Annotated in this window: 50 protein-coding genes and 1 pseudogene (1 of these 51 running past the window's edge); 14 read left to right on the forward strand and 37 right to left on the reverse strand. The window is 72.7% G+C overall.

Annotation, left to right across the window (positions count from 1 at the left end; genetic code table 11):
• The first annotated feature begins 160 nt into the window (after positions 1 to 160).
• Positions 161 to 613, forward strand: coding sequence for an NUDIX domain-containing protein (locus HJC40_RS42145; protein WP_250009335.1), 453 nt, complete (start codon positions 161 to 163; stop codon positions 611 to 613).
• 5 nt (positions 614 to 618) lie between these two features.
• Here HJC40_RS42145 and HJC40_RS42150 read toward each other — a convergent pair whose 3' ends face one another.
• The 15 genes from HJC40_RS42150 to HJC40_RS42220 all read right to left on the reverse strand — a co-directional run bounded on the left by HJC40_RS42150 (position 619) and on the right by HJC40_RS42220 (position 19,760).
• On the reverse strand, positions 619 to 1,455 hold the full coding sequence (locus HJC40_RS42150) for a shikimate dehydrogenase (RefSeq protein WP_250009338.1): 837 nt from the start codon (positions 1,453 to 1,455) through the stop codon (positions 619 to 621).
• A gap of 10 nt (positions 1,456 to 1,465) precedes the next feature.
• Positions 1,466 to 2,662: an endolytic transglycosylase MltG gene (gene mltG / locus HJC40_RS42155; RefSeq protein ID WP_250009340.1), complete on the reverse strand. Its 1,197-nt coding sequence runs from the start codon at positions 2,660 to 2,662 to the stop codon at positions 1,466 to 1,468.
• Positions 2,659 to 3,117 (reverse strand): Holliday junction resolvase RuvX, encoded by a 459-nt coding sequence (ruvX, locus tag HJC40_RS42160; protein WP_250009342.1) that lies wholly within the window; start codon positions 3,115 to 3,117, stop codon positions 2,659 to 2,661. Before ruvX ends, mltG begins: the two co-directional genes overlap by 4 nt.
• 23 nt (positions 3,118 to 3,140) lie before the next feature.
• Entirely contained in the window at positions 3,141 to 5,825 is a 2,685-nt protein-coding gene (gene alaS, locus HJC40_RS42165; RefSeq protein ID WP_250009343.1) for an alanine--tRNA ligase, read from the reverse strand.
• Positions 5,822 to 6,091, reverse strand: coding sequence for a hypothetical protein (locus tag HJC40_RS42170; protein WP_250009345.1), 270 nt, complete (start codon positions 6,089 to 6,091; stop codon positions 5,822 to 5,824). Before HJC40_RS42170 ends, alaS begins: the two co-directional genes overlap by 4 nt.
• Before the next feature lie 42 nt (positions 6,092 to 6,133).
• Positions 6,134 to 6,586: a DUF948 domain-containing protein gene (locus HJC40_RS42175; RefSeq protein WP_250009346.1), complete on the reverse strand. Its 453-nt coding sequence runs from the start codon at positions 6,584 to 6,586 to the stop codon at positions 6,134 to 6,136.
• A 76-nt stretch (positions 6,587 to 6,662) separates the two neighbouring features.
• Complete coding sequence (locus HJC40_RS42180) at positions 6,663 to 7,544, reverse strand: hypothetical protein (protein WP_250009347.1); 882 nt, start codon at positions 7,542 to 7,544, stop codon at positions 6,663 to 6,665.
• 4,001 nt (positions 7,545 to 11,545) lie between these two features.
• Complete coding sequence (locus tag HJC40_RS42185; RefSeq protein ID WP_250009350.1) at positions 11,546 to 13,222, reverse strand: replication-associated recombination protein A; 1,677 nt, start codon at positions 13,220 to 13,222, stop codon at positions 11,546 to 11,548.
• Positions 13,223 to 13,370: 148 nt separating this feature from the next.
• Complete coding sequence (locus HJC40_RS42190) at positions 13,371 to 13,598, reverse strand: hypothetical protein (protein WP_250009351.1); 228 nt, start codon at positions 13,596 to 13,598, stop codon at positions 13,371 to 13,373.
• A gap of 84 nt (positions 13,599 to 13,682) precedes the next feature.
• A complete protein-coding gene (locus HJC40_RS42195) occupies positions 13,683 to 14,354 on the reverse strand; it encodes a hypothetical protein (protein WP_250009353.1) in 672 nt (223 codons plus the stop codon).
• A gap of 37 nt (positions 14,355 to 14,391) precedes the next feature.
• Entirely contained in the window at positions 14,392 to 14,880 is a 489-nt protein-coding gene (locus HJC40_RS42200; protein ID WP_250009354.1) for a GyrI-like domain-containing protein, read from the reverse strand.
• Between the two features lie 11 nt (positions 14,881 to 14,891).
• Positions 14,892 to 15,710, reverse strand: a complete 819-nt coding sequence (locus HJC40_RS42205; RefSeq protein WP_250009356.1) for a sugar nucleotide-binding protein — start codon at positions 15,708 to 15,710, stop codon at positions 14,892 to 14,894.
• A gap of 12 nt (positions 15,711 to 15,722) precedes the next feature.
• Positions 15,723 to 17,525 (reverse strand): aspartate--tRNA ligase, encoded by a 1,803-nt coding sequence (gene aspS / locus HJC40_RS42210; protein WP_250009358.1) that lies wholly within the window; start codon positions 17,523 to 17,525, stop codon positions 15,723 to 15,725.
• A gap of 84 nt (positions 17,526 to 17,609) precedes the next feature.
• Positions 17,610 to 18,314: a hypothetical protein gene (locus HJC40_RS42215; RefSeq protein ID WP_250009360.1), complete on the reverse strand. Its 705-nt coding sequence runs from the start codon at positions 18,312 to 18,314 to the stop codon at positions 17,610 to 17,612.
• Positions 18,315 to 18,353: 39 nt separating this feature from the next.
• Positions 18,354 to 19,760 carry a PLP-dependent aminotransferase family protein gene (locus HJC40_RS42220; RefSeq protein ID WP_250009362.1) on the reverse strand — a complete coding sequence of 469 codons (1,407 nt, stop codon included), beginning with the start codon at positions 19,758 to 19,760 and terminating at the stop codon, positions 18,354 to 18,356.
• A 47-nt stretch (positions 19,761 to 19,807) separates the two neighbouring features.
• Between HJC40_RS42220 and HJC40_RS42225 the strand changes: the two genes are divergently transcribed.
• Complete coding sequence (locus HJC40_RS42225; protein WP_250009363.1) at positions 19,808 to 20,818, forward strand: aldo/keto reductase; 1,011 nt, start codon at positions 19,808 to 19,810, stop codon at positions 20,816 to 20,818.
• On the opposite strand, the gene HJC40_RS42230 is transcribed toward HJC40_RS42225, so the two are convergent.
• The 4 genes from HJC40_RS42230 to HJC40_RS42245 all read right to left on the reverse strand — a co-directional run bounded on the left by HJC40_RS42230 (position 20,815) and on the right by HJC40_RS42245 (position 24,851).
• Positions 20,815 to 21,582, reverse strand: a complete 768-nt coding sequence (locus HJC40_RS42230; RefSeq protein WP_250009365.1) for a 2-phosphosulfolactate phosphatase — start codon at positions 21,580 to 21,582, stop codon at positions 20,815 to 20,817. The genes HJC40_RS42225 and HJC40_RS42230 overlap by 4 nt on opposite strands.
• 38 nt (positions 21,583 to 21,620) lie before the next feature.
• Entirely contained in the window at positions 21,621 to 22,823 is a 1,203-nt protein-coding gene (locus tag HJC40_RS42235) for an alanine racemase (protein WP_250009367.1), read from the reverse strand.
• On the reverse strand, positions 22,807 to 23,244 hold the full coding sequence (locus tag HJC40_RS42240) for a hemerythrin domain-containing protein (protein WP_250009369.1): 438 nt from the start codon (positions 23,242 to 23,244) through the stop codon (positions 22,807 to 22,809). Before HJC40_RS42240 ends, HJC40_RS42235 begins: the two co-directional genes overlap by 17 nt.
• 71 nt (positions 23,245 to 23,315) lie before the next feature.
• The gene (locus HJC40_RS42245) at positions 23,316 to 24,851 is read right to left on the reverse strand and encodes a beta-N-acetylhexosaminidase (RefSeq protein ID WP_250009370.1); all 1,536 of its coding nucleotides are present in this window, start codon (positions 24,849 to 24,851) and stop codon (positions 23,316 to 23,318) included.
• A 45-nt stretch (positions 24,852 to 24,896) separates the two neighbouring features.
• Here HJC40_RS42245 and HJC40_RS42250 point away from each other — a divergent pair, with 45 nt between their 5' ends.
• From HJC40_RS42250 to HJC40_RS42290, 9 genes and pseudogenes are all read left to right on the forward strand, one after another.
• The gene (locus tag HJC40_RS42250; protein WP_250009371.1) at positions 24,897 to 26,099 is read left to right on the forward strand and encodes an amidohydrolase family protein; all 1,203 of its coding nucleotides are present in this window, start codon (positions 24,897 to 24,899) and stop codon (positions 26,097 to 26,099) included.
• Positions 26,100 to 26,121: 22 nt separating this feature from the next.
• A complete protein-coding gene (locus tag HJC40_RS42255) occupies positions 26,122 to 26,502 on the forward strand; it encodes a RidA family protein (RefSeq protein WP_250009372.1) in 381 nt (126 codons plus the stop codon).
• 144 nt (positions 26,503 to 26,646) lie between these two features.
• Positions 26,647 to 26,949, forward strand: coding sequence for an urease subunit gamma (locus HJC40_RS42260; RefSeq protein WP_250009373.1), 303 nt, complete (start codon positions 26,647 to 26,649; stop codon positions 26,947 to 26,949).
• Between the two features lie 121 nt (positions 26,950 to 27,070).
• Positions 27,071 to 27,379, forward strand: a pseudogene (locus HJC40_RS46810) (urease subunit beta); the annotation flags it as partial.
• Positions 27,380 to 27,582: 203 nt separating this feature from the next.
• Positions 27,583 to 29,301 carry an urease subunit alpha gene (locus tag HJC40_RS42270; protein ID WP_250009376.1) on the forward strand — a complete coding sequence of 573 codons (1,719 nt, stop codon included), beginning with the start codon at positions 27,583 to 27,585 and terminating at the stop codon, positions 29,299 to 29,301.
• Between the two features lie 2 nt (positions 29,302 to 29,303).
• Positions 29,304 to 29,948, forward strand: a complete 645-nt coding sequence (locus tag HJC40_RS42275; RefSeq protein ID WP_250009377.1) for an urease accessory protein UreF — start codon at positions 29,304 to 29,306, stop codon at positions 29,946 to 29,948.
• A 97-nt stretch (positions 29,949 to 30,045) separates the two neighbouring features.
• Positions 30,046 to 30,771: an urease accessory protein UreG gene (gene ureG / locus HJC40_RS42280; protein ID WP_284044526.1), complete on the forward strand. Its 726-nt coding sequence runs from the start codon at positions 30,046 to 30,048 to the stop codon at positions 30,769 to 30,771.
• On the forward strand, positions 30,768 to 31,532 hold the full coding sequence (locus HJC40_RS42285) for an urease accessory protein UreD (RefSeq protein ID WP_250009379.1): 765 nt from the start codon (positions 30,768 to 30,770) through the stop codon (positions 31,530 to 31,532). Before ureG ends, HJC40_RS42285 begins: the two co-directional genes overlap by 4 nt.
• A gap of 41 nt (positions 31,533 to 31,573) precedes the next feature.
• Positions 31,574 to 32,557: a serine hydrolase gene (locus HJC40_RS42290; protein ID WP_250009380.1), complete on the forward strand. Its 984-nt coding sequence runs from the start codon at positions 31,574 to 31,576 to the stop codon at positions 32,555 to 32,557.
• 46 nt (positions 32,558 to 32,603) lie between these two features.
• Here the strand turns inward: HJC40_RS42290 and HJC40_RS42295 are convergent, their stop codons facing one another.
• The 9 genes from HJC40_RS42295 to HJC40_RS42335 all read right to left on the reverse strand — a co-directional run bounded on the left by HJC40_RS42295 (position 32,604) and on the right by HJC40_RS42335 (position 45,236).
• Positions 32,604 to 33,506 (reverse strand): sigma-70 family RNA polymerase sigma factor, encoded by a 903-nt coding sequence (locus HJC40_RS42295; protein ID WP_250009382.1) that lies wholly within the window; start codon positions 33,504 to 33,506, stop codon positions 32,604 to 32,606.
• 150 nt (positions 33,507 to 33,656) lie between these two features.
• On the reverse strand, positions 33,657 to 33,908 hold the full coding sequence (locus tag HJC40_RS42300) for a hypothetical protein (RefSeq protein ID WP_250009383.1): 252 nt from the start codon (positions 33,906 to 33,908) through the stop codon (positions 33,657 to 33,659).
• Between the two features lie 425 nt (positions 33,909 to 34,333).
• Positions 34,334 to 36,523 (reverse strand): protein kinase, encoded by a 2,190-nt coding sequence (locus HJC40_RS42305; RefSeq protein ID WP_250009386.1) that lies wholly within the window; start codon positions 36,521 to 36,523, stop codon positions 34,334 to 34,336.
• 489 nt (positions 36,524 to 37,012) lie between these two features.
• Entirely contained in the window at positions 37,013 to 39,751 is a 2,739-nt protein-coding gene (gene cphA / locus HJC40_RS42310) for a cyanophycin synthetase (protein ID WP_250009388.1), read from the reverse strand.
• Positions 39,748 to 40,509, reverse strand: a complete 762-nt coding sequence (locus HJC40_RS42315) for a cyanophycinase (protein WP_250009390.1) — start codon at positions 40,507 to 40,509, stop codon at positions 39,748 to 39,750. Before HJC40_RS42315 ends, cphA begins: the two co-directional genes overlap by 4 nt.
• 66 nt (positions 40,510 to 40,575) lie before the next feature.
• Entirely contained in the window at positions 40,576 to 42,150 is a 1,575-nt protein-coding gene (locus tag HJC40_RS42320; RefSeq protein WP_308201003.1) for an MFS transporter, read from the reverse strand.
• Positions 42,151 to 42,189: 39 nt separating this feature from the next.
• Positions 42,190 to 43,116 (reverse strand): acyl-ACP desaturase, encoded by a 927-nt coding sequence (locus tag HJC40_RS42325; protein WP_250009391.1) that lies wholly within the window; start codon positions 43,114 to 43,116, stop codon positions 42,190 to 42,192.
• Between the two features lie 88 nt (positions 43,117 to 43,204).
• The gene (hisS, locus tag HJC40_RS42330) at positions 43,205 to 44,515 is read right to left on the reverse strand and encodes a histidine--tRNA ligase (RefSeq protein ID WP_250009392.1); all 1,311 of its coding nucleotides are present in this window, start codon (positions 44,513 to 44,515) and stop codon (positions 43,205 to 43,207) included.
• A 22-nt stretch (positions 44,516 to 44,537) separates the two neighbouring features.
• Positions 44,538 to 45,236 carry an MBL fold metallo-hydrolase gene (locus HJC40_RS42335; RefSeq protein WP_250009393.1) on the reverse strand — a complete coding sequence of 233 codons (699 nt, stop codon included), beginning with the start codon at positions 45,234 to 45,236 and terminating at the stop codon, positions 44,538 to 44,540.
• A gap of 137 nt (positions 45,237 to 45,373) precedes the next feature.
• On the opposite strand from HJC40_RS42335, the gene HJC40_RS42340 reads away from it, so the two are divergent.
• Both HJC40_RS42340 and HJC40_RS42345 read left to right on the forward strand, forming a co-directional pair.
• Entirely contained in the window at positions 45,374 to 46,234 is an 861-nt protein-coding gene (locus HJC40_RS42340; protein ID WP_250009394.1) for a peptidylprolyl isomerase, read from the forward strand.
• Positions 46,235 to 46,265: 31 nt separating this feature from the next.
• Positions 46,266 to 47,108, forward strand: a complete 843-nt coding sequence (locus HJC40_RS42345) for a peptidylprolyl isomerase (RefSeq protein ID WP_250009396.1) — start codon at positions 46,266 to 46,268, stop codon at positions 47,106 to 47,108.
• Positions 47,109 to 47,171: 63 nt separating this feature from the next.
• On the opposite strand, the gene HJC40_RS42350 is transcribed toward HJC40_RS42345, so the two are convergent.
• From HJC40_RS42350 to ruvC, 8 genes are all read right to left on the reverse strand, one after another.
• Complete coding sequence (locus HJC40_RS42350) at positions 47,172 to 49,739, reverse strand: bifunctional (p)ppGpp synthetase/guanosine-3',5'-bis(diphosphate) 3'-pyrophosphohydrolase (RefSeq protein ID WP_250009397.1); 2,568 nt, start codon at positions 49,737 to 49,739, stop codon at positions 47,172 to 47,174.
• A 168-nt stretch (positions 49,740 to 49,907) separates the two neighbouring features.
• Positions 49,908 to 50,471 carry an adenine phosphoribosyltransferase gene (locus tag HJC40_RS42355; protein WP_374273668.1) on the reverse strand — a complete coding sequence of 188 codons (564 nt, stop codon included), beginning with the start codon at positions 50,469 to 50,471 and terminating at the stop codon, positions 49,908 to 49,910.
• A 65-nt stretch (positions 50,472 to 50,536) separates the two neighbouring features.
• Positions 50,537 to 51,739, reverse strand: a complete 1,203-nt coding sequence (secF, locus tag HJC40_RS42360) for a protein translocase subunit SecF (RefSeq protein ID WP_250009399.1) — start codon at positions 51,737 to 51,739, stop codon at positions 50,537 to 50,539.
• Position 51,740: 1 nt separating this feature from the next.
• Positions 51,741 to 53,612, reverse strand: coding sequence for a protein translocase subunit SecD (gene secD, locus HJC40_RS42365; RefSeq protein ID WP_250009432.1), 1,872 nt, complete (start codon positions 53,610 to 53,612; stop codon positions 51,741 to 51,743).
• A gap of 179 nt (positions 53,613 to 53,791) precedes the next feature.
• Positions 53,792 to 54,181 (reverse strand): preprotein translocase subunit YajC, encoded by a 390-nt coding sequence (gene yajC, locus HJC40_RS42370; RefSeq protein WP_250009400.1) that lies wholly within the window; start codon positions 54,179 to 54,181, stop codon positions 53,792 to 53,794.
• A gap of 143 nt (positions 54,182 to 54,324) precedes the next feature.
• Positions 54,325 to 55,356 carry a Holliday junction branch migration DNA helicase RuvB gene (gene ruvB / locus HJC40_RS42375; protein ID WP_250009401.1) on the reverse strand — a complete coding sequence of 344 codons (1,032 nt, stop codon included), beginning with the start codon at positions 55,354 to 55,356 and terminating at the stop codon, positions 54,325 to 54,327.
• Positions 55,353 to 55,955 (reverse strand): Holliday junction branch migration protein RuvA, encoded by a 603-nt coding sequence (ruvA, locus tag HJC40_RS42380; protein WP_250009402.1) that lies wholly within the window; start codon positions 55,953 to 55,955, stop codon positions 55,353 to 55,355. The genes ruvB and ruvA overlap by 4 nt, the downstream gene beginning before the upstream one ends.
• Positions 55,952 to 56,485, reverse strand: a complete 534-nt coding sequence (gene ruvC / locus HJC40_RS42385) for a crossover junction endodeoxyribonuclease RuvC (protein ID WP_250009404.1) — start codon at positions 56,483 to 56,485, stop codon at positions 55,952 to 55,954. The genes ruvA and ruvC overlap by 4 nt, the downstream gene beginning before the upstream one ends.
• 104 nt (positions 56,486 to 56,589) lie before the next feature.
• Between ruvC and HJC40_RS42390 the strand changes: the two genes are divergently transcribed.
• Positions 56,590 to 57,129, forward strand: coding sequence for a hypothetical protein (locus HJC40_RS42390; RefSeq protein WP_250009405.1), 540 nt, complete (start codon positions 56,590 to 56,592; stop codon positions 57,127 to 57,129).
• Between the two features lie 28 nt (positions 57,130 to 57,157).
• On the opposite strand, the gene HJC40_RS42395 is transcribed toward HJC40_RS42390, so the two are convergent.
• Positions 57,158 to 57,671, reverse strand: the 3' portion of a protein-coding gene (locus HJC40_RS42395) for a Uma2 family endonuclease (protein ID WP_250009407.1). Its footprint extends 38 nt past the window's final position; only the last 514 of its 552 coding nucleotides appear in the window; its start codon lies beyond the right edge, outside the window — the gene reads right to left on this strand; it ends in the stop codon at positions 57,158 to 57,160.

A 57,671-nucleotide genomic window follows, 5' to 3' on the forward strand; every position in this document is an offset into this window, starting at 1 on the left:
CCGGCTCGCCGACCATGATGAGGCGGCCGATCCGGTAGGTGGGAACGGGCAGCGTCCCGGCCGCGTACTGCCGCCGAGCGGTGATGTACGCGATGCCGGTCGACGCCGCCCATTCCTTGAGGTTCACCCGAGCATCATAGCCGCCTTAAGAGCGCCAAAGATGCACGAAGCGCCAACAGTTAGCCGCCCCCACCCGGCGGTCCCGAGCGGCGCACCGGGCGTCTGGGCTGCCCCCGGTGGTGGCATCGAACCGGGTGAGGACGGGCGGTCCGCGCTGCGCCGCGAGCTGCTGGAGGAGACGGGCCTGGTCACCGCGGTCGATCCGCCGCACGTCTGGCATCAAGTGATCGTCGGCGCGGACCAGGCGTCCGGCTTCGACGGCATCGTCAACGACTACTTCCTCGTGCGGACCGCCCGCTTCGAGCCTCGGGGCGAGTTCACCGACGACCACCTCGCGGCTGATGAGCTCCTCGAGACCTTCCGGTGGTGGAGGCTCACCGAAGTCGCCGGTTACACCGGGCCTGACCTGTTCTCGCCGCGGGACCTTGCCACTCTGCTGTCCGACCTGCTCACGTCCGGGGTCCCCGCCGGCCCGGTCACCCTCGGTCTATGAAGACGTCATCGGGTCGCGGCGGCACGGAGCAGCGCTTCCCGCATCGCCTGCTCGGGGGCCGGGACGACGCCGGTGAACTGCTCGAACTGGCTCAGCGCCTGCGCCAGCAACAGGTCGAGACCGGACAGCACCGGTACGCCGTGGGCCAGCGCATCGGCCGCCAGCGGGGTCGGCCACGGGTCGTAGAGCGCGTCGAACAGCACCGTGCCGTCGCGCCAGGGCACCTCGCCGGCCAGGTGGTCGCCCGCGCCCTTGGGCACCGTGGAGATCACCGCATCGGCCTGGAACGTCTCGGGGGCGCGGCCCCACGGCACGCTCAGCATCGTGACGCCGAGCGCGGCCGCGGCCGGCGCCAACTCGGTCAGCGCGGCCGGGCGACGGGTCACCACCGTAACGGCCGAGGCGCCGAGCTGGGCGGCGGCGGCCAGGGCGGCGCGGGCTGTGCCGCCACCGCCGAGCACGGTCACCGACGGCGCGGGCTTGAGACCGGCGTCGCGCAGCACCCGGACCATGCCGGTCACGTCGGTGTTGTCGGCCTGCCAGCTGCCGTCCTCCCGGCGTACGAGCGTGTTGGCCGCACCCGTCGCGACCGCGACCGGGGTGGCCACCGCGGCCAGGCGCAGCGCCTCGGCCTTGAGCGGCATCGTCAGCGACAGCCCGGCCCACTCCGGGCCCAGCCCGGCGACCAGGGCGGCGAGGTCGGCCTCGACGCACTCGAAGGACGAGTACGACCAGCCGGGCAGCCCCGCCGCGGCGTAGCCGGCGTTGTGGATCACCGGCGACAGCGAGTGCGCGATCGGCCGGCCGCACACCGCGGCGCGCCGGGACGGGGTCGTTGTCACGCCCGACAGATTAGTCGCACTGCAGTTTGATGCCGTTCGCGCACGCCTTGTCGATGTTTTTCTCGTGCTCGGCGTCGGTGACGGCGAAGGCGGAGTTGCCGGCCTTGTCGACGGCCACGAAGAACAGCCACGGCCCGCTGGCCGGCTTCATCGCCGCCTGGAGCGCGGCCCGGCCCGGGCTGTCGATCGGGCCCGGGGTCAGCCCGGCCTGGCTCACCGAGTTGTACGGGTTCTTGGGGTCGTTGAGCTCGGCCTTGGACAGCTGACCGGAGTGCTTGGCCTCGCCGCCCTTGAGCTGGAGCCAGTAGTTCGCCGTGACGTCGAACTGCAGCGGCATCGGCGGCTTCTGGATGTACGTGCGGTTGTAGGCCACTCGGGCGATCTTCGCGGTGTCCTTGGCCGCGCCGGACTCGGCCTGGGCCAGCGACGCGACGATCAGCGCCTCGAAGGGCGACACCGACAGGTTGTTCTCCACCGTGTCGATGAAGCCGAGATCCGTGGTGGTGTCGATGAACTTGCCCACCATCACCTCGAGGATGCCCTTCGCGTCCAGCTTGGGGTCGAACTCGTACGTGTCCGGGAAGAGGAAGCCCTCGATCGACTTACGGGCCGGCTTGCCGTCGCGGCGGTTGAACCAGAAGTCGGGAACGCCCAGGTCCTCGGGCTTCTTGGCCGCTTCCACGAAGTCGTCCACCGGGATCTTGGTGGCCTTGGAGAGCAGCTCGTAGGTCTGCATCATGGTCAGACCCTCGCGGATGGTGACACCGCGGGTGACACGCGCCTTGGGGTCCAGGAGCATGGTCACGGCGTTGGCCGCCGACATCTGCTTCTTCATGTTGTACGTGCCGGACTGGATGTTCTTGCCCTTGGGGTTCTCGTCCGCGGCGTTGACGAAGGCCTTGGTGCTCTTGACGACGTCGGACTCGACCAGCGTGTTGCCGATCTCGGTCAGGGTCGCGTTCTTCTCGATCGTGACCTGCATGGCCTCGCCGCCGGCGCCGTCGTAGTCGGCGGCCGTGAAGAATCCCTTGACCTTGTTGTAGCCGAAGTACACGCCACCACCGAGCGCGGCGAGCAGGACAAAAGCCATCACAAAGGCGATGCCGGACTTGCCCGAGCCCTTCTTGGCACCGCGGGCGCCCCGCCGATGACGGGGCTTGCCTTTCTCGGCATGCTCGTCGAAAGCCAGGTCCAGCTCGTCGATCATCTCTGCCTCCGCTGTGCGTCCAGCCAGCTCTGCAGGATCTCCACCGCGGCCGCCTGGTCGACGACCGCCCGCTGACGCTTCCCTCGGACGCCACGCTCGGCCAGCCTACGGGTCGCGACCACGGTCGACATCCTTTCGTCCGTCAAGACGACCGGCACTTCGCCGACCGCCGCCACCAGTCGCCCGGTGTACGCACGGATGTCGATGGCAGCAGGCCCCTCAGCCCCGTTCAGGCGAACCGGGAGTCCCACCACGATCTGCACCACCTCGTGTTCCCCCACGAGGCGGACGAGCTCAGCTATGTCGCCAGGCACGGCATCCTCAGCCGCACCCATGTCACGGGACAACGTGACCAGGGGGGTGGCCAGAATCCCGTCAGGGTCGCTGATGGCGACCCCGACGCGCACCTTACCGACATCCACGCCCAGTCGCCTACCCCGCGACAGTGCGCTCATTCGGCCACCCTCCGTAGTCACCACTAGGCCGCAGCCTCGTTCACCGCCTTCTCGACCGCCGCCAGCAGCGACGGGACCTGGTCGGCGGGGAGACCGCCACCCTGGGCCAGATCGGCGTTGCCGCCGCCCCGGCCGGACAGCGCGCCCTTGACCAGGTCGGCCGCGGAGAGCCCGCGACCCTTCGCCGCCGCGTTGAGCGCGACGATCAGCGACGCCTTGCCGTTCGACCGGGCCGCCACCGCGACGACCGCGGGGCGAGCCGCGTCGATCTTGCCGCGGATCTCCTGGGCCAGGGTACGCACGTCGTTGCCGGCCGCCCCTTCCGGAGCCTCGGCCCCGACGAAGGCCACGCCGCGCAGGTCCTTGGCCTGGGCGGCCAGCGTGCCGGCGCCGCCGAGCACCATCTGGGCCCGCATCTTCTCGAGCTCCTTCTCGGCGTCGCGCAGCGCGGTGACCGTCTGCTCGACCCGGTCGGCGACCTGGTCGCCGGGCACCCGGAACAGCTCGGCCAGGCGGGACACCAGCAGGTGCTCCTTGGCCAGGAAGCCGAACGCGTCGATGCCGACCAGGGCCTCCACGCGGCGCACGCCGGAGCCGATCGACTGCTCGTTGAGGATCTTCACGAGGCCGAGCTGGCCCGAGCGGGCCACATGCGTGCCGCCGCAAAGTTCACGCGCGTAGTCGCCGACTTCAACCACTCGGACCTCGTCGCCGTACTTCTCCCCGAACAGCGCCATCGCGCCCAGCCGGCGCGCTTCCTCCTGGGAGGTGATGAACGCGTGGACCTCGAGGTCACGCAGCAGCACCTCGTTGACCTGCTGCTCGACGTCGTTGAGCACCGCGGGCGAGACGGCCCCCGGGGTGTTGAAGTCGAACCGCAGCCGGCCCGGGGCGTTCAACGAGCCGGCCTGGGTCGCCGACTCGCCGAGGAACGCGCGCATCGTCTGGTGGATCAGGTGGGTCGCCGTGTGCGAGCGCGAGATCGCCTTGCGCCGGGTCACGTCGATCTCGGCCTCGGCCGCCTCGCCCACCCGGATCTCGCCCCGGATGACCCGCGCCTTGTGCACGATCAGGCCCGGGACGGGCTGCTGCACGTCGACGACCTCGACCTGGCCGCCGCCGACCTTGATGACGCCGGTGTCGGCCTGCTGGCCACCGCCCTCGGCGTAGAACGGCGTCGTGTCGAGGACCAGCTCGACGAAGTCGCCCTCGCCGGCCACCTCGAGCGCGCCGCCGCCACCGATCAGCGAGCGCACCCGCGACTCGCGGGTGACCTCCTGATAGCCGGTGAACTCGACCGGGCCGCCGGCGTCGAGCGCGGTCCGGTAGGCCGAGAGGTCGGCGTGACCGGTCTTGCGCGCCGCCGCGTCGGCCTTGGCCCGGGACCGCTGGTCGGCCATGAGCCGGCGGAAGCCGTCCTGGTCGACGTCGAGGCCCTGCTCCTGCGCGATCTCCAGGGTCAGGTCGATCGGGAAGCCGTACGTGTCGTGCAGCTGGAACGCGCGGTCGCCGCTCAGCTTGGCGCCGCCCGTCTTCTTGGTGTCGCTGATCGCGGTGTCGAGGATCGTCGTGCCCGCGCGCAGCGTGGAGAGGAACGCGTCCTCCTCGGCGTACGCGTACGTGGAGATCCGGCCGAACTCCTCGGCCAGCTCCGGGTACGACGGCGCCATGCAGTCGCGGGCCACCGGCAGCAGCTCGGGCAGCGCCGGCGCCTGCCAGCCGAGCAGGCGGATCGACCGGATCGCCCGGCGCATGATCCGCCGCAGCACGTAGCCACGGCCCTCGTTGCTCGGCGTGACACCGTCGCCGATCAGCATGAGCGCGGTGCGCACGTGGTCGGCGATCACCCGCAGGCGTACGTCGTCGGGGTGCGACTCGCCGGCGACGTGCCCGGAGTGCGCGCCGTAGACCTTGCCGGTCATCTCGGCCGCGCGGGCCAGGATCGGGCGGACCTCGTCGATCTCGTACAGGTTGTCGACGCCCTGCAGGACCGACGCGACGCGCTCCAGGCCCATGCCGGTGTCGATGTTCTTGTTGGGCAGGTCGCCGACGATCGTGAAGTCGGTCTTCGACTTCACGTCGGTGATGGCGTACTGCATGAAGACCAGATTCCAGATCTCCATGTAGCGGTCCTCGTCGACCGCCGGACCACCCTCACGGCCGTACTGCGGGCCGCGGTCGTAGAAGATCTCCGAGCACGGGCCGGCCGGGCCGGGGATGCCCATCGACCAGAAGTTGTCCTTCTCGTTGCGGCGAACGATCCGCGACTCGGGGACGCCGATGGCCTTCCAGTGCGCGTACGCCTCGTCGTCGTCCAGGAAGACGGTCGGCCAGATCCGCTCCGGGTCGAGGCCGTAACCCCCCTCGGACTGCGGCTTGGTGACCAGCTCCCAGGCGAGCTTGATCGCGCCTTCCTTGAAGTAGTCGCCGAACGAGAAGTTGCCGTTCATCTGGAAGAACGTGCCGTGCCGAGAGGTCTTGCCGACCTCGTCGATGTCCGGCGTACGGATGCACTTCTGCACGCTGACGGCGCGCTTGAAGGCCGGGCTGCGCTGACCCAGGAAGTACGGCACGAACTGGACCATGCCGGCGTTGATGAACAGCAGGTTGGGGTCGTCGATAGCGGGCAGCGGGGCACTCGGCACGACCGTGTGCCCGTTGGCCTCGAAATGCGCCAGATAGCGCCGCTTGATCTCCGCCGTTTTCATCGGTTCCCCTCCTGGCCGTCCGGGCCGTCCTCGTCCACGTACAGCTCACCCTGGGCGAAAGCCTTGTTGATCTGTTCCTCGCGGTCCGCCGCGAGCTCACGGACGTCATCCACGAAGCTACGCACCGACTCGACCAGGCCGCCAGCGGATTGCGACAGCGTGGTGGCGATGCCGGACGGGGTGAACTCGTTCGCCTTCTGGGTGAGTTTGCGAACGACGACGGCGCCGACGGCCAGGCCGACGCCCAGCCAGAGCAGGCGCTTCATGGCGGGTGGTTCCCTTCGCTTGTCTTGTCGGGTGACGGCTGGTCAGCGGCGAGCGGCCTTGCGGCGCTGCTTGAGGGTCTCGCGGATCTCCCGGGACTCCTCGGCGTTCCGCCGGGCCTGCACGGTCTTGCGCAGGCCGTAGCCGAACGACGCCACCTTGACCAACGGGTTGGCCGCCGCGGCCGCGACGACCGTCGACAGGTTGGCCACGTTGGCGGTGACGTGCGCGGCGTGCTCGGTGATCGTGTCGACCTTCTCGAGCTGGACGTTCACTCCGTCCAAAGAGACCTGCACCTGACCCAGTGCGGTGTTCACGTTACGGACAGTCTCGTTCACGTCACCCAGCAGCGGGCCGGTACGGTCGGTCAGGTCGTTGATCGCCCGCGTGGCGGCGTCGACCGTGCGGCCCAGCTTGAAGATCGGCACGGCGAGCACGAAGACGAGCATCAGAAACGCGCCCGCCGCGATCAGGCCTGCGATATCTCCGGCGTCCATCAGGCGCTTCTCCCTTACAAAGATCACATTCGGCGGGTCAACGTGCAGACCCTACCGTCCGTGACCTCAGCCCGCGTCACGACGCCGAGGGTGTCGGCGTCAGGAGCGGGTCGTCGGGGATCGGCGCGTCCGGGGTCTCCCCCACCAGCGGGCTCTTCTGCGGGTCGGGCTTGCCGCGGGTGTCGGCGATCGCGTGCCACACCTTGATACTCACCGAGGATCCGACGCACTGCCCCGGCGGCGTCACCGGCGGAGCCGTCGACCCGGCCAGCGCCGGGTCGTTGGCGGCGATCTGGTCGACCTCGCACTTGGGCCGGCCCACGCGCAGGTCCAGTGTGAACTCGTCCCGCTTCCAGCAGGTGTAGGTGCCGTCCCCGGTCTTGAGCGGCTCCTCCGGGCAGTCCGCCACCTTCCACGGCGACCAGCCGGCCGAGGTCAGAGCCGAGGTGTACGCCGCGGTGGTCTCCGGGATCGGCCGCTGCGACTCGGCCGTACGCTCGCGGAACGTGCAGTCGATGAAGCACCACCGGCTGCCGCTGCTCTGGTCGTCGACCTTCTGCGTGGCCCACGTGGGCACGTCGAGCGAGTCGAGCGAGCCGAACACCGGGTCGCTGCTTGCGGCGCGCAGACCGAAGAAGGCCGGCAGCACGACCAGCACCACGACGGCCAGCGAGAGCAGGACGAGCTTGCGCCGGCTGCGCAGTTGCTGACGCAGGCCGCCGCGGCCCGGCTCGTCGTCGGGCTCGTCCTCGCCCGGGCCGGCCGCCCCGGCGATGCCCGCGGCCTTCGCCGCCGCGGCCTTGGCCCCGACGACCGGAGCCCGGGCGGCGCCGCTCGAACGTCCATCTTCACCCCTGAGGGGTACGCCGTCGCCGTCCGGTCCCGAGCCGGCGGATGCCCGCGCGGGCATCCCCGCGGGCGCGGCCACCGAGGCCGAGCCGACCCGGGCGGCGGCCACTGCGCCACCGACGGGCGCGGCGCCCCCGGACGCCGGTCGGACCCTCGCGGCGCCGGCGGCGCTGCCCGGCACACCGGCCGAGGCCGGTCCCGCGGCAACGCCGGCAGCGCCGACGGCGGCCGAGCCCGCAGTGCCGACCGACGCGGAACCCGCCGCACCGCCGACCGAAGCCGAACCCGCCGCGCCGCCGACCGACGCTGAACCCGCCGGGCCGCCGACCGATGCGGACCCGGCCGCACCGCCGACCGATGCAGAACCTGCCGCACCGCCGACCGACGCCGAACCCGCCGCACCGCCGACCGACGGGTCGCCGCTCGCCGAGCCGTGCGTCGTCGGGCTTGCCGGGCGGCCGGGCGCCACCGCGCGGGCGGCCGCGGCCGCACCGCCCTGGGCACCACGAACCGCCGGAGAAGCTGCCGGCCCGGCGCCCGGAGCCGCCGTTCCACCGCCCTGAGCGGATCGAACGGCCGCCGAACCCGCCGAGCCACTCATCGCGGCCGAAGCAGCACCGCCCTGAGCACCACGAACCGCCGCTGAACCCGCCGGGGCCGCACCGCTCTGGGCAGCACGAACCGCCGCCGAACCCGCCGGGCCGGAAGCAGTACCGCCCTGGGAGCCACGACCCGCCGGTCCGTCGATCGGGCCCGAAGCGGCACCGCCCCGAGCGCCACGAACCCCCGCCGACCCCGCGGTGGCACCACGCTGAGCACCGCGAACCGCCCGGGAACCCGCCGCCGGGCCGGCAGCGGGATTGTTCTGAGCGGCACGAATCGCCGCGGTTCCGGCCGGCCCACCGGCTGCGGCCGGGCCCGTCGCCGAAGCGGCAGCGCCCGGGCCGGCCGGCGGTCGGCCGGGCACCGCTTGTGCTCGTGAAAGTTGCCCGTATTCACCCGGGACCTGGTCGGCGTCGCCCGGCGCCGCTCCGGGCGCCCGGCCGTGCCGGGGCCGGTCGTTGTCGTCCTGGTCGGCATCGCCGCGCGGCACGCCGGGGACGCTTCCGGCCCGCGAAAGCTGGCCGTACTCCCCCGGCACCGGCGACGTCTGCGCGGGCGCCGGTGTTCCGTAGTCCTGCGCGGGAGCGGACCGCCCATAGGCATCCGGCACCGGCTGACCGTAGGGCTGACCCGGCGACGGATGGTGGTAATCCCGGACCGGCAGCGGGGGGTGGGGCTGGGCCGGCGACGACTGGCCGTAGTCCTGAGCCGGCTCGGCGTGACCATAAGGCCGAGTGGACGGCGGTTGGCCGTAGTCCTGAGCCGGCCCGGCTTGGCCGTAAGGCTGGGCCGGCGACGGCTGGCCGTAGTCCTGAGCCGGCGCCGCCTGGCCGTAGGGCTGAGAGGGCGACGGCTGGTTGCCGGACGGGGCGTTCGGCGCCTGCCCGTAGAGGCTCTGCGGCCGGCCCGGCGATACCGGATCGGCCGGCGGAGACACCGGACGAACGGGAGCAGCGCCCGCGCCCCTCCCGCCCCGGCTGCGGCGGCCCGGCTCAGGCCGGCCCTGGCCCTGGCGGCTGTCCTCGTTCTGGTCGCCCGGCTGCGGCTGGCCTGGCTGTGACTGGCCCGGCTGTGACTGGCCCGGCTGTGACTGGCGTGGTTGCGGCTGGCCCGGCTGCGGCTGGCCCGGCTGCGGACCGCCACGCCGGCCGACCCGGCCCGACGCCTCACCGGCCCGGGGGATGACGCCCGAGGTCTGCCCGGCCATCGCGCCGGCCCGCCCCGGAACCGCCGGGGTCCGCACGCCTTCGCGCCCCGGCACGACCGGCGGCACCACAGCAGCGGCCCGCGCGGTCTGCCCCGCCCCGGTCGCCCCGGGCGGGGTTACGGGGAAACCGCCGGTGTGCCCCGACATCCCGGCGCCGCCCGGGCCACGCCCGCCGGCGCCGCTCTGACCCGGACCACCCTGCGGTCCGACCCGGCCCGACCGGCCCGGTGCACCCTGGTCAGCGCCGTCCTGCGGCGTGCCGCGGCCCGGCCGCGCCGGTCCACCTCGATCAGTCCCGTGCTGCGTCCCACCACGACCAGGCCGGGCCGGCCTGGTCGGATCGGAAAAATCCTGCGCCTCACCGCCGCCACCGGGTCCGCCCGACCCGTCGGGATCGGGGACCTCCTGCGACCCACCACGACCGGGCCCGGCCGGCCCGTCCGGGCGAGGGCCGCCCTGCGGTCCGGCGGTGTCCGGGCCGGACTGTGGCCCGCCGCGTCCCGCACCGCCGTGGCGGGGGACGCTGCGGCTGCCACCGCCGGGCTCGAGCGATTCCGACCGGCGGCCGCCCTGCGTGGGCACGGCACCCCGGCCGGCCCGGCCACCGCGACCGTCCTGCTCCGCCACCTGTCGCGCGCTGCCCTCATCGGGCAGATCGCGGGCGCGGGCGGGCCCGCCGGGGCCTGCGGGATCCCACGGACCGGTGGAGTCCCCCGCGGCGCCACGAAGATCGTCCGACTGGCCGGGACGCGCGGATCCGCGGCCGCGTTCGCCTGGTTCGGCGGTGCCGTGCCGACCCGTGCGCTCGCCCGGGCCGTCGTTGTCGCCGCGCCCGTGCCGGCCGCCGACCGGCCCGGTGCCACGTCCGGCGCCGACCTGGCCGGTTCCGGCGCCGGCATAGTCTGGTCCACCACCGGGGAAGGCCGGCCCCGCCGCACCGGACACGGGCCGTCCCGCACCGGCGCCGCCGAGCTCACCGGCCGCCGGATGGCGCTCGTAAGCGCCGGACTCACCGGAACCACTGCCGTACTCACCGGCCGAACCCCGCCGGTCGGCGCCGGGAGCACCCGGCGCACCCGAAGCGGGACGAGCGGCACCGCCGTACTCGACGGCCGAACGACGCCGCCCGACGCCCGAAGCACCCGGCACACCGGAAGCGGGACGAGCAGCACCGCCGTACTCGGCGGCCGCACCACGCCCGCCGGCATCAGGAGCGCCGCCGTACTCACCGGCCGCACCACGACCGCCGGCACCCGGAGCACCGGAAGCGGGGCGAGCGGCACTGCCGTACTCACCGGCCGAACGAGAACCGCCGACACCGGGAGCACCGGCCGGTCGCGCGGCGCCGCCGTACTCACCGGCCGGGCCGCGACCGCCGACACCCGGATCATCGGACGCCCCGGAACCGGCGCCGAACGCACCCGAAGCCGCGTCACGACCGCGGTAACCGGCGCCGTCGGGCGCACCCGAAACCGGCTGCCCGGGGCCGCCCGGCGACGGGCCGTCGGAGCGGAAGCGGTCACGACCGCGAGTCGACCCGCCCGGAGAGGTCGGGCGCGAAGCCGGGGACACCGGCCGGACCGAGGGCACCTGGGGGGCGTTTCCGGTGACCGGCACGACCGGACCGGACGTCATGCCGTCGAAGTCACGGGGGTCCACGCCGGGCCGGCCCGGAGACCCGTGCTGCTCGGGCGCACCACGCCCCGGTGCCTGGGCCCGCCCGGCCGGCGTGCCCTGACCCGGCCCCGGCGGAACCGCGCCGCCGGGCTGGGGCGCGCCCTGCGGCGGAACGCCGGCGCGGCCCGGGGCAGCCTGGACGGGAACCGCCCGGCCGCCGGGGATCTGACCCCGCGAGCCACGCCCCGGAGGCACCGCCCCGGGCTGGCCCGGGTGCGGCGAACCCGGAGATGGTTGGCCAGGGTGCGGCTGGACCGGCTGGGCCCGGCCGGGGGCCGGGGCCGGCGGCCGGGCGCCGGCCGGGAACTCACCGCTGCCGCCCGGCTCGTCGGGGGCGGCGCCGAAGGCGGGGAAGTCGTCGCTGTCCGGGACGTCGTCGGGGCCGGGGGCCTTCCGGCCGGACTTGCCGAACCGGGTCTCGCCGGCGAGGGTGCCGGGGCCGATCGCGCTCCGCTCCTGTTTCGCCGTGCGCAGATCGTCGAGCCAGCCGGTCTCCTCCTGCGACACCACCTCGGGCTCGACCGGCTCGGGACGCCCGCGGCCGAATCGGCGACCCTTTCGCCCCCCGGCCTGCTCGTTGCGCAGGTCAGCGTCGTCGTCGGGCCGATCGGCACCGCGCGGGGTCACGGCTGTTCCTTTCCGGCGGCTGAGCCGCTGTCGTCTGCCCTCTCGGGTGTGGCCGGCGCAGTCGTCCCGGTCACGTCCGGATCGGCGAGGCTACCAGCCGCGGCTGTGGGCACGCTCCCATCGGAAGCGGCCGCGGCCGGGACGGGGCCGGGTGACGCGGGCCGCTCCTGCTCGAGATCGGCCGCGCCGGGAGGTACCGGCTGTTCCTGCGTGGTCGCGGGCAAGCGTCCCTCATCGGCGGCCGGCGCACCACCCGTCGGGGGGCTGTTCCGGGCGGACGGCACATCCGTTGCACGCAGCGTTGCCGGGCGACCACGGACGATGCGCCGCAGGCGCGGCACACGCTCGCCCATCGCGCGCTCGGCGCCGTGGTCGGTCGGCTGGTAGTACTCCGCGTCGGCCAGATCGTCCGGCAGATAGCGCTGCGTCACCACTCCGCGGGGGTCGTCGTGCGGATAGCGATAACCACGGCCGTGCCCGAGCCCCCGGGCGCCCGGGTAATGGGCGTCGCGCAGGTGGGACGGCACCGCGCCGCCGCGGCCGGCCCGGACGTCGGCCATGGCCGCGCCGATCGCCGTGGTCACGCTGTTGGACTTGGGCGCGGTGGCCAGGTGCACCACGGCTTGGGCCAGGCTGAGCCCGGCCTCGGGCAGACCCACGTTCTGGACGGCCTGCGCGGCCGCCGTGGCCACCAGCAGCGCCTGCGGATCGGCCATGCCCACGTCCTCGCTGGCGAAGATGACGATGCGCCGGGCGATGAACCGCGGGTCCTCGCCGGCCACCAGCATGCGGGCCAGCCAGTGCAGCGCCGCGTCGGGGTCGCTGCCGCGCATGCTCTTGATGAACGCGCTGGTCACGTCGTAGTGGGCGTCGCCGTCGCGGTCGTAGCGCACGGCGGCCACGTCGACCGCTTTCTCCGCGGTCGCGAGGTCGATCTCATGCGCGCCCTGCGCCTCGGCCGAGCCCGCCGCGGCTTCGAGGGCGGTGAGCGCCTTGCGGACGTCGCCCGACGCCAGGCGTACGAGATGCTCCTCGGCCTCGGGTGCGAGGGTGACCGCGCCGCCCAGGCCGCGCTCGTCGGCGACCGCGCGGCGCAGCAGGCCGCGGACGTCGTCGTCGTCGAGCGCCTGCAGGGTGAGCAGCACACAGCGCGACAGCAGCGGCGAGATGACCGAGAAGTACGGATTTTCGGTGGTGGCCGCGAGGAGGGTGACCGTCCGGTCCTCGACCGCGGCGAGCAGCGAGTCCTGCTGGGTCTTGCTGAAGCGGTGGACCTCGTCGATGAACAGCACGGTGGGCGGGCCGCCGTGACGGCGTTCACGGCGGGCCGTGTCGATCACCGCGCGCACGTCCTTGACCCCGGCCGAGAGCGCCGACATGGCGACGAACTTGCGGTTGGTGGCCCCGGCGACGAGGTGGGCGATCGTGGTCTTGCCGGTGCCGGGCGGGCCCCACAGGATCACCGACATCGGGCTGGCCCCGGTGACCAGCTGACGCAGCGGCGCGCCGGGAGCGAGCAGATGTTCCTGGCCGACCAGCTCGTCGAGGGTGGCGGGCCGCATGCGCACCGGCAGCGGGGCGTCGGCCGCCGGGGCGGTGAAACCGTCGGCCGGACCGGGGGCCGGGGTGGCGCCCGGCCGAGCCAGGGAGAAGAGCCCGTCCGGTGGAGTCATCGGTTCAACCATCGGGACGAACAGTACCGGCCCACCGGCACGGGACGCGAAGTCCACGTGCCGGCGGGCCGGGTGCGAGCCGTGCCAGGCGGGGCGCCGGTGGCTCGCGAGGAGAAGCTGCGTGGGGGGATGGTCAAGACCGAGGCGATCAGCCGCGGCCCGGGCGGCGGCCGTAGAAGCGACGGCCGCTGCTGCCGCCGCTGCCGCTGCCGGCGCGCGGTCCGCTGCCGACGCCCGCGAGGTAGAGCGCGAGCAGCAGCAGGCCCAGGGAGGCCATGGTCTGGAAGTTGAACAGGTCGGGGGCGCCCAGGTTGGTGTCGAGCAGGTCCAGCAGGAGCCAGACACCGAAGACGACTGCGGCGGCGATAGCGAGCATTTTGTTTTCCTCCGGGGGGTGAGAGCCTTGTCACGCAAATACCCCGGGGCCGGTCCTGCCCAAACTCCATCCTGGAGTGGGTGATCATGGCAACGAATTGACGGCCTTGGCGATGAGCAGGACGGCGATCAGCAGGGCCGTGGCCGACTCGAGGGCCATCGCCGCCTTGGCCCACCGCGACAACGGCAGGGTGTCGGTCGGGCTGAACGCGGTCGCGTTGGTGAAGGCCAGATAGAGGTAGTCGAGGAAGTACGGCTCCCAGTCCTTGGGCGCGAGCTGCGGCGAGGTCATCGGCGGGAAGAGGAAGTCCGGGTACGGGTCGGTCCCCCGCGCCCGTTGCGCCGGCCCACCCCGGTCGAGCTCCCAGAACCAGACCGCGAACGACAGCACGTTGAGCAGGTAGATGGCCCCGCCCACGGCGATCAGCGTGGCCGCCGAGCCGGTGTCGTGGCCGGTCAGGATGTCCCGGACGAGCATCGCCACCGACCACGCGTTGCCCAGGGTGGCCACGGCGATCAGGGTCAGGCCGACCATGCGCAGGGCCGGGGTGTCCCGTTTGATCCGCCTCGGGTCGGCCGCGACCAGCACCACCGCCATCGCGACCTCGATCACCGGCAGCAGCCACCTGGGGCCGAGGGTCAGCCGGTCGGGCAGCATCACCTGGAGCGCGACCATCACCACGACCGCGAGCGCGGCCGGCCAGCGGTGCTCGGGATCGGTGTGCCGCCGCCACGCGGGCGCGGACAGGCCGTCCACCCGCTGTTCCTCTCTGTCGCCCCCGGCCGCCGGCATCTCAGTCGGCGAGGCGGAAGAACAGGTCGGTGCGCCACTTGTGCAGGTCGGGCTGCTCGGCCGGGTCGGTCATCAGCACCTCGAGGCGGCAGCCCCACACCTCGCCGGTCGGGGTGGGCTGCATGTCCCAGGCCAGGTCGTGGTCGCGGGCCCAGTCGAGCAGCCGCGCGATGACCGTCATCAGCTGGTCGGGGTGGCCGACGTGGCCGACCGTGGCGTAGCGACCGGCCGGCAGCGTCTCGACGAACATCGGGGCCGGCACGTCCACCGGCTCGCTGATCGGGATGCCGGCCTCCACCACCAGGTCGGCCGACATGTCGATCACCCGGTAGCGGAAGAACGGCGCCCCGGCGATCGGCACCCCACGCTCGGCGAGCCGGGCGGCCATGACCGGCAGGTGATCGGCGACGCGCGCGAACTGGGTCATCGAGATGGACTCGCGCCGGCCGACGTACGACTGCTCGGCCCGCTCGACGATGGTCGGCTCCACGGAGATCAGTCTCACACGTCCGCGGGCCGGTCACCCGGGACGGCGGCGATCGGCCGCAACCGGGTCCGCAGCACCGAGCGGGCCAGCGACGTGTCCAGCTTGACGTCGAGCGGACGCGGCCCGATCCCGGCGTCGGTGCTGAGACCGGTGGGCAACGCCGACGGGTCGCGGCCGTGCGCGCGGGCGATCAGGCGGCCGAACTCGGCCCGGGAGACCGCGTCCGGCCCGGCCACGTTGAGGATGCCGGCGAATCGCGAGTCGGCCAGCTCGAGCAGCGCGCCCGCGAGGTCGGCGACGTGCACCGGGCAGCGGATCTCGTCGGTGAAGAGCACGCCCCGCTGCCGGCCGTCGAGCAACCCGAGCACGAGCTGCTCCTGCTTGCCCTGGGCGCTGCCGTAGATCAGCGACGTCCGGACGACGACCGCGGACGGGTCGATCGCGGTGACCGCGGTCTCGGCCGCCGCCTTGGCCGCGCCGTAGACGGTGACCGGGGTGGGAGCGTCGTCCTCGGTGTAGGGGGCGGGCCGGCCGGCGTGCAGCGCGTCCGACGACACGTGCACCAGTCGCGCCCCGACCGCCGCGGCCTCGGCGGCCACGGTGGCCGCGCCGTCGGCCGACACCCGCCAGTCACCCCAGGTGCTGTTGATGACCAGCTTCGGGCGGACGGCCGAGATCAGCGCCCGGACCGCCTTGCGATCGGTGACGTCCACGGGCACCCAGCCGCCGGTCGTGGTGGTGGCCGTGCCCACCACCGCATGACCGGCGGCCGCCGCCTGACGGGCCACTTCGGAACCGAGGAAACCGGACGCGCCGACGAGGAGTGTGCTCATGAAGCGATCAGATCAGTTCGAGCGCTCCACGGGAACAGCCTGGCCGTCGGTGCCCGGCGTACCGGCCGCCGGCTTGGGCTTGGCGTCGATGCCGGCCTCGAGCCGCTGCTGCGCGGTGATCGGGGTGGGCGCCGTGGTCAGCGGGTCGTAGCCGCCGCGGGTCTTGGGGAACGCGATGACCTCACGGATCGACTCGTTGCCGCTGAGCAGCATGCACGTGCGGTCCCAGCCGAGCGCGATGCCGGCGTGCGGCGGCGGGCCGTACTTGAACGCCTCGAGCAGGAAGCCGAACTTGTCCTCGGCCTCCTCGGGCGTGATGCCGAGCAGATCGAAGACCCGGCTCTGGACGTCGGCCCGGTGGATACGGACGCTGCCGCCGCCGATCTCGTTGCCGTTGACGACGATGTCGTACGCGTAGGCCAGCGCCTGGTCGGGCGCCTCCTCGAAGCGGTCGAGCCACTCGTCGTTGGGCGAGGTGAAGGGGTGGTGGACCGCCGTCCAGCCGCCCTCGTCGGTCTTCTCGAACATGGGGGCGTCGACGACCCAGCAGAACGCCCAGGCCGACTCGTCGATCAGGCCGGACCGCTTGGCGATCTCGATGCGGGCCGCGCCGAGCAGTTCCTGCGCCTCGCGGCGCTCGTTGGCGGCGGCGAAGAAGATCGCGTCGCCGGGCTTGGCCCCGGTGGCGTCGGCCAGGCCGGTCAGGTGGGCCTCGGAGAGGTTCTTGGCGACCGGGCCGCGGGCGACCCCGGTCTCGGCGTCGAGCACCACGTAGGCCAGGCCGCGGGCGCCCCGGGCCTTGGCCCAGTCCTGCCAGCCGTCCAGCTCCTTGCGGGTCTGCGAGGCGCCGCCGGGCATGACGACCGCGCCGACGTAGCCGCCGTTGTCGATCGCGCCGGCGAACACCCGGAACTCGGTGCCGCGCAGGTAGTCGGTCAGCTCGACCAGCTCGACGCCGTAGCGCAGGTCGGGCTTGTCGGAGCCGTAGCGGTTCATCGCGTCGGTCCAGGTGATGCGCGGGATCGGCAGCTGCACCTGGTAGCCGGCGAGCTCGCTCCACAGCCGCGAGACGATCTCCTCGCCGAGCGCGATGATGTCGTCCTGCGTCACGAACGACATCTCGATGTCGAGCTGGGTGAACTCGGGCTGCCGGTCGGCCCGGAAGTCCTCGTCGCGGTAGCAGCGGGCGATCTGGTAATACCGCTCCATCCCGGCCACCATGAGCAACTGCTTGAAGAGCTGCGGCGACTGGGGCAGGGCATACCAGGTGCCGGGCTGCAGGCGCACGGGCACCAGGAAGTCGCGGGCGCCCTCGGGCGTCGACCGGGTCAGGGTCGGCGTCTCGATCTCGTTGAAGTCGCGGGCGTGCAGCACCTCGCGGGCGATCTGGTTGGCCCGCGAGCGCAGCCGCAGCGCGTTGGCCGGGCCGGACCGGCGCAGGTCGAGGTAGCGGTACTTCAGACGCAGGTCGTCGGACGCGGTGATCGTGTCGTCGACCGGCAGCGGCAGCGGTGCCGCCTCGGACAGGACGGTGAGCCGCGACGCCACGACCTCGATCTCACCGGTCGCCAGCTCGGGGTTGGCGTTGCCCTCGGGGCGCGCGGCCACCTCGCCGACGACCAGCACGCAGAACTCGTTGCGCAGAGCGTGCGCGTCCTCCTCGCGGAAGACCACCTGGACCACGCCGGAAGCGTCCCGCAGGTCGACGAAGATGACGCCGCCGTGGTCGCGCCGGCGGGCCACCCACCCGGCGAGCGTCACCGTCGTGCCGGCGTCGCTCGCGCGCAGGGTGCCGGCGTCATGGGTACGAATCACGACTGGTATCTCCTAGAGCTAAGACTCCGCACAACGGTCACAGGTGCCCCGACATTCTGTCAGGAGCGCCGGTGGCGACCGCCGTCAGCCCGTGACTTTCCACGAGGTGGCCCGCATGCCGGCGGTCCCGGTCCGGCCCACATCGGTGATCTCGACCAGCGCCATGCGGGCCGGGGTGGCCGCGGTGAGCACGCAGAGAACGGTCCCCTTGCGGACCGGGACGCCCGCCCCGGGGCCGATCGGGCTGGTCCGGATCGCCCGGGCGCACCCGGCCGCGTCCACGTCGGTGGTCTTGACCTGGCTGCCGCCGGCCGCGCCGGCCCCCAGCGTCAGGCTGGGTGGCTGGTCCCCGCAGCGGCTGTCGTACCGCAGGTCGCCGGCCTTCTCGGCGGCGTTCGAGCGCGGCTCGTCCAGGTCGAGGAAGAGCACGGCCGAGCAGCCGACCTGCACCCGCAACGGCTCCTGGGCGTACGAGACGTCGAAGCTCTCCCCCTGGGGCCGGGCCACGGCCGCGGCCGCCGCCGGCGCGGGTCGTTCGAGTGCCGCCCGGGCCAGGTTGGACGCCCGCCAGGCGACGAAGATCGCGACCCCGGCCACGTTCAGCGCGAACAGGGCGACGAGCAGGGCCACGAACGCGATCCCGGCGCGTTTCGGGCGCCGCCCGGCGATCCGCTCGGTCGGCCCGTCGGGGATCGGCGGCTCGATCCCGGGCTGCGGGCGGGCCGGGTTCATCGGGTAGGGGTCGCGAGGCCGGGACGGGTTGTTGTTGGAGGTGCGGAACATCGACATCAGCGGCTCCGAGCGGTCGGCAAACCGGATGAAGTGACCCTAAGGCGACGAAAGGCCCGGCTCCCATCCCTCCGCGAGGCGATTGACAGCCGTCAGCACCGCGACGGCGCCCGGGACGGCCGCGTCGCTGATGTTCCCGTAGCCGAGAACCAGCCCCGGCGGGCCGGGCCGCACCCGGTAGTCGGCCAGCGTCATCACGTCGACGCCGGCCGCCCGCGCCGCCGCGGCCACCGCCGTCTCGTCGAGGCCGGGCCACGAGCAGACCACGTGCAGCCCGGCCGACACCCCCTGCGTCGTCGCGCCGGGCCGGCCCGCGGCCAGCGCGGCGAGCAGCAGGTCGCGGCGGGCGCGGTAGCGCTGACGGACCCGATGCAGGTGGCGGTCGTAGCGGCCGGCGGCCACGAACGAGGCGAAGGCGGCCTGGTCGATCGCCGGCGGACCGGCGCCGGCCTCCACCGCCGTACGCCAGCGGGCCGGGACCACGGCCCAGCCGACGCCGACGGCCGGCGCCAGCGTCTTGTGGGCCGACCCGGCCAGCACCACCCGCGACGGGTCGAGACCCTGCAGGCAGCCCACCGGCTTGCGGTCGTAGCGGAACTCGCTGTCGTACTCGTCCTCGACCACGAGGCCGTCGACGGCCCGGGCCCAGTCGATCAGGGCGGCGCGGCGGGCCGGCGACAGCACGACCCCGGTCGGGAACTGATGGGCCGGCGAGCAGAGCACCACCCGTACGCCCGGGGGAAGCTCAGCCACCCGCAGCCCGTCGCCGTCCACCGGCACCGGCCGGACCCGCAGACCGGCCGCGGCGACCACCGAGCGCAGCGCGCCCCACCCGGGGTCCTCCACCGCGACCTCCCGGTGCCCGGCCGCCACCAGGCCCCGGGCGAGGCGGCCGACGGCGTCCCGGATGCCGCCGCAGACCACCACCGACGACGCCTCGGCGACCGCGCCCCGCGAGCGCACCAGATATTCGGCCAGCACGGCCCGCAACTCCGGAAGCCCGGCCGCGGGGAGATGGCCGAGGTCGGCGCCGGCCGCCGCCCGGGCCAGTGCGTCGGCCCACTGCCGTCGCGGGAAGGCCCGCAGATCGGGCAGCCCGGGAGCCAGGTCGAACCGCGGCCGGACCGGTCCAGCCTCCCCGACCGGCGGCGCCGGGCCCGCACCGGGAGACCAGCGGACCCGGGTCGCCGAGCCGGTCCGCCCGGTCACGTAGCCCTCGGTCGCGAGCTGGGCGTAGGCCTGCGTCACGACCCACCGCGAGCAGCCCAGCACCGGCGCCAGCGCGCGGCTGGGTGGCAGCGCCGCGCCGGTCGGCAGGCGGCCGGACCGGATCGCCGCCCGCAGCGCCGAGGCCAGGGCGACGTGCCGCGGCCCGGAGGCGGGCAGGTCGAGCAGCGTCTCCCAGGCCTGGGTGGCGGCGAGCGAATTGGTCAGGGATTCCGGCATCGAAATGGATCGTACGACCGGACCGATCCGATCGTAGGGTCCGACGTATGCGCTATCGATTCTTGGGCCGCACGTCGCTGGCCGTCAGTGAGCTCTGCCTGGGCGCCATGACCTTCGGGCGGGAGAGCGACGAAGAGACCAGCAACCGCATGATGGACCGGTTCGCCGAGGCCGGCGGGACGTTCCTCGACACGGCCGACGCGTACGGCGCCGGGCGGAGCGAGGAGATCGTCGGCCGCTGGCTCAAGCAGCACGACCGCGACGACTGGGTGATCTCGACCAAGGTGCGCTGGGGACCGGGCGGCAACCGGGAGGGGCTGGGCCGCAAGCACGTGCTGGCCGCGGCCGAGGGCAGCCTGCGCCGGCTCGGCACCGACCACATCGACCTCTACCACGTGCACGGGTGGGACCCGGCGGCGCCGGTCGAGGAGGTCGTACGCACCCTCGACCTGCTGGTGACCAGCGGCAAGGTACGCCACCTGGCGGTCAGCAACTGGGCCGCGTGGCAGATCCAGAAGGCGCTCGGCGTCGCCGACAAGCGCGGGTGGGAGCCGTTCGCCGCGATCCAGCCGCGGTACAACCTGCTCGACCGGGAGTTCGAGTGGGAGCAGGGACCGCTCGCGGCCGACGCCGGGCTGGGAGTGCTGCCGTGGAGCCCGCTGCGGGGCGGGTGGCTGACCGGGCGCTACCGGCGGGGCGGCTCGGCCCCGGCCGGCAGCCGGATCGGCATGGCCGAGACCGAGAACTGGGGCGAGCGCTGGGCGGTCTACGACAACGACCGCACGTGGCGGGTGCTCGACGAGCTGATCGCGGTGGCCGGCGAGGCGGGCCGTGAGCCGGCCCAGGTCGCCCTCAACTGGCTGCTCGGCCGGCCCACGGTGACCGCGCCGATCATCGGGGCACGCGACCTGGCCCAGCTCGAGTCCAATCTCGGCGCGACCGACTGGGACCTGGACACGGCGCTGGTCGCACGGCTCGACGCGGTGACCACGATCGACCCGTTGCCGTTCCCCTACGACACGCTGGCCGCCAGCGCCCACAGCCCGGTCCGCGATTAGCCGGCGGGCACGAACCAGCCGTCGCGCAGCACCGGGACGACCGGGCCGGCGCCGACGGCGGCGGCCACCGTGACGTCGCCCCCGAACCCGTTGACCCGCAGCTCGCGACCGCTCATCGATTCCGGCAGGGCGGTCGCGAGCCCGTCGGCCACCCCGCGGTACGCCGCCACCGCGGTCAGCGCCTCGGGCGAGAAACCGGCCACCCCGCCCAGCTCGGCCAGCCGGGCCAGGAAGGCGCCCGCGCCCCACAGATCCTCGACCGCCGGGCGCAACGACCCGTCGGGCCAGCGCTCGCCGGCGGCCACCACCGCCACCGGCCGGCCCTCGGCCCGTTCGGCCACCCAGGCCGCCGCGGTCGCCGCGTTGCGCAGGCAGACGCCGACGACGGTGCAGCCCGCGTCGGCGAGACGGGCCGAGATGGCCGAGCCGTTGGGCGACGGCAGCACGAGCCGGTCGATCTTCGCCGCTTCCAGATCGGTGTTCAGGATGCTCTCGGGCGACAGGGTGATCTGGCCGGGCCCGGCCTGCGACCGCAGCACCGCCAGCATGGCCCCGTGCAGCCGGGCCACCGCCACGGCCGAGTCGTCCCGCCACCGGTACGGCAGGACGCTGATGCCCTGCTCGACGGCCACCGTCAACGTGGTCGTGAAGGACAGCACGTCCACCACGGCGACGTAGGCGGCGCCGGGGGCCACCGCGTCGGCGCCCACCGGCCCCCAGTCGAAGCGCACCCGGAAGACAGCCTGACCATCGTTGACCATCATCGATCCCTCCTGAGCGTGGTCCACCGGCGGCAACGCGATCAGAAGTAGGTCTCGAGCACGTCGACCACGCGCTGGTCGTCGTCGACCACCGGGATGTGCCGCCATTTGTCGAAGGCCGTGCACGGGTGCGAGATCCCGAACCGCACCAGATCCCCCGGCTCCAGCTGGGCGTCCCCGGTGGACAGATAGGTGTGGTGGTCGTTCAGTTTGGTCACCTCGATGCCGGTGGCGGCGGCCCCGGAACCGTCCGGCCGCCGGATCTCCCGGGGCACCGGCAGCCCCTCGTCGAACGGCGCGTCCCGCTTGCCCAGACCGGCCAGGGCCAGCCCCGGCTCGGGCGCCGAGATCACCTGCGCCCAGAGCTCGAGCGCGGCGGCGAGCGGCCCCTCCTCGGGCACCCGCAGGAAGGGCGTGCGCTCCCGGTAGAACCCGTCGTCGTGGGTGACCGAGGCGCCGCTGCGCAGCACCAGCGTGGCGTCCCCGGCGACCGGGGCGATCCGCGCGACGACCCGGTCGAACCAGGCGCTGCCGCCGGCCGACAGGATCGGGCGCCGGGGCAGCAGACCGGACCCGGCCAGCCGCCGGAACCCGGCCACGACCTGGTCCAGGAAGTCGTCCACCTCGGCCTCGGTGCGCAGCTGACCCTCGTACGCGGTGAGGCCGGCCGGCTCCAGGCCGGGCGCGCCGGCGACGGCCCGGGCCACCACTTCCAGCCCCTCGACGGTCCGCACCCCGGTACGCCCGTGGTCGTGCCCCAGCTCGGCCAGGACCCGCAGCGGACCCGCCGAGGCCGCCTGGGCCGCCACGGTCACCCCGGCCACCGAGTCGACCTGGAAGTACACCTCCCAGCCGGCCGCGCCCTCCTCGGCCAGCCACCGCAGCGCCGTCGGGTCGAGCACCTCGTTGGCGATGACCACCCGGGGCACGCCGAGGCGCCGCAGCACCAGCGCCTGGCTGGGCGTGGCGACCGTCATCGCCCACGCGCCCGCCTCGAGCTGCCGGGCCAGCAGACCCGGGGCCATGGTCGTCTTGGCGTGCGGGGCCAGCTCCCAGCCGTGCCGCCGCGCGTACGCGGCCATGGTCGCGATGTTCGCCTCGGCCGCGTCGCGCCGCAGCACCAGCAGCGGCCAGGTGAACTGCCCGCCGAAGATGCTCGGCCCGGCGGCGACCGAGAAGGTGCCCTCCGGCACCCAGAACCCCTTGTCGCGCCAGTCGACGACCACGTCAGGAACCTTCATCATGACCTACCTCGATCCCGAGATCGCCGAGCGGCTCCACCGCGTTGAGCACGCCGGTCAGGCGCTTCTCCTCGCCGATGAAATGGGTTTCGAGCACCGCGCTGAGCCCGTCCAGCTCCTCGTGGGTGGTGGCCGCCTCGAGCCGCCGCAGCATCCCGCCGATGATCTCGTGGTCGCGGCGCAGGTCGTCGAGGAAGGACGCCAGCTCGGGATGACGCCGGGCCAGCAGCGGGAACACGTTCGCGTCCTCCGCCGTGTGGTGCCGGGTCACCGCCGTACACAGGGTGAGACAGTGCAGCCGCAGGTCGCGGCCCTCGTCCAGGGCGTCGTAGAGGTCGTCGACCATCTCGCGCAGGCGCAGGTGCGCGCCGACCAGCTGATTGCCGTAGGCGCGGAAACGCGCCCGCTCATCGTCGTAGTCCATACGCCCCGCAGCTCATCAGACCGGGCCTCGAAGAGTCAACGCCGGCGGCCCGGCGGGCTGCCGGCCCGTGGTCACGGTCGCGGCAGGCGAGCGGTCATCGCGGCGAGCTCGGCGAGGCGATCGGCCCGGTCGCGGGGGTTGCCGGGAGCGTCGGGCCGCGCGTCCCACGGCCGCGGGCCGGTGAGCGGGCGGTAGTCGACGCCGAGCGCGTCGAGCCGGGCCAGATGGCCGGGCAGCCGGGCCTCGAACGACTCGTACGACCGGCCCGGCGTGTCCCACACCGCCTCGGCGAACGCACAGAGCCGCGGATAGGTCTGGTAGTCCACCCGCCGCGCCGACTCCAGGTGCTCGGTCCAGACGTTGGCCTGCCCGCCGAGGACGAGCTCCCGCCGCTCCGCCGGCAACCCTTCCGGTACGGGGGTGAAGGCGTACACGTCGGCCAGGGTCAGCCGGGTGCCGACCGGCGTCGGCTCCCCCGGGTCGTCGGACTGGCGGTAGTCGAGGTAGACCGCGAGGTCGGGGCAGGACACGACCTCGTGCCCGAGCCTCGCCGCGACCAGGGCCGGCTCCGCCCCGCGCCAGGCGGCCACCACGGCCCCGCGCGGGGCGCCACCCTCGAGGATCTCGTCCCAGCCGTAGACCCGGCGCCCGCGCGACGCCAGGTGCCCGGCCATCAGCGCGGTGAACGCGGGCTGCCGGTCCTCGCCGCCCCACTCGCCGGTCGGGCACTCGTCCCCGCCGATGCCGATCAGCTCGGACGGGAAGAGGTCGCAGAGGTGGTCGAGCACCGCCCGGCAGAAGTCCAGCGCCTCGTCGCCCAGGTTGAGCACGTGCGGGGAGATCCCCCAGCTCGTGCGCACCCCGCCCGCGAACCCGTTGCCCAGGGTCGGGTACGCGGCCACAGCGGCCTGCATGTGCCCGGGCATGTCGACCTCGGGGACGACCCGCACGTGCCGTTCGGCCGCGTAGGCGACGATCTCGCGCAGGTCGTCGGCCGTGTAGAACCCGCCGTGCGGACGGCCGTCGAACCGGGCGTGCTGCCGGGCGCCCAGCATCGACTCGGCCCGCCAGGCGCCGACCTCGGTCAGCCGCGGCCACCCGGGCACCTCGAGCCGCCAGCCCTGGTCGTCGGTCAAGTGCAGGTGCAGCACGTTGAGCTTGTGGAAGGCGGCCAGGTCGATGAAGCGCAGTACCTCGGCGACGGGCCGGAAGTGGCGGGCCACGTCCAGCAGCACGCCGCGCCAGCCGAACCCCGGACGGTCGGTGATCGTCCCGGCCGGGACCGGCCAGCCGGTCGGACCGGCCCGGCGCAGCGCCGCCGGCGGCAGGAGCTGCCGCAGGGTCTGACCGCCGTAGAAGACGCCGGCCGGCGACCCGCCGGTGATCTCGAGCCGCTCCGGTGCGCACGTCAGGACGTACGCCTCGGGCCCGAGAGCCGGATCCACCCGCAAGCGGACGCCGCCCTCGCCCGGCGCAAGCGGGCAGCGCAGCGCGGAGCGAAGCCAGGAGGCGACCCCGGCCAGCTCGGCCGGCGCCTCGAGCGGGGTCGACGGGCCGAGCGCGAAGGCGCCGCCGGCCGGGACCACCGAGACCGGCTGAGGAATCATGATCACTACCTTAGATTCGAGTAGGGTCGGCACGGGGAGGGTGGCATGACCTACGACCTGCTGCTGGCCGGTGGCGACCCGTTCGACGTGGCCGTCACCGACGGGCTCATCGCCGCGGTCGGGCCCGGTCTGCCGCGCGACGCCCGGGTCGTGGCCGACGTGTCCGGCAAGCTGGTCACCCCCGGGCTGATCGACCTGCACACGCATGTCGGACCGGGCTACTGGGGCATCGACCCCGACCCGATCGCCTGGCGTACGGGCGTCACCACCTGGGTCGACGCCGGGTCGGCCGGGGCCTACACGTTCGAGGGGCTGCGCCGGGCCCGCACCGACGTCCGGGTGCCGGTGCTGCTCAACATCTCGGCGGTCGGGCTGGCCGGGCGCACGGGCGAGAGCCGCGACCTCAGTAACTGCGACGTGCCGCTGGCCGTGGACACGGTGCAGCAGCACCGCTCGGTGATCCGCGGCGTCAAGGTGCGCATCGACCGGGACACCGTCGGCGAGAACGGCGTGGAACCGCTGCGCCGCGGCCTCGCCGTGGGTGAGGCCTGCGGCATCCCCGTGATGGTCCACATCGGCACGACACCACCCGCGCTCGACGAGGTGCTCGACCTGCTGCGGCCGGGCGACATCGTCACCCACTGCGCCAGCGGGCTGGCCGCGCCGCTCGGACCGGCCGTGCGCGCGGCGGTCGACCGCGGGGTGCTGCTCGACCTCGGGCACGGCTCGGGCGCGTTCGCCTTCGACGTCCTGGAAAGGCAGCTCGAGCTCGGGCTGGGACCGGCCACGGTGTCGACCGACCTGCACTGCCGCTCGCTGCCCGGTCCGGTGTTCGACCTGCCGACCACGATGGCCAAGCTGCTCGCCGTCGGGGTGCCGCTGGCCGACGTGCTCGACGCGGTGACCGTACGACCGGCCCGGGCGCTCGGCCTGCCCGGCGGCTCGCTCGCCGTGGGCGCCCCGGCCGACGTCGCGGTCTTCGACGTGCGGGCCGAGGAGCATCAGGTCGTCGACTCGCATCTGCAGGTGCGCACGGCCCCCCTGCGGCTGGTCAACGTGGCGACGTACGTGGGCGGGCGCCTCCTGCCGCCTTCGTGGCCGCAGGACCCGCCCCCGTGGGTTCTCCTCACTCCCGCGCAGCACGACGCCCTGGCGCGGCGCCGGCGGGCGCTGCGCGACCTGCTGAACGAACCGCTCGTCGACGCCTCCGGGCTGGCCGAACAGTTCCCCCGAACCACCGACCGGTAACCACGACACCAGGAGAACCCCCATGCCCAAGCGCGCCATCAAGGCCGGGAACGCGGCCCCCGCCGGCGGCCCCTACTCGCACGCCGTCGTCGCCGGCGACTTCGTCTATCTGGCCGGGGCGGTGCCGGCGCTGCCCGACGGCACCCGGGTCACCGGCAGCTTCGCCGACCAGGCGCACGCCGCGTTCCGCAACCTGGCCGCGGTCGCCGAGGCCGCCGGGAGCAGCCTCGACCAGGCCGTGCGGCTCGGCGTCTACCTCCGCGACTTCGCCGACTTCGCCGAGATGAACGAGATCTACGCGCAGTACATCAAGGGCGACGACCTGCCGGTGCGGACCACGCTGCCGGTGCCGCTGGTCGGTTTCGACATCGAGATCGACGCGGTTCTCTACACCGGAGCCTGAGATTGTCCCCTGGGTGGCGCTCCGGCCTGCTTTGATCAACGTGCGGCCCGCTTCGATCGAGTCGGGGTGTCCCGCGGCCGGCGGGTAACACGTCCGAAACGTCCAGCTGCGAGCATCGCGGGGCGCTACCCAGGGGAGGTTCGTTTGTTCCTCAGCCAGCACGAGCAGGAACGGCTGCTCATCCACGTCGCCGCCGACGTGGCCCGCCGCCGGCAGGAGCGCGGGCTCAAGCTCAACCATCCCGAGGCGACCGCCATCATCACGGCGTTCCTGCTGGAGGGCGCGCGCGACGGGCGGACGGTCGCGGAGCTGATGGACGCGGGCCGGCGGGTGCTCAGCCGGGACGACGTCATGGACGGCGTGCCCGAGATGCTGGGTGAGGTGCAGGTCGAGGCGACGTTCCCGGACGGCACCAAGCTCGTCACCGTCCACGGCCCGATCTCATGACCAGCCCTTTTGATCTTTCCTGGCTGCCTCGCGCCATCCCTAGCCCCCACCCGCCTCGGGGCATGGGGTGGACCTTAATCGACGTCAAGCCGGACCGGCCGAGTTGTCCACAGGGGGCGGCATGACAATTCCTGGCGAGATCCTGTTCGGCGACGGTGACATCGAGATCAACCCGGGCCGCGAGCTCCTGTCGATGACCGTGCGGAACACCGGCGACCGGCCCGTCCAGGTCGGCTCGCATTTCCACTTCGCCGAGTCGAACACCGCCCTCGAGTTCGACCGCCGAGCCGCCTGGGGTCACCGGCTGGCCGTCCCGGCGGGCACGTCGGTGCGCTTCGAGCCGGGCATGCCCCGTGACGTCTCGCTCGTGGCCCTGGCCGGCGCCCGCATCGTCCCCGGCCTGCGCGGCCTGGCCGGCGGCCCGCTCGACAGCACCGGCCCGCTCACCCCGCCCCCTCACGAGGACGACGGCGACCCGCCGAACACCCGCCCCCGCGAAAACAGCGGCCCCGGCGATGACACCGGCTTCCACGGAGACACCGCCGGCCGCGGAGACACAGGCTCCCGCGGAGAAAACGCCCCCCGGGGAGAGAACGGCGGCACCCGAGAGCAGCCCGAGAACGGGAGCCCCCGATGACCACCCTCGACCGCGGGCGCTACGCCGCGCTCTACGGCCCCACCACCGGCGACCGCATCCGGCTGGCCGACACCAACCTGCTCATCGAGATCGAGGAGGACCGCAGCGCCGGCCCCCGTCCCGGCGACGAGGTCGTCTTCGGCGGCGGCAAGGTGATCCGCGAGTCGATGGGCCAGTCCCGGGCGACCCGGGCCGAGGGCACCCCCGACACGGTGATCACCGGCGTGGTCGTGCTCGACCACTGGGGCATCGTCAAGGCCGACATCGGCATCCGCGACGGCCGGATCACCGCCATCGGCAAGGCCGGCAACCCCGACACGATGGACGGCGTCCATCCTGACCTGGTCATCGGGCCGGGCACCGAGATCATCGCGGGCAACGGCCGGATCCTCACGGCCGGGGCGATCGACAGCCACGTGCACCTGATCAGCCCGACGATCCTCGACACGGCGCTGGCCTCCGGCATCACGACCATCATCGGCGGCGGCACCGGGCCGGCCGAGGGCACCAAGGCGACCACGGTGACCCCGAACGCCTGGCACCTGGCCCGGATGCTCGAGGCGATCGACACGTACCCGGTCAACGTGCTGCTGCTCAGCAAGGGCAACACCATGTCGCAGGACGCGATGTGGGAGATGCTGCGGGGCGGCGCCGGTGGTTTCAAGCTGCACGAGGACTGGGGCACGACGCCCGCGGTCATCGACGCCTGCCTGCGGGTGGCCGACGCGTCCGGGGTGCAGGTGGCGATCCACACCGACACCCTGAACGAGGCCGGCTTCGTCGAGGAGACGCTGCGGGCGATCGCCGGGCGGTCGATCCACGCCTATCACACCGAGGGCGCGGGCGGCGGCCACGCACCCGACATCATCACGGTGGCCGCTGAGCCCAACGTGCTGCCGTCGTCGACCAACCCGACCCGGCCCTACACGCGCAACACCCTCAGCGAGCACCTCGACATGCTGATGGTCTGCCACCACCTGAACTCCGCCGTGCCCGAGGATCTGGCCTTCGCCGAGAGCCGCATCCGCCCGTCCACGATGGCCGCCGAGGACCTGCTGCACGACCTGGGCGCGATCTCGATGATCGGTTCGGACTCGCAGGCGATGGGCCGGGTCGGCGAGGTGGTTCTGCGGACGTGGCAGACCGCGCACGTCATGAAGGCCCGGCGCGGTTCCCTGCCCGGCGACTCGGCCGCGGACAACAACCGGGCCAAGCGGTACGTCGCCAAGTACACGATCTGTCCGGCGGTGGCCCACGGGATGTCGTCCCACGTCGGGTCGGTCGAGCCCGGCAAGCTGGCCGACCTGGTGCTGTGGGAGCCGGCGTTCTTCGGCGTGCGCCCGGCGCTCGTCATCAAGGGCGGCATGATCGCGTACGCGCAGATGGGTGACGCGAACGCCTCGATCCCCACGCCGCAGCCGATGCTGCCGCGACCGATGTTCGGCGCCTACGGCGCCGTCCCGGCGCAGACGTCGCTGGCCTTCGTGGCCGAGGCCGCCATCGACGCGCTGGTCGGTGACCGCATCGGCGTCAAGCGAACGTTCGCGCCGGTCGAGAACACACGCGCGGTCAGCAAGGCCGACATGCCGCTGAACGACGCCCGGCCGGACATCCGGGTCGACGCCGACACCTTCGAGGTCCGCGTGGACGGCGAGGTCGTCGAGCCCGATCCGGTCACCGAGCTGCCCATGGCCCAGCGCTACTTCCTGTTCTGACGATGAGCCTCGCGACCCTGCTCGTGCTGGCCGACGGCCGGCTGCCCGCCGGTGGGCACGCGCACTCCGGTGGCCTCGAGCCGCAGGTGTCGGCCGGCCGGGTGCGCGACGTCGGCCAGGTCGCCGAGTTCCTGCGCGGCCGGCTCGCCACCTCCGGTCTCGTCGCCGCGGCGTTCGCCGCCGCGGCCTGCGACCGGCCGTCCCGCTCGCTCGAGCTCGACGCGGGCTTCGATGCCCGTACGCCGTCACCCGCGCAGCGCAAGGCCTCGCGCGCCCAGGGACGGGCGCTGCTGCGGGCCGCGCGAGCCATGTGGAGCCTGCCTCCGGTGGGTCGCGAGCCGCACCAGCCGGTGGCTCTGGGCGTGGTCGCCTCGGCGGCCGGGCTGAGCCCCACCGAGGCGGCCGTCGCGGCGGCCCACGGCACGGTCAGCGGCGCGGCCAGCGCCGCCGTACGGCTGCTGGGTCTGGATCCCTACGCGGTGCACGGGCTGCTGGCCCGGCTCGCCCCCGACTGTGACCGGATCGCGGCCGGCGCCGCGGCCCGGGCCGGCGACCCGGTCGACGACCTGCCGGCCGCCGGCGCTCCCCTGCTCGACATCGGCGCCGAGCTCCACGCCACCTGGGAGGTGCGTCTCTTTGCATCCTGAACAGCAGCATCCCGAACAGCAGCATCCCGATCAGCAGCATCCCGATCAGCAGCATCCCGATCAGCAGCATCCCGATCACGCCGTCGCCGGTGGGGCCCTGCCCCACCCGTCGGACGGCTACTCCGCCGGGCACACGCACGGCCCCGACGAGGTGCCGCACACCCATCCGGAGCCGGGCGTCGACCCGCACGAGCCGCTGAACGCCGGGCCCCGCGCCCTGCGCGTCGGCATCGGCGGGCCGGTCGGCTCGGGCAAGACCGCGCTGGTCGCGGCGCTGTGCCGGGCCCTCGGCGACGAGCTCCGGCTGGCCGTGGTCACCAACGACATCTACACCACCGAGGACGCCGACTTCCTGCTGCGCAACGGCGTGCTGCCGGCCGAGCGGGTCCGCGCGGTCGAGACCGGCTGCTGCCCGCACACCGCGATCCGCGACGACATCTCGGCCAACCTGGACGCCGTCGAGGACCTGGAGGCGGCGCTCGGCCCGCTCGACCTGGTGCTGGTGGAGAGCGGCGGCGACAACCTGACCGCCACGTTCAGCAAGGGCCTGATCGACCACCAGATCTTCGTCGTCGACGTGGCCGGCGGGGACAAGGTTCCGCGCAAGGGCGGCCCGGGCGTCACCGCGGCCGACCTGCTGGTGATCAACAAGACCGACCTGGCCCCGATGGTGGGCGCCGACCTGTCGGTGATGGACCGGGACGCCCGGGCCCGTCGCGGCGACCTGCCGACGGTGTTCCTGTCGCTGGTCGACGACCGCCGGGCCACGCCGGTGGCCGCGTGGATCCGCGGTCTGGTCGCCGCCCGGGTCCCGGCGGTGTGAGGGCGTCGTCCCGGGTCGTCGCCGAGTCCGACCGATCCCGCGGCACCCGGCTCGCCGTCCTGCGCAGCGAGTCGCCGCTGCTGCTGCGCCGCACCGGCGCCGCCCCCGCGGGCGGCGGCCCGGTCACGGTTCATCTGGTCGGTGGTGGCGCGGGCCCGCTGCGCGGTGACGAGTTGCGCCTCGAGATCGAGGTGGGGCCCGGCGCCTCCCTCGAGCTCCGCAGCGTGGCCGCCCAGCTGGCCCTCCCCGGCCGCGGTCATCTGCCACGGTCACGCCTGCACGTCAGCGCCACCGTCGCCGCCGGGGGCAGCCTGCGCTGGCTGCCCGAGCCGCTGATCGCCGCGGCCGGCTGCGATCACCTGGCCGTCACCCGCGTCGAGGTGGCCGACGGCGGGTCGCTGCTGTGGCGCGACGACCTGGTCTGCGGGCGGCACGGCGAGGACTCCGGCGACGTCCGGGTCGACACCACCATCCGGTACGCCGGAAGCACGCTGTACCGCCACGAGCTGTCCGTGGGCCCGTCGGCGCCGGGCTGGTCGGGCGCCGCGGTGCTCGGCGGTGGCCGCGCGTCCGGCACGGTGGTGGCGGTCCCGGCCGCGCTGCTGCCGGCGGCCACCTCCGGTCCCGGGGACTTCGCGGTGATGCCGCTGGCCGGTCCCGGCGCTCTGGCGACCGCTGTCGGGGGCGACATCCGATCAGTTCACGCCGCTTTGAATCCGCTCTGCGAGCCCGCCGCGACCCTGGAACCGGCAACCGGGTAATCGGTTGCCGGGTCGCCCGGGTGGCGGCTACAACGGGCGGCATGGTCAACGCCGGACAGCACGACTTCGCCCTCGAGGAACGCGTCGCCGCCCTGGTCGAACAGGCCGGCTACGGCCCGGACGATCCGCTGGTGGTCGGCGTTCGGCCGGGTGGTGGGCCGCCGGCCTTCCTCGCCCGGGGGCGGGACGCGGCCGGCAACGCGCTGACGACCGGCGCCGTCGTCTGCACCGCCTCGGTGTCCAAGCAGATCACCGCCGCCTGCGCGGCGTTGCTCGTGCGGCGCGGCCGGCTGGACACCCGGGACAGCCTGGCGCGGTGGATGCCCGAGCTGCCGGCGTGGGCGGGCGCCGTCGAGGTACGCCACCTGATCCACCACACGAGCGGCCTGCCCGAAGGCGTCGAGTTCGACGACCTGCACCGGGCCGGGGTCGACCGCACCACCGCGCGCGTGCTCGAGGCGATCACGGGGCGGGACCATCCCGACGCCGCGCCCGGCATCCGATACCGCTACAGCAACGCGGGCTACATCTGCCTGGCCGTCGTCGTCGAACGCGCGGCCGGCCGGCCGTTGCCCGACTTCGCCCGCGAGCACGTGTTCCAACCGCTCGGGATGGCCGACAGCCGCTACTGGTCCGGGCCGGCGCCGCACCCGCCCGCCGCCACGCCGACCGATCCCCGGTATCCGGCCGCCCTGTCCCTCGGCGACGGCGGAGTCTGGTCCACGGCTCGGGACCTGCTGCGCTGGAACACGTCCCTCGACCGCGACGAGCTGGGCATCGCGGGGCTCGTGCACACGCCGGGCCGGCTGGACGACGGCACCGAGCTCGACTACGCGTGGGCTCTCGACGTCCGTACGCACCGGGGTTGCCGGGTCTATCGGCACGGCGGGCTCTGGGCCGGGCTGAGCATCCAGCTCGTCCGCATCGCCGACCGGCAGGCGGGCTTCGTCGTCGCCGCCCTGGACATCGAGGAGGAGCGCACGGGTCGACTGGCCGACGCCCTGATCGAGGAACTCACGGCCTGAATGCGGCACGGGGGCGGCCGACGGCCGCCCCCGCTCTATTGATCGATCAAGCCGCTACCGCGATCGGCACCCCGTGGGCGTCGGTGAGCGCCAGCCGGGTGTGCAGGCTGCCCGCCTGCGCCACCCGGGCGAAATACTCCGATCGGCGTCGTTGCAGACAACCCTTGCGCGTACGGGGACCGCCCGCGGCCACCGTCAGCAGCTCGGGCGCCAGCGAGCTGTTCAGGCCCTCACGCAGCAGCTGCAGCGCCTCGGTGCGCAGCTGCGAGATCCTCGACTCGGTGACGCCGAGCCGGGCCGCCACGTCGCTGAGGGGCTGCTCCTGCAGGAACGACTCGGTGACGACCAGCCGCAGCCGCTCGGGCAGCGCCTGGATCGCCTGGTGCAGGTAGCCCAGACGTTCCCGCTTGATCAGCAGGTCCTCCGGCCCCTCGGACGTCTCCGGCACCATCTCCTCGGCGGCGCCCGTCGGGAAGCCCTGCAGGCTGAGCAGGGCCGCCTTCTGGACGTCGTCCTCGACCGTGGCCAGTTCGGCCACGCCGATCCCGAGCAGCTCGGCCACCTCGGCATCGGTCGGCGTCCGGCCGAGCGCCGCGGTGAGCTCCTGACGGGCCGCCGCGCTCTTACGGGCCCGGGCCCGCACCGACCGGCTGGCCCAGTCCTGCCCGCGCAGCTCGTCCAGGAGCGCGCCGCGGATGCGAACCGCGGCGAAGCGGTGGAACGGGATGCCCCGGGTGACGTCGAAGGACCGGGCCGCGCCCAGCAGCGCGGCGAACCCGGCCGAGGACAGGTCGTCCGCATGGACGTGGCCCGGTACCCGGTTCAGCAGTTCCCGGACCAGATGGCCAACCATCGGCATGTGTTCGCGGACCAGGTCCTCGATGTCACGCGCCGAGGGCGCGTCGTGGGTCGTGCCGATGGTGGCGGGGAGTGGGGTCGCGTCGGTCACGTGGTCCTCCTCGCTATACGACCGGTTGGGTGAAAACCGGCTGACGAGGAAGACTTTTGCCGTCGAAAGGTGCAGGGGCTGGCGAACTCGGTTGCTTTTCAGGTGCTTTTCGTGAAAACGTCTCAGGTTCTCACGGCGTGCCGGCGGACCTCAGTTGGCGGTGGCGAGCCGCGGCGCGAGCACCTCGGTGAGCTCCGTCTGCACCCAGCACATGCGGCGGACCGCGGTGTCCGGATGGTCGCCGAACTCCAGGGCGACGCCGGCCGCACAGCCGTCGCTGCCGTACCGCAGGATCATGTGCGTCACAGCCTGCTCAACGGCCTCGTGGCTCGGGCGCTGTGACGGCTGCAGGTCGGAGACGAACAGGGCCTCCGCTGCCAGATCCCGGACGATGCTGATCATGTCGAACTCCCCGATGGACGACTCCTGTGCGCAGCATCCGACGCCCCGCGAAGGCGGCGGTCGACGGACGCGCATGCCAGTTCGGCTATCTCATCTTTGCCCAGGCACTGTCCCCGCCCGGCAGGCGCGCCGGACGAAACAGAGGAAAGTGCCTGATGCATCGGTTTCACAGTAACGCCGCGACCGGCCGTCCCGCGTCCGCTTTCGCCGCGACGACGTTTCCCGAGCCCCAGGAGCACCACCGGTCCCATGAACCGACGTGTGCACGTGGCAGGCCGAACGCGTCCGAACCCGGCCCCTACTCCGGATGAGGCGCCGGCCCGTGTCACCGACCGCGCCTGGCGGTTGTGCGGGCGCCCGGCTGCCCGACAGAGAACGGGCCGGCTCATGAGAGCCGGCCCGTTCGTCAACCTTGCCTATCCTGCCTATTCGCCTGCCACCTCGGCGCCCGTGCAGTCGTCGGCCGCCGCGTCGCAAGGGTTGTCCACACCCGAACCCGGCAGTTCACCCGTCTCGCCGGGAGTGTCAATCGACGGCGGCGTCGAAGTCGGCGTGTCCGAAGAGGTGTCCGTCGAGGGACCAGCGCTCGACGGCGGGTCCGGGGGCTTGCTCGTCCCGTCGCCATTGCCATCGCCGCCGCCGTCGCCATTGCCGTCGCCGCTGCCATCGCCATTGCCGTCACCGTCGCCGATGTCACCGCCACCCGGCGGCGGGATGACGGGGCCGCCGGTTGTCGTAGTGGTGGTGGGAGCGGTCGGTCCGCCTCCCAGCGGCGGCTTCACGGTCGACGAGGGGTTCGTCGTGGGCGTCACGGTGATGATGCCGCCCGGACCGACCGAGACGCCCGGGATCGGCGATTTCGTCGCACCCAGCTTGACCTGGCCGCCGGGCAGGCGCTCGACGTAACGGGACGGCTCACCGGGCTTGGCCGAGACGAAAGCCTCGCAGGTGGCATCGTTCAACGAGAACGCCATCGGCGGCGTGTTGCTGGTGCGGTAGCTACCGCTGATCGGCAGGGACACCGTCGTCAGCGGCTCGATCGCCGCCGCGGAGGTGATGGTGACGCCGCCGCCCCCCTTGGACGCCGACTGGGTGAGGGTGGTGTCGCCGTCACCCGAGACCACCTGGTCGCCGGGCAGAATGAACCAGAGCTTCCAGTCCTTGATCGGCGTCCGGTTGCGGTTGGCCACCGTGACCTGGGCCTTGAACCGGCCGTTGGCGTCGGACCAGACCGCGTAGCTGACCACGCATCGCTCGGTGGGCGGCAAGGCGGCAGCGGCCGGCGTTCCACCCTTGATGGCGTCCTTCGCACCGCCGGTGACACTCCACCCGTAGGTGGCGACACCGAGCACGAGCACACCGAGGGCCACGACAAGCACGCGGCGGGTCTTGGTCTGACCCGGGGCCCAGGACGACCCGGAATTGGCCGGGGTCTCGGGCGGAGGCGGCTGCTGGTCGCCGATGGCCGGGCGCAGACCGCCGTCGGCGGCCGCCGGGGCGGCGTTGTAGACCGGACCCGACCGCAGCTCGGCGAAGCGGCTGTTGCGGGCCGGGGCCTCCTCCGACGCGGACGCGGCGACCGCGGGCGAGACGGGCGACGCCGCGTCGGGCGCGGCCGAGACCGGCTCCGGCGAGCTCGGCGCGGCCGCGGGCGACACCTGGGCCGCGCCGGCGAGCTTGAGGATCTCGGCGTACGACTGGGGTGACGGCAGGATCGTGGTGTCCTCGCCGGCCCCGGACCACTCGGGCACGTAACCGCGGGCCACCGACGGCGCCCCGGCCGAGATGGCCGCCAGGACGTGAGCCAGCTCCGCGCTCGACGGCCGGTCGGCCGGCCGCTTCTCGAGGCAGCGGCCCACCAGGGCGTCCACCTCGGGCGGCAGTCCGTCGACCGGCGGCAGCGGCTCGGGCTCGGTGTACTGGTGGGCCCGCAGCAGCGCGGTGGTGGTGCCGACGTCCCACGGCAGCTGGCCGATCAGCGTGCGATAGATCAGCAGGCCGACCGCGTAGACGTCGGTGGCCGGACTGACCTGGCCGCCCTCGAGCCGCTCGGGCGCGAGATAGGCCGGCGTGCCGAGCAGGCTGCCGTCGGGGTCGATGTCGTTCTCGCCGATGAGCGCCGAGATGCCGAAGTCGACGACCTTGGCGCCGGTCTGCGTGAGCATGACGTTGGCCGGGGTGACGTCGCGGTGCACGATGCCGCGCGAGTGCGCGGCGGCCAGGGCCGCGGCCACCTCGGCGGTGATCCGCACGGCATGCTGCCAGGGCAGCCGGCGAACGCGCGCCAGCACGGCGGCGAGCGACTCGCCGTCGATGAGCTCCATGACGACGTACGGCACGGGCTCACCGTCGACGGTGGTCGCCTCGCCGTAGTCGTAGACATTCGTGATGTTGGGATGAGTGAGTCGGGCGGCCGCCTGTGCCTCCGCGCGGAGTCGGCGCCGGAACGCCGGGTCCGCGCTGGTCGACGGTGGCAGCACCTTGACCGCGACCTGGCGCCCGAGGACTTCGTCGAACCCTCGCCACACCACTGACATCCCGCCGGCCCCGAGACGCTCGACCAGTCGATAACGACCGGCCAGCAGACTCGAACCGGGCAGGTCCGTCGTGCTCATGTGCCCCCACATGCGCGCTTCGAAGAAACACCGAGTTGCACCGCCATGCCGCTCGGCGTCGGGGTGTCCGGCGGGTGCCGGGTGATCCCCATCGACGGAAGGGATGCTAGCTGATGATCGGCCCCCTCACGATCCCGCGCACACGTGCCCTTACCTGCGGCTCGTCACGGTGTGTTCCGGGACCGATCGCACCTGCGACGGGTGCCCGTCCAGTACCCGAAAGTCGGATCCCTGACGGAATTCCGGGGGCATTAACCCGAGTCACCCGAGAATGCCCGCTTCATCGGAAGTTTCTCCCAGGAAGACTTTGCCGACCCTCGCCGGGGACACCGAACGCAATGTGCTTTTCCCGTGACGCAATGCAATGGCGACCGATCGTCGACAAATATTCGCCATGATGCAATTGTTGAAGGGTCTACCTGTGTAACCCCGCCTGAACGGTCGGCCGGGTCGTCCGATCAGCCGATTCTGTGTGCCAACCTGCGAATCTCATCGTTCGGCGTGATATTCGGGGACAGGAACCCGCCCGTTTCCCATAAGTGATCGGCCCGGCGACACACCGGCGCCGGGGCCCCGGCCCGGCAGCGCCGGCACCGCCGCCCCGGCGGGCACAGCGCCGAGCCGGGTGAGCAGTTCGAGCACCGGGCCGAGCTTCTCGTAGAGGACGAGCACCACATCTCCGGGCCGGGCCAGCCGGAGCGCCCCGGTCACGGCGCCGGCGAAGCCGTCGGTCCGCAGCGCCGTCAACGTCGGGCGACGGGCCCGCATCTCCCTTTCGACCAGCGCGGACACCTCGCCCGGAGTGCGGCCGCGAGGATCCTCGTCGTCGTAGAGCACGGCCCGGGAGACGCCGTCGGCGATCACCTGCGCGCAGGCCGCGAGCAGGTCGTCGCGCCGGTCGCCGGGCAATGTCACCGCGGCCACGCATCGATCCGGGCCCCAGAGGCGGTGCAGGGTGCGGACCGTCGCGGCCAGCGCCGCGGGATTGTGCGCGTAGTCGACGAACACCGAGATCTCGCCGAGGCGCAGCAGGGTACCCCGGCCCGCGTTGTCGGCGACCGGGTCGAACTCGGCCAGCCGCCGGCACACCGCCTCCTGACCGGCGCCGAGCGCCCGCGCCGCCGCGATCGCGGCCAGCGCGTCGGCCACCACGTGCGGCGCCGCTCCCCCGTACGCCCCGGGAACCTCGGCCGCCCGCAGGAGCGGCGTCCGCCGGGCCCCGGTCTGCTGCACCACCCACCCGTCGTGCAGCAGATAGGCCGTGCCGCCCTTGGCCAGGTGCTCGACCAGCACCGGCTGCTGCTCGTCGAGGGAGAACCAGACGATCCGCTTGCGGTCGGCTCGCACCCGCGGCCGGTCGACCAGGCTGCGCACCCACGGGTCGTCGGCGTTGAGCACCAGCGTCCCGCAGTCGCGGACCCGCTCGGCGACCAGCGCCTTGACGTGGGCCAGGTCCTCGATCGTGCCCAGTCCGTCCTGGCCCAGGTGATCGTCCGTGATGTTGGTCAGCACCCCCACGTCGGACCAGTCGTAGCCCAGACCGCGCCGGAGCAGCCCGCCCCGGGCCGTCTCCAGCACCGCCGCCTGGACGCTCGGGTCGCCCAGCACCATCTGCGCCGAGAGCGGGCCGGTCGCGTCGGCCCGATAGACCACGCGCCCGTCGATGCGGACGTCGTCGGTGGTCGTCAGCCCCACCCGCAGCCCGGCGTCGGCCAGCAGGTGCGCGGTCATCCGGGCCACCGTGGTCTTGCCGTTGGTGCCGGTGACCGCCACCGTCGGGATCCGCCCGTCGGACCCGGCCGGGAACATCGCCCGCACGATCGCGTCGCCCACGTCCCGCGGCCGGCCGCTCACCGGGGCCAGATGCATCCGCAGACCGGGTACGGCGTTGACCTCGATCACCCCGGCGGTGACCTCGTGCGCGCTCGCCGCGGGCGGCACCGGTTCGCCGATGCCGGGCAGGCGCAGGTCGATGCCGGCGATGTCGAGCCCGAGCAGCGCGGTCACCCGCAGGCACAACCGGGCCACCTCGGGGTGGACCTGGTCGGTGACGTCCGAGCTGGTCGCCCCGGTCGACAGATTGCCGGTGCGGGCAAGCTGCACCACGGCGCCCGCGGCGGGCACGCTGTCCCGGTCGACACCCTGCTTGGCCAGCGCCCGGGGATCGGCGGTGACCCGGGTCAGCACCCGGGAATGCCCGGTCCCGCGGCGCGGGTCGGCGTTGACCTCGGTCACCAGCTCGGCGATCGTACGGCGGCCGTCGCCGACGACGTGCGCGGCGATCCGCTCGGCGGCGGCCACGACCTCACCGGCCACGACCAGCACGCGGTAGTCGCGGCCGCCCAGCTGCCGCTCGACGATCACGTCCCCGCCGGCCTCGGCGAAGGCCTGCTCGACCTCTCCGGGCGTACCGAGGTCGAGCGCGACGTGCTCGCCCTGCCGGCCACAACGGGGTTTGACGACGACCGGGCCGCCCAGCCGCTCGAACCAGTGCAGCGCGTCGGCCGCTGTGTGGGCGGCGCCGCCGTCGGGCATCGGGACCCCGGCCTCGGTGAGCAGCCGGCGGGTCACCTGCTTGTCGCCGGCGATGTCGATGCCCACGCCGCTGGTCCGGTCGGTCATCGCCGCCCAGGCCAGCCGTCGGCGGGTGCCCCAGCCCAGGCGCAGCAGGCTGAGGTCGTCGAAGCGCTCGACCGGGATGCCCCGGCGCCGGGCCGCCGCGATGATCGACCGGGTGCTGGGCCCCACCGCCTCCCGCTCGGCCCGGGCCGCGAGCTCGCCGAGGTCGGGCGCCGGCGTCCGACCGTCGGCGACCGCCCGTACCAGCTCGACCGCGGCCTCGAGCAGGTCCCGGGGCACCCGCGAGGTGGGTGACTCGTCCACCGGGCATTCGAGGATGAGGTCGTAGCGGCCGGGCTCGCCGGCCGACACCGTACGGCCGAAGCTGACGTCGCGGCCGATCACCTGCGACAGCTCGAGGCACACGTGCTCGGTGACGTGCCCGAAGTAGGTGCCACCGCGCAGCCGGCTGACGAAGCCACCCGGCGCCCCGGCCGCGCAGTGATGCTCGGCCAGCCCCGGCAGCGTACGGAGGAGCCGCTCGGTGAACCCGGTGACGTCGGAGGTCTCCACACCGGTCAGGCCGTCGAGGCACAGCCGCGCCACGACGGCCGGGCGGGAGAGGTGGACGTTGGGGCCGCGCAGGTGTCGCAGGCTCTGGATTCTCATCGCGGCTCCCGGCCCGTGAGGTGGAAGGCCCGCCCGGCCGGCAACACGTGCAGGCGGCAGCCGGACAGGGTGATCGGGCCGCTCTCGGGCACGTCGATGTGGGTGGCCGGCCCGGCGTCGACGACGGTGACCGCGCCGCTGCCGAGCACCTCGAAGGCGTCGCCGTCGGTGAGGATCGCGGTGTCCTCGTCGATGCCCAGGCCGAGCTCGTGCGGAGCGAGGGCGACCGCGCTGAGCAGGCGGTTGATCCGTCCCCGCTCGGCGAAGTGCTGGTCGATGAGGACGCCGTGCAGGAACTCGAGCCCGGGGCCGGTGCGCACGCTGGTCCGGCTGACTCCCGGGCCGTCCCCCTCGACGATCATCGTGCCGGACATCATCGCGGCGCCCGCGCTGGTGCCGGCGAGCACGACCGATCCGGACGAGACCAGGTCCTGCAACAGGCGGTCGGTGGCCGTCCCGCCGATCACCCGGGTGATCCGCTCCTGGTCGCCACCGGTGAAGAAGACGCCGGTGGCCGCGCGCAGCGCCGATGCGGTCCGCGGGTCGTTGGCGGCGGGCCGGTCGTCGATCCGCAGCGCCTCGACGTGACGGGCGCCGTGCCGGCCGAACGCGGCCAGGTGCTCGGCCTCGGCCGCGGCGGGGTCGGAGCTGGCCGTCGCGATGACCACGATCCGGGCCGAGTCGCCACCGGCGAGCTCGACGAAGCGGCGGAGCAGGCCGGGACCGGCGGCGCCGCCGATGATCAGCAGGGTCGGCACGACACCTCCTCAGCCGGCCGGTACAGCCACCTCTGAGGTTAATCGGAACAAAACCGAAACATCCGGCTAATGGGGTTTGTCGGTGGGAAGCAGGTGGGTCACCTCGGCCGGACCTTCGGCGAACGCCACGGCCCGGTTCTCCACCTCCTCGTCGCTGCCGGTCAGCCGGCCCTCGTGCTGACGCAGGTGGTCCTCCCAGGTCGGCACCTGGTAGACCTCGACGTAGCGGACCGGGTCCTCGCCGTCGCGGAACAGACCCCATCGCGTGGCCCCCGTCCGCAGCCGGGTGAGCCGCACGGCGTCCATCGCCGCGACGAAGTCGGCCGACTTCTCGTCGTGCACCCGGTAGACCGCGCTGACCAGCACCGGCCCCTCCTCGAGGTGCGGCTCGAGCATGATGTGCGGCTCGGCCCAGTAGACGGCGGGGCTGCGGTCGGCGTCGTCGTGCTCGTGGACCGGCAGCCACGGCACGGTCGCGGTGCCGAGCAGCATCACGACCGCGGCGGCCACGAACGTCACGGGCAGCCCGGTCACCTCGGCGACCTGACCCCACACCAGCGCGCCGAGGGCCTGGGCGCCGGCGAACACCACCTGGTAGATGCCGAAGCCGCGGGCCCGCACCCAGTTGGGCAGCAGCAGTTGCATGGTCGCGTTCATGCGCGAGACCAGCGTCATCCAGGCCGCGCCGGCCAGGACGAGCACGGCGGCGACCGCGATCTCGTACGGCACGAGCGCGACCACGAGCAGCGCGCCGGCGTAGATCAGACCGGCCACCACGATCAGGCGGTTCGCGGACATGACGCGGCGGATGCGGGGCATCAGCAGCGCACCGGCGACGGCGCCGACCCCGAGGGCGGCCAGCAGGATGCCGTAGCCGCCGGCGCCCAGCCCCAGCTCCTGACGCGCGACGACGGGCAGCAGCCCCCAGACCACGCTGCCCGGCAGCACGAACAGGGCGACCCGGATCAGCAACCGGCGGACCGCCGGCGCGTAGCGGACGAACCGGCCACCGGCCCGGACCGCGGGCCCGAAGCGCTCCGGGTGGCTGGGACCCTTCTTCGGCGGCCGGCGCCAGGCGAGCAGGGCCAGCGCGAAGACCCCGTACGAGATGGCGTTGAGGGCGAACACCGCGGCCGGGCCGATGTGCGCCACCAGGAGCCCGGCGACGGCAGGACCGGCCGAACGGGCCAGGTTGGTGTTGACGGCGCCGAGCGCGGAGGCGGCCGGCAGTTCGTCGCGCGGCACGACCTCCGGGATCACCGCCTGCCAGCTGGGCAGGGTCAGGGCCTGGCCGACGCCGAGCAGGAAGGTGAAGAACAGCAGCAGGGCCGGCGGCATCCGGTCGAGCGCGGTCAGCACGGTGAGCAGCGCGCCGACCAGGAGCAAGCCGGTCTGCACGCCCATCAGCAGGCGACGCCGATCGAGCACGTCGGCGATCGCCCCGGCCGGCAGGGCGAGCAGCAGCACCGGCAGCATCGTCACCGTCTGCACCAGGCTCGTCCAGGTGGCCGCGTCCGGCTCCTCGACGACCAGCCACTGCGCGCCGACCGTCTGCATCCAGGTGCCGACGTTGCCGGCCAGCACCGCGATCCACAGCATCCGGAACACGCGCCCCCGCAGCGGCGCCCAGGGTGATTCCACGCTGGTGAACTTAGCGGCGGCGCGCTCCGGGCCCGGGACCTACCGCTCGAGTCGCCGCCGGCGGGCTTCGCGCTTCTCCTCGAAGCGGGCGGCCTGCGCCTCCAGCTCGTCCATGTGCGCGGCCAGCTCCTCGCGGGCCTTCTCCCCGTCGCCGTCCAGGTCCGTCCGGCCGAAGACGTCCCACTGGCGCAGGACCGGCTGCAGCACCTCGTCGCGGTGCTGGCGCAGGTCGTAGATGCCGGCCAGGGCGATCGACAACGCCTTGCGGCCGAAGCCCTCGATGTTGGCCCCGGGCATCTGGAAGGCGGCCACGACGTCGGTCACGGCGCGCATCGCGTGGTTGGGGTCGAGGTCGAACGCCGCGGACAGCAGGTTGCGGTAGAAGACCATGTGCAGGTTCTCGTCGGCGGCCACGCGGGCCAGCAGCTGCTCGGCGATCGGGTCGCCGGTGGCCTTGCCGGTGTTGCGGTGCGAGATGCGGGTGGCGAGTTCCTGGAAGGCCACGTACGCGAGCGAGTGCAGGATCTCGTCGGGGTGGTCGTTGTTGTAGCCGGCTTCCATGTGGGTCATGCGGGCCCGCTCGAGCTCCACCGGGTCGACGGCCCGGGTGACCGTCAGGTAGTCGCGCAGGGCGATGCCGTGGCGGCCCTCCTCGGCGGTCCAGCGGTGCACCCAGGTGCCCCAGGCGCCGTCGCGGCCGAAGAGGGTGGCGATCTCATGGTGGTACGAGGGCAGGTTGTCCTCGGTGAGCAGGTTGACGATCAGCGCCGTCCGGGCGACGTCGGGCAGCTGGGAGTCCTCCGTGCGCCAGGGCTCGCCGCCGAGCAGGCCGTCGTACGTACGGCCCTCGCTCCACGGCACGTACTCGTGGGGGAACCACTCCTTGGCCAGGGACAGGTGCCGGTCGAGGTTGGTCGCCACGACGGGCTCGAGCTCGATGAGCAGCGCGGTCTGATCCAGCGGCATGACGATCACTCCCTACGGCACCGTAACTTACGGCACCGTAGGGAAGCCTACGCCCGGGATCAAGCGGGGGCCGCCGGCGGCCGGGCGGTCAGCTGCCGGCGATCACCGGGTGCAGGTCGCCGGCCGGCGGCTCCCAGGTCGCCGCGTCGGCCTCGACCTGGTCGCCCGAGCGGATGTCCTTCACCGTGTCGGGCTCGCCCGGGAACCAGACGTACGGGATGCCGCGCCGGTCGGCGTACTGGATCTGCTTGCCGAACTTGGCCGCGTTCGGCGCCACCTCGGTCGGGATGCCCCGGCGGCGCAGCGCGCTTGCGATGCGTACGCTGGAAGGCCGTTGATCCTCGTTGGGCAGGGCCACCAGCACGCAGGTCGGCACCGAACGGGACACGCTCAGCGCGTTCTGGCCGAAGAGCACGCCGAGCATGCGCGAGACGCCGATCGAGTAGCCGACGCCCGGGAACCGCTCGTTGCCGCTGGCCGCGAGGTTGTCGTAGCGGCCGCCGGAGCTGATCGAGCCGAACCGCTCGTAGCCCTGCAGCTGGGTCTCGTAGACCGTGCCGGTGTAGTAGTCGAGGCCGCGGGCGATCTTCAGCTCGGCCACGACCAGGCCGGGCGCGTTCTCCCGGGCCGTCTCGACCACCTGCAGCAGCTCGTCGAGGCCTTCGTCGAGCAGCGGGTCGCTCACCCCGAGCTTGCGGACGGCGTCCACGAAGGAGCCGTCCTCGGCCGAGATCGCGGCCAGCTCCAGGCAGGCCTCGGCCTGGGCCCGCGTCGCGCCGGCCGTCTCGATCAGGGCCTCGGCCACCCGGGCCGGGCCGATCTTGTCGAGCTTGTCCACCGTCCGCAGCACCTGCGCGGTGTCGGCCAGGCCCAGACCGCGGTAGAAGCCCTCGCACACCTTGCGGTTGTTGACCTGGATGCGGATGCGCGGGATCGGCAGGCCGCTGAGCGCGTCCCCGATGACCAGCGGCATCTCGGTGTCGTAGTGGAACGGCAGCTCGCCCCGGTTGACCACGTCGATGTCGGCCTGCAGGAACTCGCGGTAGCGGCCCTCCTGCGGGCGCTCGCCGCGCCACACCTTCTGGATCTGGTAGCGCCGGAACGGGAACTGCAGCTTGCCCGCGTTCTCCACGACGAACCGGGCGAACGGCACGGTCAGGTCGAAGTGCAGGCCGAGCTGGTCGTCGTCCTTGGCGTTCTCGTCGGCCTGCAGGCGGCGCAGCAGGTAGACCTCTTTGGACGTCTCGCCCTTGCTGACCAGGGTGCCGAGCGGCTCGACCGAGCGCGTCTCGAGCGGGGAGAAACCGTACAGCTCGAAGGTGGAACGGATCCGGTCGAGGATCCGCTGCTCGATCATGCGCTGCGGCGGCATCCATTCGGGAAAGCCGGAAATGGGCATGCTCGTCAATCTCCTATGAGGATCAGAGTCCGCGGCCGGGCGCGGCGACCAGTCCCCGCAGGTACGGGTTCTGGGCGCGCTCGCGGCCGATGGTCGTGGCCGGTCCGTGGCCGGGCAGGACGACGGTGTCGTCGGCCAGCGGGAGGATCTTGTCCCGCAGGCTGGTCATCATCGTCTCGGTGCTGCCGCCCGGCAGGTCGGTGCGTCCGATCGAGCCGGCGAACAGGACGTCACCGGAGAGGCAGATCTGATCCGCGTCCCAGGTGGTCGAGGCGCCGGGCAGCCGGAAGAGCACCGACCCGCCGGTATGGCCGGGCGCATGGTCGACGGTCACCTCGAGCCCGGCGAGGACCATCGTCTCGCCGTCGGTGAGCTCGGCGACGTCCTCGGGCTCCGAATAGGTCAGCCGGCCGCCGAAGAGCTGGGCGAGATCCATGCTGAGGCCCTTGGCCGGGTCGGCCAGCATCTCGGTGTCGGCCGGGTGCACGTACGCGGTGATGCCGCGCGCGCCGCACACGGGCGCGACCGAGAAGGTGTGGTCGAGGTGCCCGTGGGTCAGCAGCACCGCGGCCGGGACGAGACGGTGCTCGGCGAGCACCTCGTCGAGCTGGTCGAGCACGCCGATGCCGGGATCGACGATCAGGCACTGCTCGCCCGGCCCGGCGGCGACCACATAGCAGTTGGTGCCGAAAGCTTGGGCCTCGAAGCCGGTGACGAGCACGACAGGCCCTTTCCTCGGACTGGGTACGAATCGTAACGATCCTAGTCCGGCGGGCGCACACCACTTTCTCAGGAGGTACCCGTACACTCTTGCGGGCGTGTGAGGCAGGCGACACGGGTACGAGAGGACAGCATTCGGTGGCTTCCAGCAGGGACCGGCAGCGCAAGCTGGCGCGGGCGAAGCTCGATCGACAGATGGCGCGACGGGCCGTGACCGAACGTCGTCGCCGACGGGTGCTCGCCGGCGTCGGATCGGGCCTCGCGGTGCTGCTCATCGTCGCGGGCGTGGCCTGGATCGGCGGTGCGTTCGACTCCGACGACACCACCGAGGCGGCCGACCAGGACATCTGTCTCTGGACCCCGCAGAACGCGTCGACCAACTCGAACCTCAAGGACGTGGGCACGCCGCCGACCAAGGACATCCCGACGCTGGGCACCCAGACGATGACGATGACCACCAACCAGGGTGAGCCGATCGTCGTGGGCCTGGACAGCGAGGTGTCGCCGTGCGGCACGGCCGACATCACCTACCTGGCGAGCAAGAAGTTCTACGACAACACCGACTGCCACGAGATCACGTCGTACGGCGCGGTGCGGTGCGGTGATCCGTCGGGCACCGGTCTCGGCGGCCCGACCTACAGCGTCTACAACGAGAACGTGCCGGTCGTCCAGGCCCCGAGCGCTTCGGCCGCGCCCGGGCCGGACGCGGCCGCGCCGCTCTACCCGAAGGGCACCGTCGCCCTGATCGGCAACCCGCCCGGCACCAACGGCAGTCAGTTCCTGATCTTCACCAAGGACTACTCCCCCGCCAACCCCGAGTTCTCGATCGTCGGCAAGGTGACCGGCGGGCTCGCCACGGTGGACAAGATCGGCAAGATCCCGACGTCGAAGAACGCCGCCGGCGACAAGGTCAAGCCGGGTCAGAAGATCACCATCAAGACCCTCACCGTCGGCGATGCGCCGGCGTCCGCCGCCCCCACGGCCAGCACTCAGTCGTAACCCAGGCCGACATATCAGCAGGAGGAACACCGTGTCGTCGATCAAGGACCGGCAGCGCGCGGCAGCGCGCGCCCGTCTCGAGAAAGAGATGGCCGAGCGCTCCGCGGCCGCTCGCAAGCGCCGGCAGCGACAGGCCATCATCGGCTCGGCGATCGCCGTCGTGCTGATCGCCGGCGCCGCGGTGTGGATCGCAACCTCGCTCAACGGTGACGACAAGGCCGACCCCCCGGCCACGGCGAGCAACGTCCCCGCCGGTCAGGTCGCCTGCACCTGGACGCCCGACCAGGGCGGTGGCGGCAAGGTCAAGGACGTCGGCACCCCGCCCCCGACCGCGCCCAACACCGGCAGCGACGTGCTGACCATGGACACCAACCTCGGCGTCGTCAAGGCGACCGTGGACCGTTCCAAGGTGCCGTGCACGGCGGCCAGCTTCGAGTTCCTGGCGAGCAAGAAGTTCTGGGACAACACCAAGTGCCACCGCCTGGTCAACGAGGCGTCGTTCAAGGTGCTGCAGTGCGGCGACCCGTTCGCCTCGGGCAAGGGCTGGCGCGAGACCGACGGTCAGGGCGGCCCGAGCTACACCATGGCCGAGGAGAACCTGCCGACCGACACCAAGAAGCCGTACCCGGCGGGCTCGATCGCGATGGCCAACACCGGCCAGCCCGGCAGCACCGGCAGCCAGTTCTTCATCTGCTCGGAGGACACCCAGCTCCCGGCGAACTATACGCTGCTCGGCACGATCACCGACGGTCTGAACGTCATCAAGGACGTCGTCAAGGCCGGCGACGACGGCGCGTTCGCGCAGAACGCGGGCGGTGGCCACCCCAAGAAGGAGGTCACCATCAAGACGCTGACCATGGCGGCCGCTCAGTAAGGCACCGCCCAGCAGACACAGAGAACCCCCGGGGCCGGACGGCTCCGGGGGTTCTTTCTGTCGCTAAGCGCCCGAGGTCACGCGGTAGGCGTCGAAGACGCCGTCGACCTTGCGGACCGCGGCGACCAGGTGGCCGAGGTGCTTGGGGTCGGCCATCTCGAACGTGAACCGGCTGACGGCCACCCGGTCGCGGGTGGTGGTGACCGTCGCGGAGAGGATGTTGACCCGCTCCTCGGAGAGCACCCGGGTGACGTCGGCCAGCAGCTTGTGCCGGTCGAGCGCCTCGACCTGGATGGCGACCAGGAAGGTCGACGCGCTGGTCGGCTTCCACGTCACCTCGACGACGCGTTCCTGCTGGTCGCGCAGGTCCTCGGCGTTGGCGCAGTCCTCGCGGTGCACGCTGACCCCGCCCGAGCGGGTGACGAAGCCGAAGACCGCGTCGCCCGGCACCGGGGTGCAGCAGCGGGCCAGCTTGACCCACACGTCACTGACGTCCTTGACGACCACGCCCGGGTCCTGGGCCGTGCTGCGGTTGCGCGGCGGACGGGTCGCGACGGCGGTCTCGGCGATGTCCTCGACCGCGCCCTCCTCGCCGCCGAACCCGGCGACCAGTTTCTGCACGACCGACTGGGCGCTGACCGTGCTCTCACCGATGGCCGCGTAGAGCGACGCGACGTCGGCCAGGTGCAGGTCGCGGGCGATCGTCGTGAGGTTCTCGTTCGTCAGCATGCGCTGCAGGGGCAGACCCTGCTTGCGCATCGCCTTGACGATCGCCTCCTTGCCGATCTCGATCGCTTCCTCGCGGCGCTCCTTGTTGAAGTACTGCCGGATCTTGGTGCGGGCGCGGGGGCTCTTGACGAAGCCGAGCCAGTCCTGCGTCGGGCCGGCGTTGGCCGATTTCGACGTGAAGATCTCGATGACGTCGCCGTTGGACAGCGTCGACTCGAGCGGCACGAGCTTGCCGTTGACCCGCGCGCCGATGCACTTGTGGCCGACCTCGGTGTGCACCGCGTAGGCGAAGTCGACCGGCGTCGAACCCGTCGGCAGGGGGATGACGTCGCCCTTCGGCGTGAAGACATACACCTCCTGGCTCGACAGGTCGAAGCGCAGAGCGTCGAGGAACTCCGACGGGTCGCTCGCCTCGCGCTGCCAGTCGAGCAGCTGCCGCAGCCAGGTCATCTCGTCGATGTGAGCCGGCGGGCCGACGATCGTCGCGCCCTTCTGCTCCTTGTACTTCCAGTGGGCGGCGATGCCGAACTCGGCCGTGCGGTGCATCGCGAACGTACGGATCTGCATCTCGACCGGCTTGCCGGTCGGGCCGATGACCGTCGTGTGCAACGACTGGTACATGTTGAATTTCGGCATCGCGATGTAGTCCTTGAACCGGCCCGGCACCGGCTGCCAGTTCGCGTGGATGACTCCCAGCGCGGCGTAGCAGTCGCGGACCGTGTCGACCAGGATGCGGACGCCGACCAGGTCGTAGATGTCGTTGAAGTCGCGGCCCCGCACGATCATCTTCTGATAGATCGAGTACAGGTGCTTGGGGCGGCCGGTGGTCTCGGCCTTGATCTTGGCCGACTTGAGGTCGAGGCTGACCCGGTTGGTCACCTGGCGCAGCAGCGCCTCCCGCTGCGGCTGGTGCTCGCCGATCAGGCGGTTGATCTCTTCGAACCGCTTGGGGAACAGCGTGCCGAAGGCCAGGTCCTCGAGCTCCCACTTGATCGTGTTCATACCGAGGCGGTGGGCCAGCGGGGCGAGGATCTCGAGCGTCTCCTTGGCCTTCTGCTCCTGCTTGGGGCGCGGGAGGAAGGTCAGGGTGCGCATGTTGTGCAGCCGGTCGGCCAGCTTGATGACCAGCACGCGCGGGTCCTTGGCCATCGCGACGACCATCTTGCGGATGGTCTCGGCCTTGGCCGCGTCGCCCAGCTTGACCCGGTCGAGCTTGGTCACGCCGTCGACGAGCAGCGCGACCTCGGGACCGAAGTCGGTGCGCATCTGCTCGAGCGAGTAGTCGGTGTCCTCGATCGTGTCGTGCAGCAGGGCCGCCACCAGCGTGGTCGTGTCCATGCCGAGGTTGGCCAGGATCGTCGCCACGGCGAGCGGGTGGGTGATGTACGGGTCGCCGGACTTGCGGTACTGCCCCGAGTGCCACCGCGCGGCCACGTCGAAGGCGCGCTGGAGCATCCGGCCGTCGGCCTTGGGGTGACTGGCCCGGTGGGTGGCGATCAGCGGCTCGAGCACCTCGCTGACCTGGGTGCTCTGCCAGGGCGCGTTGAACCGGGCCAGGCGGGCCCGCACGCGACGGCCCGTGGGCGCACCGGCCAGCGTGCCGAAACCGGCCGCCGGGGCCTCGGCCGGAGGCATCGGCTGGGTGGCGTCGGCGTCGGCCGTTTCGACCGGCCGCGTCCCGGCCGCAGCCGACTGGGCCTCGGAAAGCTGCGTCTCGGAACGCTGCGTCTCGGAACGCTGCGTCTCGGAACGCTGCGTCTCGGAACGCTGGGTCCCGGAAAGCTGGGTCTCGTCAGCAGGTGGTTTCGTACCAGCAGCGGGCGCCGAAGCCTGAACACCGTTCAGTGAGTCCTCGGTCGGCTGCACCGTGCCCTCCGCCGGAGGGACGACGTCGCTGGACACCGGCCTCCTCACACCTTCGCTCGGGACCGGGCCGGTCGTCGCCGACCGGACAGATCCACCAATGCCAGGGTTGGTCACCTGGTTAGGAACGCCATCCTACCCGCACAGTCTTCCCGGATGGCGCGGCCGAACCTCCGAAAGAGCGGCACGAGGGCCACCAAAGTCTCATCAAACGGTCAGCAGAGCGTGGACCGTCCGGGGATTCAACCGCTCGCGACCCTTCAGGAAAGCCAGCTCCATCAGCACGGTGAAGCCGACGACCGTGCCCCCGGCCCGCTCCACCAGCTCGAGAGCCGCGCCGGCCGTGCCCCCGGTGGCCAGCACGTCGTCGACGACCAGGACGCGCTGCCCGGCGATGAACGCGTCCTCGTGCACCTCGAGGGTGGCCTCGCCGTACTCCAGCTCGTAGGACGCCGCCAGCGCCGCCCGCGGCAGCTTCCCGGCCTTGCGCACCGGCACGACGCCCACCCCGGTCGCGTACGCGATGGCGGCGGCCACGACGAAGCCGCGCGCCTCGACCCCGGCCACCACGTCGAACGAGTCGGGCCCGTAGTGCGCCACGATCCCGTCGATCACCTCGTGGAACGCCCGCCCATCGGCGAACAGCGGCATCAGGTCCTTGAAGACGACGCCCGGCTTGGGGAAGTCGGGGACGTCCACGGTGCCGCCGGCGATCACCGCGGCCAGATCGGGGCCGCTGTCGCCGTTGGCGCGGGGCTTCTCATCGGTCACGCGGCCCAGCCTAACGACGCGAGGGGCGGCCGGTGATCCGGCCGCCCCTCGCGTTCATCGACTTCCTAGCGTCGCTTGGTGCCGCCGCTGGGGCGGGGGCCGGCGCCGCCGGGCCGCGGACCGCGGTTGGTGTTGCGCTTCGCCGTCGGGCGGCTGCCTGGCCGCGGGGCGGCCGAGGCCAGGGCCGGCGCCGCCTCGTCCGAGGTGGTGGCGTTGGCGTCCCGGCCGGTGCGCTCGCCGCGCGGGGCGACGTCGCCCGAGCGGACGCTGGCCCGCCGGGCCAGCACCCGGGCGGTGTGCGCCTTGATCCGGGGCTCCTTGTCCTTGAGCACCGTCAGCACCGGGGCCGCGAACAGGATCGAGGCGATGACGCCGAAGCCCATGCCGACGAAGAGCACCAGGCCGAGGTCCTTCAGCGTGCCCGCCCCGAGCAGTCCGGCCCCGATGAAGAGCAGACCGCCGACCGGCAGCAACGCCACCAGACCGGTGTTGAGCGAGCGCATCAGGGTCTGGTTGACCGCGAGGTTGGCCGCCTCGTTGTAGGTGCGCAGACTGCTGGCCGTGATGCCCCGGGTGTTCTCCTGGATCTTGTCGAACACCACCACCACGTCATAGAGCGCATAACCCAGAATCGTCAGGAAGCCGATCACCGTCGACGGCGTGACCTCGAAGCCGACCAGCGAATAGACCCCGGCCGTGACGATCAGGTCGAGCAGCAGCGAGCTGAGCGCCGCGACCGCCATCCGCCATTCGAACCGGACGACCAGATAGACCATCACCAGCACCAGGAAGATGACGAGGCCCAGCAGAGCCTGTCTCGTCACCTGGCCACCCCAGGCCGCCGACACCTGATCGTCACTGACCTGTTCGGCCGGGACGCCCAGGTCCTGCACCAGGTTGGCCTTGGCCCGCTCGGCCTGCTCGGCGGTCATGGCCGAGGCCCGCACGGTGTAGGTGGGCGTCCCACCCGCGGTGCCGACCCGCTGGGCGGCGCCGACCTCGTTGCCCGGGTCGACGGACTGGATCGCCCGCTCGACCGCGTCGGACACCTCGGACTGCGTCAGCTCGGTGTTGCCGACCTTGGCCGGGACGCTGAACGACGTGCCACCGGCGAACTCGATGCCCAGGTGGAACTGCTTGATCGAGATGCTGGCGATCGAGATCGCGACGAGCAGGGCGGCGAGCAGGAACCACAGCTTGCGCCGGCCGATGATGTTGACGTTCGCCTCACCGGCGTACAGGCGATAGGCGAGACCTTGGCGGGCCATCTCAGGCCTCCTTGGGGTCGGTCGTGGCGTTGCGCAGGACGCGGCCGAGGCCGCTCACCCGCGGCGAGAGGAACGCCTTGGTACGCGCGAACATCGTCATGATCGGGTGCCGGAAGAGGAACACCACGACCAGGTCGAGCACGGTCGAGATGCCGAGCGCGAACGCGAAGCCCTGAACCGCGCCGACCGAGACGATGTAGAGAACGACGGCGGCGAGAATGGTGATCGTGTTCGCCGAGATGATCGTACGGCGCGCTCGCGCCCAGGCTCTCGGCACGGCACTGCGCGGACTTCGACCCTCGTGGATCTCGTCTTTCAGACGTTCGAAGTAGATGACGAACGAGTCCGCCGCGACACCCAGCGACACGATGAATCCGGCGATGCCGGCCAGGGTCAGGGTGAAGCCCACCGTACGGCCGAGGAAGACCAGCGCGCCGAAGGTCAGCAGACCCGACAGGATCAGGCTCAGGAAGATCACGGAGCCGAGCAGGCGGTAGTAGAAGAACGCGTAGATCGCCACCAGGCCCATGCCGATCGCCGCGGCCAGCAGACCGGCCTTGAGCTGCTGGATGCCCAGCGTCGCCGACACGGTCTGGGCCGGGCCCGAGGTGAAGGTGACCGGCAGCGCGCCGAAGTTGAGCTGGTCGGCCAGCTGACGCGCCGACGCCGAGGTGAACTGACCGGTGATCTGCGAGGTGCCGGTCAGCACGCCCTGGATCTGCGGTGCCGAGATGACGTTCTTGTCCAGCACCACCGCGACGGCGCAGTGGTCGACCTGGCCGTACAGCGACTGCGCGGCGACGAAGCAGGGGTCGCTCGAGGTGGCCTCGAACGCCTGCCGGGTCAGCGCGGCCCACTTGGCCGAGCCGGCGCTGGTGAAGTCGAGCGACACGACCCACTGGCCGGTCTGCTGGTCGAGCTGCGGGCTCGCCGTGGAGATGTCCTCACCGACGACCGGCGCCTTGTCGAGCAGCACCTTCGCGCTCTGGTAACAGGCGACAGCCTGGGAGTCGACCCTGTCGATCGCCCCGTTCGGCCGGTCGTCGAGCTGCCGGCAGCCGACGGTGGGCACGTTGAACTGCATCTGCGGGGTCAGCGCGTTGACCTCTTCGCCGGTCAGCTTGGCGAAGTTGGCGAACGGCAGGCCGGCCTTGGTGTCGGTGCTCAGGTCGACCGGGGCGGTCAGCTTCTCCGCCGCGGCCCACGCCGCGGCGCCGACCTTCTTCTGCACGGCGGCCCGCTGCTGCTGCGTGTCGGCCGAGACCGGCGCCTCCGCGCTCGCGCTGGGCGACGGGGCCGGCGCGCTCGGCGTGGCGCTCGGCGCGGGGGCCTTGACGACCTCGCCACCACCCTGGCCACCCGACGACGGGGCGTTCTGCACCGCGGGCGCGCTTCCGCCGTTCGACGGCTGGGCGCCGGCCGGGGCCGAGGCGCCCGCGCTGGGCGCGGCCGAAGGGGCTGCGGACGGCGGGTTCAGCGCGACCAAGGCCACGTCGCCCGTCGTGCCGACCAGCATGCGGAAACGCATCTGGGCCGCCTGCGACAGGTCCTTGAGCTGGTCGTCGGCCTTGCCGGCGAGGGAGACCACGATGTTGCGGTCACCCTGGATGACGACCTCGGCCTCGGAGACACCGAGGGCGTTGACCCGCTCCTCGATGATGCCGCGGGCCTGCTCCATGCTCTCCTTGGACGGCACCTGGCCGCCCTCGACGGAGGCGATGTAGGTGGCCTGCGTGCCACCGACGAGGTCGAGGCCGAGCTTGGGCGTCAGGCGGTCGGTGAAACTGCCGCTCGCCCCGCCGGCGAGGAAAACCAGCAGGTACAGGACGACGAAGATCGCGCCGAGCACGGCTAGCTGCCGTCCGGGATGCATCTGTCCCTGTGGTGGTCGTGCCACGGCTTTCGATCTCCCTGTGTTTACGGCAATGTGTGGTTTCAGCGGTCGCCTGGTCTAACGCCCGCCATGCGCTTCCGGCTGCGGCCGGGCGCGGCCCGACGAACCGGCCCGGCAGCATGACACCGCGCGGGCCGGCCCGGGGTACTACGTCTGCGTCAGTCCTTCTTACGCGTGTCGGTGACCGGGTTGACGATCGGCTCCTCGGCCACCGGGGCCGGCTCGGGCTCGACGATCTCGTCGGCCGCCGGGACGGCGGCCGTCGAGGTCACCACGCGGGCGATGGCCGGACGAGCGAAGTCGACCTGCACACCGGCGGCGATCTCGAGGGTGACGACGTCGTCGGAGACAGCCACGACCGTGCCGTGCAGGCCGCCGATGGTGACGATGCGGTCACCGGGGCCCAGCGCGTTCTGCATCTGCGCGGCCTCGCGGCGGCGCTTCTGCTGCGGCCGGATCATCAGGAAATACATCACGGCGAAGAGCAGAACGATGAGGAGCAGCGGTGTGAAGCTGCCGCCCCCTGACGCCTCGGCTGCCTGGTCCACAAATAAGCCTTCCGTTGGCCGCCGGTCACGCGGAACACGCGCCGTCGGCGATAAACACATCCCGGTTGAACGGCGGCGAGTCTAATCGGTCAACCTGGGAAGTCCGAATGCGGCACACATCACGTTCGCATTACGAGGGGATTTCATGCATCCCGCGCGAACAAATCTCCCTGAACCGTGCCCGACGGCGGTGTCTTGCCCAGGTGCAACCAGCCCGCCTCGGTCGCCACCCGCCCCCGGGGCGTACGAGCCAGCAACCCGGCCCGGACGAGGAAGGGCTCGCACACCTCCTCGACCGTGTCCGACTGCTCCCCCACCGCGACAGCCAGCGTGGACAGACCGACCGGCCCGCCGCGGAACGACTCGATGAGCGCCCGCAGCACCGCCCGGTCGAGCCGGTCCAGGCCCAGAACGTCCACGTCGTACACCTTGAGGGCCTCCCGGGCCGTCTCCTCGGTCACGACGCCGTCGGCGCGCACCTCGGCGAAGTCACGCACCCGGCGCAGCAGCCGGTTCGCGATGCGGGGCGTCCCCCGCGAGCGGCCCGCGATCTCGGCCGCGCCGCCCGCCGTGATCGGCACCCCGAGGATGCGGGCCGACCGGTGCAGCAGCGAGTCGAGGTCAGCCGGGGAGTAGAAGTCGAGGTGCGCGACGAACCCGAACCGGTCCCGCATCGGCCCGGACAGCAGACCGGCCCGCGTGGTCGCCCCGACCAGCGTGAACGGCTCCACGTCGAGCGGGATGGCCGTGGCGCCCGGCCCCTTGCCCACGATGACGTCGACCCGGAAGTCCTCCATCGCGCTGTAGAGCAGCTCCTCGGCCGGCTTGGCGATGCGGTGGATCTCGTCGATGAACAGCACGTCCCCCGGCCCGAGGCTGGTCAGGATGGCCGCGAGATCCCCGGACCGCTCGATGACCGGCCCACTGGTCGTCCGGATCCCCGTCCCCAGCTCGGCCGCGACGATGTTGGCCAGCGTGGTCTTACCTAATCCAGGCGGCCCTGAGAGCAAAATGTGGTCGGGTGGGGTGCCGCGGCCCATCGCGCCTTTGAGGAGCAACTCCAGCTGGTCGCGGACGCGGTGCTGGGCGATGAACTCGGCCAGGCGGCGGGGGCGGACACTCGCCTCGGCGTCGAGCTCGTCGTCGCCGACGTCGCCGGAGACCAGGTCGCTCATCGGGCCTTGCCCAGCAGGCGGATGGCCTGGCGCAGCAGCACGGGGACGGGCGGGACCTCGCCGTCGATGCCCTCGGCGACGGCGGCGACGGCCTGCTCGGCCTGGGCCGCGGACCAGCCCAGGGCCAGCACGCCCTGCCGCACCTGCTCCTGCCAGGCGCCGTTGAGCAGCCCGGCCGGGCCGCCGTCGGCGACCGGCAGCGGGCCGACCCGGTCGCGCAGCTCGAGGACGAGGCGCTCGGCGCCCTTCTTGCCGATGCCGGGCACGCGGGTGAGCGTGGCCAGGTCACCGCCCGAGATGGCCCGGCGCACGGTCTCGGGCGGGTGGACGGCCAGCACGGCCTGGGCCAGCCGCGGACCGACGCCGCTGGCCGTCTGGAGCAGCTCGAACAGGTGTTTCTCGTCGTCGTCGGCGAAGCCGTAGAGGGTGAGCGAGTCTTCCCGTACGACCATGCTGGTGGCCAGGCGCGCCTCGGCGCCGGCCTTGAGGTTGGCCAGGGTCCCGGGGGCGCACTGCACCTGCAGGCCGACGCCGCCGACCTCGATGACGGCGCTGTCCGGCGCGATCGCCGCCACCACCCCGCGCACGCTGGCGATCATCGGCGTACTCCCCCTTTACGAGCGGCGGCGACGGCCGCCGCCTGGATCTTGGCGCGGGTGCCGCCGCGCCAGATGTGGCAGATGGCGAGCGCGAGGGCGTCGGCGGCGTCGGCCGGCCGGGGTGGCTCGTCGAGCCGCAGGAGCCGGGTGACCATGGCCGTGACCTGGGCCTTGCCCGCGGTGCCGGAGCCGGTGACGGCCGCTTTGACCTCGCTCGGCGTGTACGTCTGGACGGGCAGCCCGAGGCGGGCGCCGGACAGCACGGCGACCGCGCTGGCCTGGGCCGTGCCCATCACCGTACGGACGTTGTGCTGGGAGAACACCCGCTCGACGGCCACGCTCTCGGGCTGGTGCTCGGCCACGAGCTCGCCCAGCGACTTGTCCAGGTGCAACAGGCGGAGCGCGATGTCGTCGCCGGGCTCGGTGTAGACCACGTAGTAGGCGATCAGCTTGCACTGCCGCCCCGGCACGCCCTCGACGACCCCGACCCCGCAACGGGTGAGTCCGGGGTCGATCCCGAGCACCCGCACCACGGACCTCCCCTGCCTCACGTACGTGTGTTCGACACCCTAATACCCGCTCCACTTGCGTCCGGCAGCGACACGCCTCGACGATGGATGCGGGGGTGTGACCCATGTATCTCGTTCCGCCCATGGACGACGAGCCGCCACCGGCGTACGTCGCCTTCGTCTCGGCGCACCTCGACGACCTGCGCCGGGAGACGAGCCGGCTGGTCGGGGGCGACCCGGAGGCCGAGCACATCTACATGGACGTGCTGGCCGACGTGGCCGTGCACTGGCGACGCCTGTCGTGGCGGCGCCGCCTGCTCGGGCGCCCGCACGCCGAGCGGGACTACCTGCAGCACCGGCTCACCGTACGGACGAAGCAGTGGCGCGAGGACCAGGTCTACGAGGTCGACGTGCGGGTGTTGCCGGAGCACCGGTACGCCCCGGCGCTCTACCGGCGCGGCGGGAGCATCGCCCTGCGCAAGGCGGCCGTCCTGCCCGACACCCACCGCTCGGGCCGGGTGACCGCCACGGCCGACGCGGGCATAGCGTGGTGCCAGGCCTACCGGCGTCAGCAGTGGCATGCCGTGGGCCGTCGCATAGCGTTCGGGATCCTGCTGCTGGCCACTCTGATCCAGAGCATGTCGATGCTGTCGGCGGACTACTGAAATACCGGCCGGACATCGACGGGCGACATTAGCGCGTCGGATTATCGGGGTACTCGGATTCGAGCTCGGACAGCAGGACGTTGCGTTCCCGGCCGTAGATGGGCTCGCCGCCGGCCAGCAGCAGCCGGTGCACGAAGACGAACGCGTCGTCGTCCGAGCCGTCCGGGGTCTGGTCGACGATCCAGTACTCGGGGATGCCGTGCCCGGCGTACCAGGCGGCCTTGTCGGTGTACTCGCCGTTGACCGCGCCCTCGGAGACGATCTCGACGACCAGGCTGAACGACGAGGCCGGCAGGTGCGAGTACGTCGCCAAGCCGGGCGGCAGACGGCTGACCACGCCGAGGTCGGGCAGGCGGCTGTCGCGGGGCCGGTCGCCGCGTACCCCGGGGTCCTGGAAGGCGTTGAGCCCGGCCTTGTGCAGCATGACCAGGACCCGCCCGGCCATGACCTTGTGCCAGAAGCTCGACGGCGCCGCGATGACCAGGTTGCCCTCGCGCAGCTCGTAGCGGTAGTGCCGGGGCAGGGAGGCCAGGTCGTCGAGC

This window comes from Actinoplanes sp. M2I2 (assembly GCF_023544445.1).
GTDB lineage: Bacteria > Actinomycetota > Actinomycetes > Mycobacteriales > Micromonosporaceae > Actinoplanes.

Coding starts and splice junctions, on each gene's coding strand:
- HJC40_RS42145 (WP_250009335.1), top strand. CDS start 161: ATGCACGAAGCGCCAACAGTTAGCCGCCCCCACCCGGCGGTCCCGAGC.
- mltG (WP_250009340.1), bottom strand. CDS start 2,662: ATGATCGACGAGCTGGACCTGGCTTTCGACGAGCATGCCGAGAAAGGC.
- ruvX (WP_250009342.1), bottom strand. CDS start 3,117: ATGAGCGCACTGTCGCGGGGTAGGCGACTGGGCGTGGATGTCGGTAAG.
- alaS (WP_250009343.1), bottom strand. CDS start 5,825: ATGAAAACGGCGGAGATCAAGCGGCGCTATCTGGCGCATTTCGAGGCC.
- HJC40_RS42170 (WP_250009345.1), bottom strand. CDS start 6,091: ATGAAGCGCCTGCTCTGGCTGGGCGTCGGCCTGGCCGTCGGCGCCGTC.
- HJC40_RS42175 (WP_250009346.1), bottom strand. CDS start 6,586: ATGGACGCCGGAGATATCGCAGGCCTGATCGCGGCGGGCGCGTTTCTG.
- HJC40_RS42185 (WP_250009350.1), bottom strand. CDS start 13,222: ATGACTCCACCGGACGGGCTCTTCTCCCTGGCTCGGCCGGGCGCCACC.
- HJC40_RS42190 (WP_250009351.1), bottom strand. CDS start 13,598: ATGCTCGCTATCGCCGCCGCAGTCGTCTTCGGTGTCTGGCTCCTGCTG.
- HJC40_RS42205 (WP_250009356.1), bottom strand. CDS start 15,710: ATGAGCACACTCCTCGTCGGCGCGTCCGGTTTCCTCGGTTCCGAAGTG.
- HJC40_RS42215 (WP_250009360.1), bottom strand. CDS start 18,314: ATGTCGATGTTCCGCACCTCCAACAACAACCCGTCCCGGCCTCGCGAC.
- HJC40_RS42220 (WP_250009362.1), bottom strand. CDS start 19,760: ATGCCGGAATCCCTGACCAATTCGCTCGCCGCCACCCAGGCCTGGGAG.
- HJC40_RS42225 (WP_250009363.1), top strand. CDS start 19,808: ATGCGCTATCGATTCTTGGGCCGCACGTCGCTGGCCGTCAGTGAGCTC.
- HJC40_RS42230 (WP_250009365.1), bottom strand. CDS start 21,582: ATGATGGTCAACGATGGTCAGGCTGTCTTCCGGGTGCGCTTCGACTGG.
- HJC40_RS42235 (WP_250009367.1), bottom strand. CDS start 22,823: ATGATGAAGGTTCCTGACGTGGTCGTCGACTGGCGCGACAAGGGGTTC.
- HJC40_RS42240 (WP_250009369.1), bottom strand. CDS start 23,244: ATGGACTACGACGATGAGCGGGCGCGTTTCCGCGCCTACGGCAATCAG.
- HJC40_RS42245 (WP_250009370.1), bottom strand. CDS start 24,851: ATGATTCCTCAGCCGGTCTCGGTGGTCCCGGCCGGCGGCGCCTTCGCG.
- HJC40_RS42250 (WP_250009371.1), top strand. CDS start 24,897: ATGACCTACGACCTGCTGCTGGCCGGTGGCGACCCGTTCGACGTGGCC.
- HJC40_RS42255 (WP_250009372.1), top strand. CDS start 26,122: ATGCCCAAGCGCGCCATCAAGGCCGGGAACGCGGCCCCCGCCGGCGGC.
- HJC40_RS42270 (WP_250009376.1), top strand. CDS start 27,583: ATGACCACCCTCGACCGCGGGCGCTACGCCGCGCTCTACGGCCCCACC.
- HJC40_RS42275 (WP_250009377.1), top strand. CDS start 29,304: ATGAGCCTCGCGACCCTGCTCGTGCTGGCCGACGGCCGGCTGCCCGCC.
- HJC40_RS42290 (WP_250009380.1), top strand. CDS start 31,574: ATGGTCAACGCCGGACAGCACGACTTCGCCCTCGAGGAACGCGTCGCC.
- HJC40_RS42300 (WP_250009383.1), bottom strand. CDS start 33,908: ATGATCAGCATCGTCCGGGATCTGGCAGCGGAGGCCCTGTTCGTCTCC.
- HJC40_RS42305 (WP_250009386.1), bottom strand. CDS start 36,523: ATGAGCACGACGGACCTGCCCGGTTCGAGTCTGCTGGCCGGTCGTTAT.
- cphA (WP_250009388.1), bottom strand. CDS start 39,751: ATGAGAATCCAGAGCCTGCGACACCTGCGCGGCCCCAACGTCCACCTC.
- HJC40_RS42325 (WP_250009391.1), bottom strand. CDS start 43,116: ATGCCGCTGGATCAGACCGCGCTGCTCATCGAGCTCGAGCCCGTCGTG.
- hisS (WP_250009392.1), bottom strand. CDS start 44,515: ATGCCCATTTCCGGCTTTCCCGAATGGATGCCGCCGCAGCGCATGATC.
- secF (WP_250009399.1), bottom strand. CDS start 51,739: ATGGCCCGCCAAGGTCTCGCCTATCGCCTGTACGCCGGTGAGGCGAAC.
- secD (WP_250009432.1), bottom strand. CDS start 53,612: ATGCATCCCGGACGGCAGCTAGCCGTGCTCGGCGCGATCTTCGTCGTC.
- ruvB (WP_250009401.1), bottom strand. CDS start 55,356: ATGAGCGACCTGGTCTCCGGCGACGTCGGCGACGACGAGCTCGACGCC.
- ruvA (WP_250009402.1), bottom strand. CDS start 55,955: ATGATCGCCAGCGTGCGCGGGGTGGTGGCGGCGATCGCGCCGGACAGC.
- HJC40_RS42390 (WP_250009405.1), top strand. CDS start 56,590: ATGTATCTCGTTCCGCCCATGGACGACGAGCCGCCACCGGCGTACGTC.